Below are 57,671 nucleotides of genomic sequence, written 5' to 3' on the forward strand. Positions count from 1 at the left end.
ACCGCCTAGGTTGCCTCCTCAGTTATTACCGCAACCGTTGTTGCCACCGCCGTTATTACCACCACCATTGTTGCCGCCACCGTTATTGCCGCTGCCGTCACCACCGCCGTTATTGCCGCCACCGCTACCATCACCACCGCCGCCCGTACCGGCATCGGGCGTACTGGCTTCAACATGACTTTTAGAACCGCCACCGCCGCTATGGCAGCCCGCCAGGCTGACGGTCATCACTAACAAAAGGGCTGTACTTGTTTTTAACCACAGTTGAGTGTTCATGATTATTCCCTTGCACCTGCTTAGCCAGAGTTCGAAGGCTCCCTGCTCTAACGTCAGAGATACGTTCATCCGTGGCTTACATCACAACGCCGGACCGGGTATTGAACAACTCACTACTTGGTATTAAGCCCTTATATAAACAGCGCCCACGCGCAGACTAAAAACCATAGAAATCAACACGTTCATCAAAATAGAACACTCCCACTCACTAAAGTGATAACCCCAATTCACTGTAGGAGCGAGCTTGCCTCGCGATCTTTTGATCTTTCAGAAAATCCCAAGCCACATGGTCTACTCCACGACGCTGAATTCAACCCGCGCGGTTTGCCCGCTTTCGTCGAGGACGCTCAGCTCATAGCGCCCTGGCTGTTCAAGGGTGGTGTTGAGGGCTTCTTGATGCCCGCTATCACCCAGCGGGGTGCCATTGAGGAACCACCAGCGCCGACCGTCACCGCCCAGCGCAGTCAGCGTGAGGCGCAATGACGCCTGGCTCGCCGCCGGGCGCCGCAACCGGTCCCCCTCACGCACACCGACAATCGACAACGCTGTCACCGAGTTCAATGCCGGTGGCGGGCATTGCGTCGAGGCGGGCGGCAAGCGCGCTTCACGCCGTTCCACCCGGGGCAGCCACGGCTCCAGCGGCGCAGGCCACAACGCCACGTCACGTTGCTGCGCACCAGGGCACTGCGGGCTAACGCGTTGCCCTTGCCCATCGACCCACAGGGTTTCGCGCAAGCCCACGCCCAACGGCTGATCCGCCGCCAGCAAGGTCGGCGGCGTGGTGTTGTCCAGCGTCCAGGCAAAGCGCTGGCGGCGGCAATTGGGGTCGTTCTTGCTCAACGGCTGGCCCAGCGGCCAGCAAATCGCTGCCACGCCCACGCTGCCCGGCACGGGCTGCACCGGCGCGACAATGCCGCGCTGGCTGTCGCGGTTGCTCAGCACATCGTGCACTTGCAGCATCAGCGGCGCCGCCGAGGCCAGACCAAACTGCCCCGGCACCGGCGTACCGTCCGGGCGACCGATCCACACTCCAATCAAATAGCGCGGCCCCACACCAATGGCCAGCGCATCGCGAAAGCCATAACTGGTGCCGGTCTTCCACGCCAGGCTGGGGCGTTGCACCAACTCGGCGGTCGGGTCACGGTCCGGCCGTGCCTGGCCACTCAAGATGCGTCGGATAATCCATGCCGAACCCGGCGACAGCATGCGCCGCTCGACCAGTTCATCCTGCGGTTGCAGGCGCAGGTTGGCGCTTTTGCCACCCCGCGCCAGCGCGCTGTAACCGCTGACCAAATCTTCCAGACGACTGCCGGCCCCGCCCAGAATCAACGCCAGATTAGGCTCTGCCAGCGCGGGCAAACTCAACGGCACGCCGCCATTGCGCAGGTCGGCCGCAAAACGTTTCGGCCCGTAGGCTTCAAGCAGTTGCACCGCTGGCAAATTAAGCGACAACGCCAACGCCGAACTGGCCGACACCGGCCCGCTAAAGCCCATCGAGAAATTGCCCGGACGGTAATCGCCGTAACGCCGCGGCACGTCTTGCAGCAGCGACTCGGAATGAATCAGCCCGGCATCCATCGCCATGCCGTACAAAAAAGGCTTGAGGGTCGAACCCGGCGAACGCAAGGCGCTGATCATGTCGACATGGCCAAAGCGCCGCGCATCGTTAATGTCCACCGAGCCGAGGTAGGCACGCACGGCCATGGTGTCGGTTTCAACCACCAGAATCGCCGCCGAGGTGTGCTCGGGCAGTCGTGCCCGCCAGCCCAGCAGCAAGTCTTCGAGGCGGCGTTGCAGGTTGGCGTCCAGGGTGGTGCGGATCAGCGGCGGGCTGTGCGGACGATTCAAGCGCCGCGCCAGCAACGGCGCCAGGCTCGGTTCCAGTCGCGGGGCGAGCAACAGCGGCTCCTCCAGCGCTTCATCCACAGCCCCTTGCGGCCAAACTTGATACTCGGCCAGACGCCGCAACACCTTGTCCCGCGCCACTTGCGCCCGCTCGGGATGACGGTCAGGCCGCAGGCGACTCGGCGCTTGCGGCAACACGGCCAGTAGCGCAGCTTCGGAGCGCGTGAGTTGCTGCGGCGACTTGCCCAAATACGCCCAACTGGCCGCCGCCACCCCCTGTAACGTCCCGCCAAAGGGTGCGCGATTGAGGTACAGGTTCAAGATCTCGGCCTTGGACAGGTGCCACTCCAACTGCGCCGTACGCCACAACTGGCGCAACTTGCCGGGCAACGTGCGTTCATGAGGATCGAGCAAACGAGCGACCTGCATCGACAAGGTGCTGCCCCCCGACAGCACTCGCCCGCCACTAAGGTTCTGCCAGGCCGCACGGCCCAAAGCCAGCGGGTTAACCCCCGGATGCTGATAAAACCAGCGGTCTTCGTAGGTCAGCAACGCCTCAAGGTAATACGGCGACACCTCGTCCGTTTGCACGGGGTAACGCCATACGCCATTGGCATCGGCAAAGCGCCACAGCGGCGTGCCGTCCTCGGCCAAGACCACGCGGGCCAAGTCATCCTTGGGCAACGGCAAGGGCCACAACCGGTCGGCCAGCCACAACAATGCGACTGCCAGCAACAGGCCGCAGGTGCTCCACAGCACGATCTTTTTAAGCATTACTCATTACGCAACTTTGCACCTGGTCTGGTTGCCTAAGGGGTATCTCTGGCACAGTGGCCATCTTATTGATCGGGACATCCCCATGCACGTCGAAAGCTTTATTGGAAATCTGGGCCTGTGGTTGGGCACTGTCGTTCGCTGGATCGTCGAAAGCTTGAGCGGCCTGTTCACCATGATCACTCAAGCGGGCAGCAATTTTATCGACGGTATGGCCCGCGCCTTGGGCATGGACACCTCCATCGTCAGCATTGCTGTGCTGGTGCTCGGGCTGCTGTTTTTGTACAACGCCGTGCGCGCCTTTATGCGCGCCTCCATCATCGGCGGCGTGATCTGGCTGCTGCTGGGGCTGTGGGTGTTGAGCTGGATTATTAACTGACGCCGTTCACCCTGTAGGAGCTGCCAAAAGCTGCGATCTTTTAAAAGATCAGAAGATCGCAGCCTTCGGCAGCTCCTACAAAGTGGGTGGGGTTAGCGGGCCTTGATCACCATGTCGCCGGGGGTTTCGCCCACGGCCTGCCAGTTGGGCCGGTACATCGACTCCACTTGCGGCGGCGGTACGCGATAGGTGCCCGGCGTCACGGCACGCGCCAGATACAGCAGGTGCGTCGTGCCATAGCCGTCCAGTTTGACCGCCGCGACGTAACGGTCATCGCGGTATTCCTGATGTTGCACGCTGGCGTATTGCATCGCGTCGCGCCATTGCTTGACCTCGGTGCTGGCATTTTCAAGGCTGGCCGCACTCTGCCCCAGGTTCTGGTTTTCCAGCTCAAGCCCCGCTGGCAGCAAATCGACAACCAACGCATCTGGCACCGCCTGCTTGGCCGTGACCGCCACGTGTACCAACACCAGATCGCCGCTTTTCAGGGCCTTAATATTCAGCGGCTCGCCATTCATGCCCAGGTAATCGCGGCGAATGCTCATGTTCTCGCCACCCGCCGCCGGGGCCTGCTGTGGATAACCCGAAATCGTCAGCTGTTGATACACCGCGTCGCTGCCTTCGTTGCGCAACGTCAGCGGCTGCGCCAGCAATGGACCATCGAGTTTGAGGCCCGATTGCTGGTTATTCAGCTCGCGGGTTTGCTCGCCGCTGGTGAGCTGCGCAGACCACTTGGCTTCTGGCTTACTCAACAGATCACGCCCGGCCAGGAACAGCGAGTTACGCTCCTGGGTCGACAACCAGCGGCTGGCCGCCAACGAATCTGACAACTCAAACAGACGCTGCTCACGCTGGCCGCTCATCAAGTTGTTCTCTTCCAGCAGCGCCACAATCAGCGCCTGATCGCGCAGCGGGCTGCCGTAATCGCCCAGCCATTGATTGTCTTTGCGCTTGGCCGCCAGCCCGGCCAACAACGCCTGATCGGCACGCGGCTGATCGCCCATCTTCTGCAAGGCAATCGACAGTTGCACCAGCGGCAAGCCTGAACGCGCATCGCTGCGGCGCTCAAAGATGCTGCGCAATGCGCCCAGCGGCGCCTGCTGGCTGCGTGCCAGAACCAGCGCCGCATAGGCCTGCACGGCAAAGCGGGTGTGGTCGAGGTTGTCGCTGTAGTCGGCTTCGATCAGGTTGCGCTCCTGCACATAACGCAGCAGCCGCTCGTTGGCTTTTTTCAACGCATCGGCCGGTACGGCGTAGCCCTGATCACGGGCGCGTAGCAGGAAGTCGGTGATGTAAGCGGTCAGCCAATACTCTTCCTGCCCGTCTGCGCCCCACAGGCCAAAGCTGCCGTTGTAGCGTTGCATGCCCAGCAGGCGCTCGATCCCCAGTTCGATTTTGCGGGTGCGCTCGGCGTCTGGTTCACCCTCAAGGCCCAGACGCTTGAGCAACGCGGCGTCAGCGTACAGCGCCGGGTACAAGCCGCTGGTGGTTTGCTCGGAGCAGCCATACGGGTACGCCTTGAGCGCACGAATCTGTTCGCCCAGGTTCAACGGCGGGCGGCTCGACAGGCTCAGCATGGCTTCGCGCCCGGCCGGTTCAAAAGCCAGCAACTCACCTTCTGGCAGGCTCCACGGCTGATCCTTGAGCACCGCGCGGTAATGTTTAAGCAACGCCGGGTACGCCGGGCGCACGCCCAACGTCCATTCGCGGCTGAACGGCGCCAGGGTTTCACCCGGCAGGTCCAGACCACTCACCGTGACCTTGACCACGCCCGTGCCAAAACCGCCCAGCGCCTTGACCGGGATCTGCAACGTACTGCGCTGGCCAGGGCTCAGCGTGACGTTTTGCGTGGCTTCGCCAAGCAGATTGAGTTGGCCGTCAGCGTTGAGGGTGACGGTCAATTTTTGCGGTTTGTCGGTCAGGTTGGACAGGTCCAGCGCCAAGCGGGTCTCGTCACCCCCGGCCAAAAAGCGCGGTGCGGCCAACTCGGCCACCAAGGGTGCAGCGACCACGGTTTTGGCCTGGGCCATGCCGTAGCGATCATCGGTCCAGGCTTGCGCCATCAAGCGCAGTTCGCCGTTGAAGTCCGGGATATTGACGCTGACTTCGCCTTCGCCCTGGGCGTTCAAGGTCACCGGTGCACTTTGTAGCGCAACGATGTTCACGCTGGTGGCCGGGCGTTTACCGCCTTTGGCCAAGGCCGCGTCACCGCCGAATGCGAGGCTGGCCAGACGGCCCTGCCCGGCTTCGATCAATTGCCCGTAAACATCCAGTTGGTCGGCGCCATAGGCCTTGCGCCCAAACAGGCTGGCGTACGGGTCCGGGGTCGGGTAATCGGTAATGTTCAGCACCCCGACGTCCACCGCAGCCAGCAATACATGGGCTTGCGGGGGAATGCTGCCGTCGGCGTTTTTAGCCTGAATCTTTACCGTCAGCGGTTGTTTGGGGCGCATTTTTTCAGGCGCATCGAGGGTCAGCGCCAACTTGCGCTGGGTCCGGTCAAGCGGCAGGTGCAACACGCCCACGGCACGTTTTGGGGTGATATTAGTTTTACGCTCACCGGGGCGGATCACCAGCGCGCTGACATACAAATCGTGGCGCGCCCACGTCGGGTCGAGTTTGATGTCGAAGGTTTTGCCTTCGGCCGGGACTTCGATTTCTTCCCACCACAACGGCCCGTCACTGCCTTCGACCAGCAAATAACCTTTGCCCGCAGCGGGCGGCGTGACCGTGACTTTGGCGGTGTCGCCATCGCTGTACGCCGCCTTGTCCAGCGCCAGCTTGACCTGATCCGGGCGCACGGCGCCGCCTTCGGCGTTGTCCTGGGCACGATACCCGGCCCAGAAGCGCACGCTGCTGACCAACCCGGTTTGCGGGTCTTCGACCTCGACACGGTATGGGCCCCACTCCACCGGGAAGCTGACCTTGGCGGTCTCTCCGGCCTTCACGCTGACCGTTTCTTCGTTGAGGTTCAGAAACTTCTCGTTGTAGTGGTAGCTCCAGCCGTCGCTGTCCGAGTAGTTCCAGTAGTAGTCACGGCGCTCGCGCACCAAGCGGACCTTGAGGTTTTCAGCGGCCAGCTTGTTGCCTTGAGTGTCCGCTACCAACAGCTCGAATTCGGCCGGGCCATCGCCATCGGTTTCAGTCCCGTCAAATAACCCGCGCAGGCCCGGCAAGCGCTCCGCTGGCCAAACCGGCTGCACCAGACGCCGGGTGATCGGGCGACCACCGGACTCTTGCAAGCTGGCTTGCACAATCACCTGCAGCGGCGACTTGGCCTCGCTCCACTGGCTGTCGATGGTGAGGGTTTCTTTGCCATCAGCGTTGAGCACGCTTTCGTCCAACTCCAGGTCCTGGGTCAACTCGGGCTCGGTCACAGAGCCGAATTGATAACCCGGCAATGCGCTGACTGCCTCGCGCAGGGGCCGCACGTACACTTGGCCGCTCAAACGGTTGCCCGCTGCAGGGGCGCCATACAGGTAACGCCCCGTGACCTGAATCTCTGCGTTTTGCTCAGGACGCAGCGGCGTGTCGCTGCCTTTGAGTTCCAGCGCCATGCGTTCCGGCAAGAAGTCTTCGACCGAAAATTCATACAACTGCGGCTTGCCGTCGCCCAGATCGAACACCAATTGCCAGCGCCCGGTCGGCGCCTCGCCTGCCAGTGCCAACGAATACTGATAAAAGCCCGAAGCATCGGGCTCCCAGACGAACTTGCGGCTGACTTGCTCGTCCGGGCGACGTACTTCTACGCTGACCGGCTGCGGCTTGACCGGCTTGCCGTCGCGATCGCGCAGCAAGGCATTGAGCAGCACGGTTTCGCCGGGGCGGTACAGGTCACGCGGGCCAAACACAAAAAATTGCAGCGGGTGCGCCTGAGGGCCAGCGATGTCGAACTCGGCCAAATCCAGCGCCGCTGTGTTCAAGCGCAGCAAACTGGTCTGGTCGCCCTGACGCGCCAGCAGCACTTCGGCCTTGGGCGGCAAGGCCAGTTCGGCGTGGCCTTGTTTATCGGTTTTGCCTTGGGCGAGCATTTTGCCTTTGCCGTCGAGCAACTCCAGATCCACATTGGCCAAGGCACTGCCGCCTTCCAGCGCCTGGGTGAACACATCCAGACGCTTCTGATAACGGTGCACGGAAAGGCCAATGTCACTGAGGGTGAACAAGGTGGCCGGGGTCGAATAGTTGTAGCTGCCGGACGCGGTCATCACCGCCAGGTACACGCCCGGCTGCTGCAACGGTTTGATCCCCGAGGTGGGCAGAATCAAGGTTTCGCGGGTGTTGCGTGCCGGGTTCAGGTCAAAGCGCCCGCCGTAGACCAGATCGGCCATGCTCAACAGGTCTTTGGCTTCATAGCTTTGCAGACTGCTGTTGCGGCCCCATTGGCTGAGAAAGGCAGGCAGGGATTCGGGTTTGACGCGGAAGAACTCAACGTCGACCTTGTCGACATTCAGCGCGATCACCGGCAACCCTTCGGCCAGACGGGTCGGCAGCAAGTTACCGCGGCTGGCAAAGCCGACGGTGGGTTGCAGGTCACGGGTTTCCAGACGGCTGATGTACTCGGCGGCCAGCGTCGCCTCGTTGACGGCGCGCAGGCCAGGGTCGACGGTGAGGATCAATTTGCGCTGCGGCTCAAGATGGCGCAGGTGCACTTCCATCAGGTTATCCGACAGCTCCCAGGCGCCATCGACCTTGCCGGTCTTGGCATCGACCAGGTGCAGTTTTTCAGCGAAGTTTTGCTTGGGGTCCAGCGGCACCGAGAAACTCACCGACAGCGTGCTGGCACCGTCCAGCTGCACTTCAGAGACATCCACCACGTTTAACTCACGCCCGGCAAAGCGCTCGGCCAGCACCTTGGGGTCTTGAACCGGCTTGGCGGCCTGCGTGACGGCGGCAGGTTTTGGCGTCTCGGGCTTGCCGGATGAAGAAGAATCGCAAGCACTGAGCAGCGCCAACGCGCAAGCCAGAAACAGTCCTTTGTTAAGCATGGTGTACTCATTGTCGTGGCAGTGAAGGGGCGACTATATAACAGCGTGGCGCGAACGGCAGACGCGCTGGTCGCAAAAGGCACCGCTCTTGTAGCCGCTGACGAGGCACGAGGCTGCGATGCGGGCCGCAGGACCGCCGTTTGCAGGGTTTACTTCCGCTACAATGCCGGTCCCCAAAGGAGCCTGCATGTCTTTTCTGTTAGCCGACTGGCGCGACCGCCCGACCCATCGCCGGGTGTGGGCGCTGGCTGCGCCGATGATTTTGTCGAATATTTCTGTGCCGCTGGTGGCGCTGGTCGACAGCACTGTAATCGGCCATTTGCCCCACGCGCATCAGTTGGGCGCGGTGGCCGTGGGCGCCAGCCTGTATATCTACCTGGCCTGGATGATGGGCTTTCTGCGCATGGGCACTACGGGCTTTGCCGCACAAGCGGCCGGGCGCGGGGATGGCACCGCGTTGCGGCAAATCCTTGTGCAAGGGTTGCTGCTGGGGCTGGGGCTTTCGCTGTTTCTGGCCGCCATTGCACTCCCGTTCAGCCGCCTGGCGTTGAGCGTGATGCAGCCTTCGCCCGAGCTGCATGACATGACCCTGGCGTTCTTTCACAACCGGCTGTTTGGCCTACCCGCCTCCTTGGCCAGTTATGCGCTGGTGGGCTGGTTTTTGGGGGCACAAAACGCCCGGGCGCCGCTGGCGATTTTGCTCACCACCAACCTGATGAACATCGCTCTCAACCTGTGGTTTGTTCTCGGCCTGGACTGGGGCGTGGTCGGTTCAGCGCGGGCCTCGGTGATTGCCGAATGGAGCGGCGCCCTGCTCGGCCTGTGGCTCACACGCGGCGCACTGCGGGCGTATCCGGGCAAGATGGCCTGGGCCGCGCTGCGGGTCTGGCAAAACTGGAAACCACTGTTAGGGGTTAACCGCGATATTTTTATCCGCAGCTTGCTGCTGCAATCGGTGTTTTTCGCCATCACCGTGCAAGGTGCCCGCTTGGGCGACGCCACCGTGGCGGCCAATGCGCTGCTGCTCAATGGCTTGCTGTTGACGGCTCACGCGCTGGACGGCCTGGCCCATGCGGTCGAAGCCTTGTGCGGGCATGCCATCGGCGCCCGTGATCGCACGGCGTTACGCCGGTCGATGGTGGTTGCCTGTGGTTGGTCGTTACTCGCCAGTGCGCTGTTTGCGCTGCTGTTTTTGCTGGGCGGGCACTGGTTTGTCGAGATGCAAACCGACATTGCCAGCGTGCGTGAAACCGCCTTCCAGTACTTGCCGTACCTGGCCGTTTTGCCATTGATTGCGGTGTGGAGTTATTTGCTGGACGGGCTGTTTATCGGCGCGACCCGCGCGCGCGAAATGCGCAATGCGATGCTGTTGAGCGTGGCCATTGCCTTTCCCGTTGCCTGGGCCTTGCAGGGCGATGGCAACCACGGGCTGTGGATAAGTTTCTTGCTGTTCATGGTGCTGCGCAGCGTGATTTTGGGGCTGTATGCCACGCGAATCCGCTGGTTTACCCCGTGATATCCCTGTAGGAGCGAGCTTGCCTCGCGATCTTTTAAAGGGTCAAAAGATCGCGAGACGAGCTCGCTCCTACGGGTCAGTTGAGTCTTACGAAGACAAGTAAGACGAACGCGTCAGGCCCAGACGCAAAGCGTCGAGGAACTGGGTGCGCTCTTTGACGCTGATCTTGGCGCTGGCCACTTTGTCGCGGTAGTGAGTCATCAACTCCTCGGGCGACAAGTGCACGTAACGCAGCATGTCTTCGATGGTGTCGTGGGTCTCGATACCGGCGTGGTACACGCTGCCATCGGCCTTCTGGTAGATGTTCACCGAGTCGGTGTCACCGAACAGGTTGTGCATGTCACCGAGGATTTCCTGGTAAGCACCCACCAGGAAGATACCCAGCAAGTAGTCTTCGCCTTCGTTAAGCGCGTGAACCGGCAGGCTGGTTTCGATGCTCTGCTCGTCGACGTATTGCTTGATCTTGCCGTCGGAGTCGCAGGTCAGGTCTTGCAGCACCGCGCGGCGCAGCGGTTCTTCGTCCAGGCGATGCAGCGGCAGAATCGGCAGGACCTGGCCAATCGCCCAGGTGTCCGGCAGGCTCTGGAATACCGAGAAGTTGCAGATGTACTTGTCGGCCAGCTTGTCGTTGAGCTCGTCGAGCACTTGGCGGTGCGAACGCTGACGCGCTTTCAACGAGTTGTGCAGGCGACGGCACACAGCAAAGTAGCACTGCTCGGCCAGGGCTTTTTCCGACAGGGTGATTTTGCCGTCCGCGTACTGGGTGGCCACGTCGCTCATGTAGTGCGTGGCGCGCCAGTAGGTTTCGGTGACCATTTCAATGTCGGTCGGGCCCAGCAGGTCCACCAGCCACTGCACGGTCTCGGGCAGGCTTTCTTTGTTTTCGATCTCTGGCACGTCGTCGTTGTGCTTCTCAACGTCGGTCACTTGCACCACCAGCATGGCGTGGTGCGCCGTCAGCGAGCGGCCGCTTTCAGAGAAGATGTGCGGGTGCGGCAGGCCTTGTGCGTCGCAGAACTCTTTGAGCATGCCGACTACAACACCGGCGTAGTCGTCCATGTCGTAGTTGATGGAGCTTGCGTTACGCGAGTGCGTGCCGTCGTAGTCCACGCCCAGACCGCCGCCCACGTCAATGTGGTCAACCGGCAGGCCGAGGTTGCGCAGCTCGCCGTAGTAACGAATCGCTTCTTTAAAGCCGTGCTGGTAGTCGGCCAGGTTGGCGATTTGCGAACCCATGTGGAAGTGCAGCAGGCGAATGCCTTGGTCCAGACCGGCGCTACGGAACCGCTCAACCACCGACAGCAACTGCGCCGCCGACAAGCCGAATTTGGATTTTTCACCGCCGGTGTCAGCCCATTTGCTCGACGCCAGCGACGACAGGCGCACGCGCAAGCCGACTTGTGGCTTGACCTTGAGCGAGGCCGCCTCTTCGATCACCAAGTCCACTTCGGACTCTTTCTCGATCACGATGAACACGTTGTGGCCGAGCTTCTGGCCCATCAAGGCCAGGCGAATGAACTCACGATCCTTGTAACCGTTGCAGACGATGGTGCCGCCTTTCGGGGCCAGCGCCAGCACGGCCAGCAGCTCTGGCTTGGAGCCGGCTTCAAGGCCAATCGAAACGTTTTGGGTGGCGATGATGTTCTCGATCACAGCTTCTTGCTGGTTCACCTTGATCGGGTACAACGCGGTGTACTGGCTCTGGTATTCCAGGCGCTCGATGTTGGCATCAAAAGCACCGGTCAACTGGCGTACACGGTCCTGCAAAATATCTGGAAAACGCACCAGCAATGGCAAGGACAAGCCACTTTGGCGCAGTTCGTCGACTTGCTCGTACAGATCGATGGGCGAGCTGTTCGGGCCGTTCGGACGGACTTCTACGCGACCGGCTTCATTGATCGCGAAATACCCGGCCCCCCAATGGCGAATCCCGTAAACACTGCGGCTGTCCGCAACTGTCCATTGGCTGCCATCGTCTTTGCGTGTGCGTCGTACGGACATCGAAGTCCCCTATATATAAGTCAAGTAGCCAAACCTGTGACCAGGTCGGCGCAGTCTAATGAGTAAAAATGACGATTAGTCTGCTCAGGGTAGACCCTGACAACAGCGCCGAGTTTAGAAACCCGCAATAACAGGCTCTGTGAAAACCATGGCAGCCGCCCTTGCCGAGCCTGATTCAGGCAGCAAGACAACGACGCGGTGGTTTTGACAGAGGCTGCTAGCCGCCGGACTTCTTGGCTTTGAAACCGTGCTTGAGCAGTTCGGCCAGCAACAGCTCAACGTGGTCGCCCTGGATCTCGATGATGCCGTCTTTTAACGCACCGCCTGTGCCACAGCGTTTTTTCAACGTGGTGGCCAGCTCCTTAAGTGCGTCTTCGGCTAACGGTACGCCCGTGATGGTCGTCACCGTCTTGCCGCCGCGGCCTTTGCTTTCGCGGCGCACGCGGGCAATGCCATCACCGGCAGGGATCAGGGTTTGTTTGCAGGTACAGGCGTCTACTGGCTGACGACAGTCTGGACAGTGACGACCTGCGTCGGTGGAAAATACCAGGCCACCTAGGGCGGCGAAGGATGCGGCTTTTTTGGCCACCGGCAATCCTCATATGGAGGACAAAAAATTGGCCGGTGCATGACGCGCTTGCGCCAAGGTGTACCGACCGCGAAGCCCCACTCTGGCAGGGGCAGCGCAACTCAAGGGCAAAAGCACCTGAGCCTGAAAAGGTCGCGCAGTGTAACGACAAAATCGCTGAGGCCCAATAGCCAATTGGCGCAATTTTTAAACAAGTAATGCATAACCCGTAGGAGCTGCCGCAGGTTGCGATCTTTTGATGTTGAGGATCAAAAGATCGCAGCCTGCGGCAGTTCCTACAAAGAAGACGGTTGCGCCAGATAACGCCTTAGCGCATCCAGCGAATCCGGGCAAAAAGGCTGCTGCTTGCTGAGGCGCAAAGCCTCGGCCACAGGCATGAACAGCGCTTGCTGGACTTCTTCGGGCTGCACTTGCAAAGGGCCATCCCAGACCCCGGAAAACACCCCGCACCACAGGTGGTTTTGCGGGGCCTCAAAGTAGAAGCGTTCGTGGGCCGTCAGCTCAATGCCGCTCACGCCCAGTTCTTCGGCCAATTCACGGGCGGCAGATTCTTCGTAAGTCTCGTTCGCGCCGACCATACCGCCCGCCGCCACATCCCAAAACCCCGGATACAGCGCCTTGCTGAGGGTGCGTTGATGCACACACAGCTCGCCGGCCGAATTGAACAACAGGATGAACGTGCCACGCCCAATGAGGTTGCGCTCGCGCAATTCATGCCGGGGCAAAGCGCCCAGCACGCGGTCGTCGCGGTCCACCCAGACCACCTGTTCGACATCAGAGGCCGCACGGTGCGCGGCCTCTAAAGTGGAGATGACCATCCCTTAGCCCTGCGACAGCAATTGACGAAGGTCCATGACCGCCGCGTTCGCCCGCGAGATGTAGTTGGCCATGACCAGCGAGTGGTTAGCCAGAATACCGAAGCCGCTGCCATTGAGAATCATCGGGCTCCAGACCGGCTCTTGAGCGGCCTCCAGCTCACGAATGATCTGGCGCACGCTGACCGTGGCGTTCTTTTTAGCCAGTACATCGGCGAAATCAACTTCGATGGCGCGCAGCAGGTGGGACAAGGCCCAGGCCTGACCACGGGCTTCGTAGAACACGTTGTCGATTTGCAGCCATGGGGTTTCAACGATTTCTTCGTCCACCACAGGCACCTGGCCCGGCAGCAGGCTTTCGGTTTTCAGCGTGGTGTTCAGTTTGACCCGACCAACACTGGCCGACAGGCGCTGCGACAACGAACCCAGACGCGTTCCCACATCACCCAACCAGTTGTTGAGGTTGTCGGCACGGGCATAGAACAAGGCGTTTTTCTGATCCGGGTCAGACAAGCGCGCCTGATAACGGCTCAGGGAGTTGATGCCTTCCTGGTACTCCGACTCACTGGAAGGCAGCATCCAGCTCTTGTTGTCGAAGTTGAAACGAGGCTCGGCCTTGGCCAGATCGGCGTCTTCGGCAGACTGTGATTGCGAACGGGCGAAGTCTTTACGCAGGGCACGGGTCAGGTCACGCACCTGCACCAGCACGCCGTATTCCCAGCTCGGAATGTTGTCCAGCAAGACACCCGGCGGGAAGCGGTCGTTGGACAAGTAGCCGCCTGGCTTATTGAGCAAGGTCCCGGCCACGGTTTTCAGGGTTTCTACGGTGGTGAAGCCCGGAACCATTTTCTGGCCGCTTTTTTCAGCCGCCAGCTGTGCATTTTGCTGCACCGGGAACAGGTCAGGTTCGCGGCTCCAGTACCAGCCGAGGCCCAGACACACCACCACATAAATGCCGACCAGCATGGCAATCGAGCGGCTCAGCAGAATACTTTTGAAATAGCCACGCGGCTTTGCTTGGGTATCCTTGACCGACTCGCGGGCGCTGTCGCCCTCTCGTTTTTTCCAGTCCAGCATGGCTATGTCCTTTCAGATGCTTGATTCAACAGTTCGACCACAACCCTACCTCATCGTGCCTTGTTGCACGATTTTTAATCACGGCTAGGCTAAGTGCCGAAACCGCAAGGCCAGATCGGCCCGGCACTATAAAACATGCGTGCAGCCACGCCTACGCAAGGGCGGCCAATGGCTAATATCGGTGTGGGCGAGTTAATTTCAAGGTAAGACCGGTTCAAGCCAACACTAGGTGCTAGCATAGAGCCATTACTCGACCCCAGCATGCCCCTTACCCAGCAGCCAGGATATGACCGAGCAAGAAGACCTCAGCCACGAACGCCTGAAGCACCACTTCGCCCAGCGCGTTACGCACCAGGCCCGTCAGATTCTTGAAATTTGGCAGCGCATGCAGACTCAGGAATGGTCACCCGCAGGCCTCGCTGAGTTCAGCGAAGCCAACCTGCGCCTGTTGCGCTTTGCCGAGCGCTTCGACCAGCCCGAGCACCGCGAACTGTCACAGGCCACCGACGCGGTGCTGCAACAGGTGGCCGACAATCGCGGCCGACTGAGCAGCCCGCTGATCACCGAACTCAACCGGCTGATGCAACGCTTGTCGCGCACCGGCCTGCGCCACGGCGATCAACTCGGGCACACCGCCCTGCCGCCGCTGCGCAAACCGATCTACATCCTCCTGCAAGACCATGAACGCGCTCAGCGCCTGAGCACGCAACTTGAGTTTTTTGAACTCAGTGCCATGGCCTTTGACAGCCCCGGCGCCTTTCGTCAGGCCATGGTTGAGCGCCACCCGGCAGCCATTGTAATGGAGGTGGATTTCGCGGGCCCCAACCAGGGCCTGGCGCTGGCCGAAGAGGTCCAGGTCGGGCTTGAACAAAAGCTGCCGCTGTTATTTTTCAGCCAGCATGAAACCGACACCCCCACCCGCCTGGCCGCCGTGCGCGCCGGTGGGCAAGCGTTTTTGACCGGCACCCTCGAAGTCTCCAGCCTGATGGAGAAGATCGAGGTGCTGACCTGCGTGGCGCAGTACGAACCGTATAAAGTGCTGATCATCGACGACTCGCGGGCGCAGGCGTTGCACACCGAACGCCTGCTCAACAGCGCCGGGATCATCACCCGCACGCTGACCGAGCCGATTCAAACCATGGCCGAGCTGGCGGACTTTCAGCCCGACCTGATCATCCTCGACATGTACATGCCGACCTGCACCGGCACCGAGCTGGCCAAAGTCATTCGCCACAATGATCGCTACGTCAGCGTGCCGATCATTTACCTGTCGGCCGAAGACGACATGGACAAACAGCTCGATGCGATGAGCGAGGGCGGTGATGATTTTTTGACCAAGCCCATCCAGCCACGCCACCTTATCACCACCGTGCGCAACCGCGCCGCCCGGGCCCGGCATTTAAAAGCGCGCATGGTTCGCGACAGCCTGACCGGCCTGTTTAACCACACGCACATCCTGCAACTGCTCGAAGACTGCACCTTCCGCGCCCGCCGTGAAAATCGCCCCTTGAGCTTTGCGATGCTCGACCTTGACCACTTCAAACGGGTCAACGACTGCTACGGCCACCCCATGGGCGACCGCGTGATCAAGAGCCTCGCGCTGTACCTCAAGCAGCGCCTGCGCAAGACCGACTTTATTGGCCGCTATGGCGGTGAAGAGTTTGCGATTGTCATGCCCGACACCGATCAAGAGTCGGCCTACAACGTGCTCAACCTGATTCGCCAGCGCTTCTGCGAAATCCATTACCCGGCGCAGCCCAACGATCTGTGGTGCTCATTCAGCGCAGGCGTGGTGCAACTGCACGGCGAGTCTGACAGCCTGAAAATGGCGTCACAGGCCGATGAGGCGCTGTACTTCGCAAAGAACAATGGGCGCAATCAGGTGCAACGCTTCACCCGATAAAGGCTAATCGCCACTATTTGTGCCGAGCCAGGCCGGCTCGTCATATCGCTGTAACTTAAATGCAATAACTTCAGCCGCTTCTCACTGCGTAGTAGGCAGAATCTTTTATGCGTCTGAAGCTGCTAACCAACCTCAACACCCTGTTGCTGGTCGCCGTGTGCTTCGCGCTGGGCGCTACTTTATGGTGGTCGCAACAGGCGCTGGAGCGCCCGTACCTGTTGATGGAGCGCTATTTGAGCCTGTCGCAGCATTTTCAAAACCAGGTCGCCCGCAACATCGAAGACTACTTGGCCAGTGGCGATGCGGTGCGTTTGAGCAAAGCCAACAGCGCCCTGGAGACACTCCAAAGTCAGCTTGCCCCGCTGCCACCGGCGCTGGCCGAGACCGTGCGCCCCAGCCTTGAGAACCTGAATAGCTTCAGTAATACCGAGCTGCTGGCAGCGGGCAAACTGGCCGGCGACCCACAAGCCTTGTTGCTGCAAGCCGAGCGCGAACTGGCCGCCAACCTCGAACAACTCAGCCAATACGCCAGCGAAGCCAATACCCCAGAAGCGCCGCACTATTTACCGCCGCTGATGACCGCCGCGCTGCACTTGGCCAAGCTGTCGTTGAACCGCGACAAACTGGTCAGCAGCGGGCGCAGTGAGTTGGCCGGTGATGTAGAACGCGAACTGGCCAGCATCCAGGCCCAGGCGCAGCAAATCGACGCCTTGCCCCTGCTTGGCGTGAGCAGCAAAAGCACTTCGGGCAATGACGATTTCGCCGCAATGATGGGCCTCGAAGCCAACCAGAGCACTCAGACCGAAGATGCCGGGGTCAACCTCAAGCGTGAGCTGAACAACCTCCTGAGCCGCTACCCGGCCGAGCTTAAACGCACCCAGACGCAGATCGAACAACGCACCCAGTTGAGCACCACCACGCACCGCAAACTCGACGCCGTGCAACACGCCATCGCCGAACTGGAGCCGGTGGTCCGCGCCCAGCACGGGCAGATTCAAGACGAAGTGCGGCTCATGCAAGGCCTGATGATTGGCCTGATCCTGCTGATTGCGCTGTTGATCGACACCCTGCAACGCAAGCTGGCACGGGTGCTGACCTATCTGGCGCCAATGCTCTCGACCTGGGCCGAAGGCGACTTCAGCCGCGACATTCAATTGGGCAAAACCAACCGCGAACTGCATGACATCGAGGCTTCACTGAATCGCCTGCGGGCTTATCTGGTGAACCTGGTGGGCACCATCCGCCTGAACGCAGAGCAAGTCGCGGGCAGTAGCCAGACCTTGGCGCAACTGAGCACCGATTTGCACGGCGGTGCCGAGCGTCAGGCCGGTGACACCGCGCAAATTCGCGACGCCCTGGGTGAGCTGGAGGCGACCATTTCCCAAGTGGCCGGCGATGCCAGCCAGGCCGCCGACGCCAGCCGCAGTGCGGGCGCCGCCGTGGCGCAAGGGCAGTTGGTGATCGGACAAAGCCTCACCGGGCTTCATGCGCTGGTGGGCGAAGTGCAAGGCAACGCGCAGACGGTCGAGCGCCTGGCCGAAGAGTCAGCCACCATTGGCGGCGTTCTTACAGTGATTCGCTCCATCGCTGACCAGACCAACCTGCTGGCACTCAACGCCGCCATTGAAGCCGCCCGTGCGGGCGAGATGGGCCGAGGCTTTGCCGTGGTCGCCGAAGAAGTCCGCTCCCTGGCACAACGCACCGCAGGCGCGACCAACGAAATCCAGAACCTGATTGCCGGGCTGCAACTGGCCGCACGCCAATCGGTTGAAGGCATGCGCGCGCAAGTAGAGCATGCCAAAGCCACCGCACAACAGGCCCAGGACGCCGATGGCGCGCTGGATGAAATTGTCGGCGCCATTACCACCATTTCCGACACGGCGGTGCGTATCGCCGACGTCACTGCGCAACAAAGCGGCGCTGTGAGTGAGATCCGCGATCACAGTGAGCGCATTCATTTATTGGGCGACGACAACTTGCAACGCATCGGTATTGCCCGTAATCAAAGCCAGCAACTGTTGCAACTTGGAGGCGAACTTAATACCGCAGTACAAGCCTTTCGGGTATGAATCAGCCCTGAAGACGGTGTACCTGTTACTTCTGACAGTATCTATTGCTGTCAGGAGTGATATTAAATTGATGGTGTATTAGGCAGCGCTTTAACAGGCTATTTCCTGTACGACATCAACAGGTGCGCCATGAGACAAACCATTCTTCTAGTGTTTGCTCTGTATTTGCCGCTCAGTGAAAGCGCAACGCTGCACATTGAAAACCAGTCGCGTTATATAGCCGTCATTATTGACTACCCCGCCGGCTATCCCTGCGCGCCGGACCGCCAGAACGTGCGGCCATGCCTGATTCTGCCGCTTGCGGCCACCTCGTACGAGTTGCCTGAGGCTGAAGCCTTGAGCGCTGTACTGCGCTTTATTTCACTGCCGGCTACTTCTAGCGCGGAATTGGGTGATTTAAAAAAACATGCTTTTAAAAGTACCAGCGACTTTACCTATCAACCGGTGGGGCCGTTGAAATACGAACAAGTGAAATGTGAAATACCGATGGATGAAGGCATCAGCATTACCATCATCCTGGTTGGCGTCATGGATAAAGCCTGTGAAAAAGGCACTGACCGACGTCTTTCATGGGTCTATAAACGCAATGACGTTGACTTGAAATTCATCATCAAAGACCTCCCGGCCAAACCCCACCCCCGCCCCCTGTAGGAGCGAGCTTGCCTCGCGATCTTTTGATCCTGATGATCAAAAAGTCCCCACCTTCACGATTCACCAGCCCACTCCGTTATCATGCCCGCTCGTTTTATCAGCGAGATTCTTATGCGCCGCCTGCTCTTTGTTCTTTGCCTGCTGTTTAGCCTGCCAGTCATGGCCACGGGCCTGCTGGACTCGCGCCCCAGCGCCACCTTGGGGGCGATCAATAACAGTGCCGATTTTTTGCCGGTGCGCGAAGCCTTCAAGCTGAACCTGATCGACAGTAGCCCCGAGACGATCAAACTGCGCTTTGTGCCGATCGAAGGGTATTACCTCTACCGCCATCGCTTTGCCTTCAAGACCGAACCGGCTGACATCGCACTGGGCACACCGCAATTGCCCGCAGGCGAGCAAAAACACGATGAGTACTTTGGCGACGTGGAGGTCTATCACGGCATTCTCGACGTCGATATCCCGCGCCCGCCCAACGATCAACGCCCATTTACCCTGGTGGTCAGCTACCAGGGCTGCGCCGACAAGGGGTTGTGCTACCCGCCTGAAACCGAACGCCTGAACATTGAGGGCACACCGGGGCCAGTGGCGACTGAGAGCACGAATGCGCCCGCAACGTCGTGGAACTGGCGCGATCTGGCGCTGTTTTTCCTCGCCGGGTTGGGCCTGACCTTTACCCCTTGCGTGCTGCCCATGCTGCCGATTTTGTCGGGCGTGGTGTTACGCGGCCAGGTTGGCGGGCTGCGTGGCTTTAGTTTGTCGCTGGCCTACGTGCTGCCGATGGCGGCCTGTTTTGCGCTGTTGGGCGCTTTGATGGGGATGTTCGGCGCACAACTGAATTTGCAGGCCCGCCTGCAATCGGTGTGGGTACTGGTGCCCTTTGCGCTGTTCTTCGGGGTTTTTGCCCTGGCGATGTTTGGGGTGTTCGAACTCAAGTTGCCGCAGGCCCTCAGCAACCGCCTGGACCGCCTCGCCAATCGCACCCAGGGCGGTTCGCTGTGGGCGCTGCGGTGCTGGGCGTGGTCTCCAGCCTGCTGGTGTCGCCGTGCGTTTCGGCCCCGCTGGCCGGGGCCTTGCTGTATATCAGCGCCAGCGGCGATGCGCTGGGCGGCGGCTTGAAGCTGTTCGCCCTCGGCCTGGGCATGGGCGCCCCCCTGTTGTTGGTGGCCACTGGCGGCGCGGCCTGGCTGCCGAAAAGCGGGCCGTGGCTGGTCACAGTGAAAAACGCCATCGGCGTGCTGCTGCTGGGTCTGGCGATCGGCTTGCTTAGCCGGGTACTGCCTGGCCCGCTGACGTTACTGTTGATCGGTGTACTGGCGGCCGGTGTGAGTCTGTTTCTCGGCACCCTCGAGTTCATCTACAAAGCCCCGCGCCAACGTTTGGCGCAACTGCTCGGGCTGTTTCTGCTGGTGTATGCCCTGGCCTGTTGGTTCGGCGCATTAAGCGGTCACAGTGATCCGTTCAACCCTCTGGGCCCTGCAACCGCGAGCCACGCCAGCATCACCGGCGCACCGCAAGCCGCAGGTGACTGGCAAACCATCAGCACCAAAGCCCAGCTCGACAGCGTGCAGGCTGAGGCCAAGGCGGCTGGCCAGCCGCTGTTGCTGGACTGGTATGCCGACTGGTGCATCAGTTGCAAAGTGCTTGAGCATGAAGTGCTGAACAACCCGCGCGTGCTGGACCTGCTCAAGGGTTACCGGCTGGTGCGCTTCGACATGACCGCCAGCAATGCCGAGCAGCGTGCCCTGCTCGATCACTACCAATTGTTCGGCCCTCCGGCGCTGATGTTCTTCGGCAAAAATGGCCAGGAAAAAAGTGACCAACGGGTCATTGGCGAGATCAATGCAGCGGACTTCGCCGAACGTGTCGCGAACGCGAATGACCAGATCTAGAGCCTTGGTCACAAACTTTTCGCGAACATCGGTCATCGTGCTGGCTTTTGTACACAACTGGACACTGATTCAGCTTTTCGGCATAGTCGCCCGGCACTGATCACTGCGCACACATTACAAGGAACAGCAGATGGCGACTTTTCTGGTTCTGCACGGCCCCAACCTGAACCTGCTAGGCACCCGCGAACCGGGCGTTTACGGCGCGACTACCCTGGCGCAAATCAATCAGGATCTGGAGCAGCGGGCCCGCGACGCCGGTCACCATTTGCTCTACCTGCAAAGTAATGCCGAGTATGAATTGATCGACCGTATTCATGCGGCCCGCGATGAAGGGGTGGATTTCATTTTGATCAATCCGGCTGCTTTTACCCACACCAGCGTGGCATTACGTGACGCGCTGCTGGCGGTGAGCATCCCATTCATCGAAGTGCATTTGTCTAACGTGCACAAACGCGAACCTTTCCGCCATCACTCCTACTTCTCCGACGTTGCGGTAGGTGTGATCTGCGGCCTTGGCGCCAGCGGTTATCGACTGGCCTTGGAGGCCGCCCTGGAACAGCTTGAACTACAAGCTAAACGCCCCTGACCCACCCATTGGGAGTTGACGATTCATGGATATCCGTAAAGTCAAGAAACTGATCGAACTGCTGGAAGAGTCCGGCATCGACGAGCTGGAAATTAAAGAAGGCGAAGAGTCGGTACGCATCAGCCGCCACAGCAAGACCCCAGCTCAACAGTTCTACGCACCAGCACCAATGCAACAAGCTCCGGCTGCTGCGCCAGTGGCTGTTGCGCCGGTTGCCACCGTGACTGAAGCACCTGCTGCTCCAAAACTGAACGGTTTTGTGGTCAAGTCGCCAATGGTCGGCACTTTCTACCGCACACCAGCGCCAACGTCGCCAGCCTTCGTAGAAGTGGGCCAGAGCGTTAAAGTTGGCGACACCATTTGCATCGTTGAAGCGATGAAAATGATGAACCACATCACCGCTGAAAAAGCCGGTGTCATTGAATCCATCCTGGTAGAAAACGGTCAGCCGGTTGAGTTCGACCAACCGCTGTTCACCATCGTTTGAACCACGGGGAGCCAACGATGTTGAAGCCTCAGAAGCTGGAAAAAGTCCTGATCGCCAACCGCGGCGAGATCGCCTTGCGCATCCTGCGGGCGTGCAAGGAACTGGGCATCAAGACCGTCGCGGTGTACTCCACTGCCGACAAGGAACTGATGCACCTGGGTCTGGCAGACGAAACCGTCTGCATTGGTCCGGCACCAGCCAACCTGTCTTATCTGCACATCCCGGCGATCATCGCGGCAGCCGAAGTGACGGGCGCCACGGCGATTCACCCGGGCTACGGCTTCTTGGCTGAAAACGCCGATTTCGCCGAACAAGTCGAGAAATCCGGCTTTGCCTTCATCGGCCCGAAAGCTGACACCATTCGCCTGATGGGCGACAAGGTATCGGCCAAGCACGCCATGATCGCGGCGGGCGTACCGACTGTTCCAGGCTCTGACGGCCCGCTGCCGGAAGATCCTGAAACCGCACTGCGCATTGGCCGTGAAGTCGGCTACCCGGTGATCATCAAAGCCGCTGGCGGCGGTGGTGGTCGTGGCATGCGCGTTGTGCACCGTGAAGAAGACCTGATCGAAGCCGCCAAGCAGACCCGCGAAGAAGCCGGCGCCTGGTTCAGCAACCCGATGGTCTACCTGGAAAAATACCTGACCAACCCACGTCACGTGGAAGTCCAGGTTATTTCCGACGGCCAGGGTAACGCGATCCACTTGGGCGACCGCGATTGCTCGCTGCAACGTCGTCACCAGAAGGTTCTGGAAGAAGCGCCAGCACCGGGCATCGACGAGAAGGCTCGCCAGGAAGTGCTGGCACGCTGCGTTCAGGCATGCGTTGACATCAACTACCGTGGTGCGGGTACTTTCGAGTTCCTGTACGAAAATGGTCGCTTCTACTTCATCGAGATGAACACTCGTGTGCAAGTAGAGCACCCGGTGTCCGAAATGGTCACCGGCATCGACATCGTTAAAGAGATGTTGAGCATTGCGGCAGGCAACAAGCTGTCCTTCACCCAGGCTGACGTGAACATTCACGGTCACTCGCTGGAATGCCGGATCAACGCTGAAGACCCGGCAACGTTCATGCCGAGCCCAGGCATGGTCAAGCACTTCCACGCACCGGGCGGCAACGGCGTTCGCGTCGATTCGCACCTGTACAGCGGCTACAAGGTTCCGGCCAACTACGACTCCCTGATCGGCAAGCTGATCACTTGGGGGGCGACGCGTGACGAAGCCATGGCTCGCATGCGTAACGCGCTGGACGAAATCGTGGTCGACGGGATCAAAACCAACATCCCGCTGCACCGCGACCTGGTGAATGACGAAGGCTTCTGCGAAGGCGGCGTCAACATTCACTACCTGGAACACAAACTGGCTAACAAGTAAGTTTGTTTTCTGCTCAACAAAGCCGCTTTCGAGCGGCTTTGTTGTGTCTGGGGTGCCAGTTTTTTGGGTACCCGGCTACAAAATTGATTCAGGCCGGGTAGAAGCGATGGGTGGCGTCATGGCTGTCATGGCTTGCGCCTGGTTTTGCCGGGGTTATCGCCTGTGCAATCAGGGAGGTTGGAGGCGATGATGATCATACCGGCCATCACATAGCCAGAACCCTGGCCCCAACTAAGCCCGCCTCCCGCTGACTCCAGATCATAGATGTCGGTTTCTGAAATCAACTCGCCACTGCGATTATCGAAAAGACGATAAAAACCTGGATAACCCCACCATGGAAACCACTCAGCTGGCTGATCTTCATTGGGGTCTGAGCGCCTATGAAAGGTATCTGGCAGAACCCAATAGGGCTTGAAACTCTGGACTCGATAACAGCCATCGGGGCTGACGCTATCAGTAGCCAGTCGCGTAGCCCATCCTCTTTCCCACCAGTTCGAAGCGCTCCATAACCCGCCCGCAATGGTGATATAGGCTACGAAAAAGGCGATGCGTCGTGAGCTGGACTTCATTATTCGCGCCTCACTTTTCCGGGGATATCGCCTATGCAGTCGGGAAGGTTAAGCTCCATTCTGATCATCCCAATCCACACATTGCCTGACCCATTCCCCCAGTGCAGTTGCCCGCCATCTGACTCCGCATCATAGATTTCAGTTTCTGAGATCAGATCGCCATTTCGATGATCATAAAGACGCAAAAAAGCTGGATTCCCCCACCAAACAAACCATTTTGGCGGCAGGTCCCCGAATGGATGGGGCATGGGATGCAAAAAATCAGGGAGCACCCAATAGGGTTTGAAACTATCAATTCGGTAACAGCCATTAGGGCTGATACTCGACTCACTATCCTTGGTTGCCCATCCTCTTTCCCACCAGTTCGAAGCAGCCCATAACCCGCCCGCAATGGTGATATAGGCTACGAAAAAGGCGATGCGTCGCGAGCTGGACTTCATTGTTCGCGCCTGGTTTTGCCGGGGTTATCGCCTGTGCAATCAGGGAGGTTGGAGGCGATGATGATCAAACCGGCCATCACATAACCAGAACCCTCGCCCCAACTGAGCCCGCCTCCTGCCGACTCCAGATCATAGATGTTGGTTTCTGAAATCAACTCGCCACTGCGATTATCGAAAAGACGATAAAAACCTGGATAACCCCACCATGGAAACCACGCAGGGGAATTAATGCCATTAACGTCAGGCTCACGATGAAAGATATTTGGAAGAACCCAATAGGGCTTGAAACTCTGGACTCGATAACAGCCATCGGGGCTGACGCTATCGGTAGCCAGTCGCGTAGCCCATCCTCTTTCCCACCAGTTCGAAGCGGTCCATAACCCGCCCGCAATGGTGATATAGGCTACGAAAAAGGCGATGCGTCGCGAGCTGGGCTTCATTGTTCGCGCCTCACTTTGCCGGGGATATCACCTATGCAGTCGGGGAGGTTGGGCCCGATACGAATCATGCCGGACCTCACTTGACCTGAACCACCTCCCCAACTCACCTTCTCAACGATCGAATCCCAGTCATGAACCTTGGTTTCTGAGATCAATTCTTCAGTGCGATGATCGTACAGGCGAAAAAAACCTGGATATCCCCACCACGGAAACCACTCTGGTGAGTGGACTTCGTTTGGATCCGGTCGCCTATGAAAAATATTGGGTAGCACCCAAAAAGGTTTGAAACTCTCAACCCGATAACAACCGCCGGGGCTTATTTCAGGATCACCCAAACGCTCCGCCAAGCCTTTCTCCCACCACTGCGAAGCCTCCCATATCACTCCGGCAATACAGAGAAAAACCATGAAAAAGGCTATCCGTCGTGAGGCTGGCTTCACACCCATCCCCCAAGATCAATGACCTGCCCAGATTTTCTCCAGAGTACGTCTGAATAAATTATGAAGTCGCCGCCTTTACCTGTTTTTTCACGATAGTCGCGAAAATCACCATTGGTGACTGCAGCAAAAGGACCTTCCTTTAGACGCAATACAACTTGACCATGAAGGCTCAAGGTAAAAGCAGTCTCTGCCTTGGTCAGCACACGATCTTCGGTCCAAGTACCCAGATATTGCAGACCATTGAAGTCGTAATGGTCACGTATGTAGAAACCAACCTGCTTTATATGAAAAAGATAACGGACTTGTTTGGTAACTGGATTTACCTCAGTAAATGCCTCTCCGACTACTCCGACTTTCAAAACGGCATTACCTAAGGCTCCGTACATGTCGTCGAGCGAATTCCATACGGTTCCAAATTTAACGAAATTAACTTGGGAAAAAGCATCCATTTGCAGGGCTGACATTGACCTCGATCCCAACGCCTGAACACCTTCACCTTCCCAACCAGCGTTCTTTAGCAGAGCTTGGAGTCTTTTAAGTGCATTTGGAGTCGCAAGAATAGACTCTGCCTCGTCAACAGCCTCGCGACAGCGCTCATACCCCATGGCCCACTCCATTTTTACAATGCTCTCATCGCACTGCGCCGGTTTCAGAGTGAGAGGGTCAGGCTGGGTTTTACGCTCTTTCCACGCCTCCGGCATCGCCCACGCAGGGCTGTCAAACCAGCGCTGCATCAAGGCCGCTGCCGTGTGCCAGCCCATCGAGCGCATGGCGCCCGGCAAGCGGCTCAGGGCAAGGCTCTGCACGACCACTTTTTTGGCCGGTGTATCGGTGGGGCTGTAGGTGTGCGAGTTGGCCTGCGGTAGTTGATACAAGGCGTCCGGCCCTGCAGCGTTGGTGCGCTGAAAATCATTCAAGGACATGCTGCTTACTCCATAACCGGTGACGGGGCGTTGATGGCGATACCCAATTGTTCAGGACCATCGCTGGAGCACGAGCAGGTATGGCCTTGCGCATCGAGTGTGCCGTAACCCATACAGTGGTCGTTTTGCAGCACGGCATACCCCAGTTGCCCCAAGGGCAAGCCACGTTGATTGAGCAACTGAAAACGCTCGTCGCACGTTGTGCTGAGGGTGGCGGGCATGGGCTGCGGCGCGGCGAACAAGCCGCCCTTAAATGCCGGGGCTGAATCGCTGACATAAGAATGCACGGTCACAGAGGCAATCAGTTCGGCCTGGCAGGGGCAACCGCTGCGGCTGTCCAGCGTGCCAGCCACCCGCCGGCCATTGCTGATAAAACCATCCACACCGCCACAGATCGGGTAGGCCTTACCGTCCTGCCCGCAGCTGACCAAGTGACCTTCAAGGGCATGCTGAATGCCATTCCACGTAATGCCAGGGTCTGACTCCAGCACCTTGCCACCACAGGTCGTTTTGTCGTCCAGACCAATAAAATAGCCCCGGGCCATAAGCCTCTCCTTTTGCATAGCCCCTAAAAGGAGCACGGCTGAGAACCATGAGGCCCAGTCATAGAATGAATGAACCTCACACACAGTAATCAGGAAGAGAGTGCCCAGATTGGTGCTCACGGTATGTAGGACGCTTCCATAAACGCCATCATCCCAATATCAAATACCTGCGCGAATGACCTTAGGACGCCCCTACAGATGGCCTGCCATAGCAGGGAGGCCTGCGCTCGCGTAAACTGGCGCGTTTCTCGCAGCCCCTCCGGCTGCACATTCCTATTTTTCAAAGGTGCCCGCCATGCCTTGGCTGCAAGTACGCCTCGCCATCAGCCCAGAACAAGCCGAAACCTACGAAGACGCGTTCCTCGAAGTCGGTGCCGTTTCGGTAACGTTTATGGATGCCGAAGATCAGCCGATCTTTGAACCTGAACTCAACACCACGCCGCTGTGGTCGCACACCCATTTGCTGGCCCTGTTCGAAGGCGGTACCGAAGCCGAGCTGGTGCTGTCCCATCTGGAGCTGCTGACCGGCTCGCCATTGCCAGAACACCACGCCGAAGTCATCGAAGACCAGGACTGGGAACGCAGCTGGATGGACAATTTTGAACCCATGCGTTTTGGTCAGCGCCTGTGGATCGTCCCAAGCTGGCACGCTGCCCCTGAGCCTGAGGCCGTGAACTTGCTGCTGGATCCGGGCCTGGCGTTTGGCACCGGCACTCACCCGACCACCGCGCTGTGCCTGGAATGGCTCGACGGCCAGGACCTCAAAGACTGCGACGTGCTGGACTTTGGCTGCGGTTCGGGCATTTTGGCCATCGCTGCACTGTTGCTGGGCGCCAAGCAAGCCGTTGGTACCGACATCGACGTGCAGGCGCTGGAAGCTTCGCGCGACAACGCCGGGCGCAACAACGTGGCGCCAGAGCTGTTCCCGCTGTACCTGCCTGAAGACCTGCCGCAGGTGCAGGCCGATGTGCTGGTCGCCAACATTCTGGCCGGCCCGCTGGTTGCCCTGGCCCCACAACTGTCCAGCCTGGTCAAGCCCGGTGGCCGTCTGGCGCTGTCCGGTATCCTCGCCGAGCAAGGCGAAGACGTCGCCGCTGCCTACGCTCAAGACTTTGATCTGGACCCTATCGCCAACCGCGATGGCTGGGTGCGCATCAGCGGTCGTCGACGCTAGAATACAAGCCTGCTTAACCCGGATGGCCGCATGAGCGATAGCTTCGTTACACAGTGCCCACATTGCCAAACCAGCTTCCGTGTCAGCCATGCTCAATTGAGCATGGCCCGCGGCGTGGTGCGCTGTGGTTCCTGCCTGCAAGTGTTCAATGCCGCACAGCAACTGCTGAATAAAGGCACCGAAACAGAGCAGTTGCCTACAACTGTGGCGCCACTTGTTGCAGAACCTGTGGCCGTTGAGCCGCCCGCTGCGCCCAAGGCCATCAGCCCGGCGCACTGGGAAGTGGCCGAGCTGGACCTTGAGCACCTGGACCTGGACGAAGAGCTGGCCAAGCTTGAAGAACGGGAGATTCAGCCCAGCAAAAGTTTCGGCCAGTCGCAAAAAGCCAAAACCAGTGCACTGAGCGCTCGCCGCGACACCAGCGACGCCGACGAAAGCCAATGGTCTGGCAGCTTGTTCAGTGAATCCGCAGCAGAACGTGCCGAAACCTCAGCACTCGCGGTCAAGGCCGTCGAAGACGACATCGAACCGGCTGAAACCGGGCGCACTGAGCCATCGCTGTCGCTGGACATCGACGAGCCCGACGACACGCCGCCGCTCAGGCTCAGCAAAGATGACGACGATGAGCCCGAGCTGCGCGGCGAGCATTTGTCTGCGGTGGATGATGACGAGGACGATGAGCCTCTGGCCCCTGCCTCGGCGACCAAAGACAAACGCACACGCAGTGAGCCCGGTGTGCGCGAAGACGTGCTGCTGGACCTGGTAGACGACCCGTTGCACCTGGACTGGCAAAAACGCCGCTCGCCGTGGGGCAAGCGCCTGCTCTGGACGCTCTTGGTGTTGCTGGCCGCCGTTGCACTGGCCGGGCAATACATCGCGTATCACTTCGATGAACTGGCTCGTCAGGACCAATACCGGCCGCTCTTCCAGCAGCTGTGCCCGCAAATCGGCTGCAGCGTGCCTTCCAAGGTCGATATAGACCGTATAAAAAGCAGCAATCTGGTGGTGCGCAGCCATCCTGAATTCGCCGGTGCGCTGATGGTAGACGCCATCCTCTACAACCGCGCACCGTTTTCCCAGCCCTACCCGCTGCTGGAGCTGCGTTTTGCCGACCTGAACGGCAAAATGATCGCCAGCCGCCGCTTCAAACCTGGCGAATACCTGAGCGGCGACTTGGCTGGCAAGGCCGAAATGCCGCCGCAAACGCCTATCCACATTGCCCTCGACATCCTGGATCCGGGCCCGAAAGCGGTGAATTACAGCCTGAGTTTTCACTCGCCCGAGTGAGCGCGCTGCGCTTTTAGCGGCAAGCTTCAAGCCGCAAGCTTGAAGCTAAAAGCAGATTTGCCTCTTCTTGCAGCTTGTAGCTCGACGCTTGTAGCGGGTTGAAAGCTGGCTTTCAGCCTCCATTGTTCAAAAATCATCCAATTTCGTCTTTATCCAGTCATCGAGAGCGGGTATCATGCCAACCCTTTTTCGAACTCCCCAGATCCGGCCCCACAACAGGGAAGTCCTATGTCGGCGGTACGCATCGGCCCATACACATTGCAAAACGGTTTGATTCTCGCCCCTATGGCGGGTGTCACCGACCAACCCTTTCGTCAGCTTTGTCGACGAATGGGCGCGGGCCTGGTTGTGTCGGAAATGGTGACCAGTGACATGAGTCTCTGGAACAGTCGTAAATCGCGCCTGCGCATGATTCACGACGGTGATCCCGAGCCCCGCTCGGTGCAGATCGCCGGCGGTGATGCGCAAATGCTGGCAGACGCCGCCAGGGCCAATGTGGAACTGGGCGCACAGATTATTGACATCAACATGGGTTGCCCGGCAAAAAAGGTCTGCAACAAGGCCGCCGGGTCCGCGTTACTGAAAGACGAAGCATTGGTGAACGAGATCCTGCAGGCCGTTGTGGCCGCAGTTGATGTGCCGGTCACCCTGAAAATCCGTACCGGCTGGGACCGCGACAACAAAAACGGCCTCACGGTGGCAAAAATCGCCGAACAGGCCGGGATTCAAGCGCTGGCCGTGCACGGCAGAACCCGTGCAGACCTGTACACCGGCGAGGCCGAGTACGACACCATTGCCGCGATCAAGCAGGCCGTGTCGATACCGGTGTTTGCCAATGGCGACATCGATTCACCCCATAAAGCCCGGCATGTGCTGCACGCCACCGGTGCCGATGGACTGTTAATAGGCAGGGCGGCTCAAGGGCGGCCCTGGATTTTCCGCGAAGTGGACCACTTTCTGCGTACCGGCCAGCTGTTGCCGGCACCGGAAATGGCCGAAGTGGAACGTATTCTGCTAGAGCATCTGGCCGCACTGCACACCTTCTATGGGGAGGTATTGGGGGTACGTATTGCCCGCAAGCATGTCGGTTGGTATCTCGCAACCTTGCCGGGCGCCAAGGAGTTTCGCGCCCACTTCAATCGTTTGGAAGATACGGAAGCACAATGCGCCAACGTTCAGGCGTTTTTCGCCGAACGACATAAGAGCCTGGGGACAGGGGACGAAGGATGGGTGGCCGCATGACGATGATGACCGAGACATTAGTGAGTGGAACAACGCCCGTGAGCGACAACGTCAATTTGAAACAGCACCTCAATACGCCGAGCGAAGAAGGTCAGACCCTTCGCGGGAGTGTCGAAAAGGCGCTGCACAATTATTTCGCCCACCTGGAGGGCGCTGAAGTCACGGACGTGTACAACCTGGTGCTTTCCGAAGTCGAAGCCCCTTTGCTCGAGTGCGTCATGAACTACGTCAAGGGCAACCAGACCAAGGCCTCCGAGATGCTGGGACTCAATCGCGGCACCCTGCGCAAAAAGCTCAAACAGTACGATCTGCTGTAAGCATTCAATCAAACCTGAAAGGCGTCCTGATAAAACAGGCCGCCTTTTTTGCTGACTCCTTTGCTTTTGATGGAAATCGAGATGACCGACCAGACTACCCGCCTGCCGATCCGCCGCGCTCTAATCAGCGTTTCCGATAAAACCGGAATCCTTGATTTCGCCCGTGAACTGGAAGCCCTCGGCGTCGAGATCCTCTCCACCGGTGGTACGTTCAAGCTGCTGCAAGACAACGGTGTTGCCGCTGTTGAAGTGGCGGACTACACAGGTTTTGCGGAAATGATGGACGGTCGGGTGAAGACCCTGCACCCGAAAATCCACGGCGGTATCCTCGGTCGTCGCGGCATTGACGACGACATCATGAACGAGCACGGCATCAAGCCGATCGACCTGGTGGCCGTTAACCTCTACCCGTTCGAAGCCACCATCAACAAGCCAGGCTGCGACCTGCCGACCGCAATCGAAAACATCGATATCGGCGGCCCGACCATGGTTCGCTCCGCCGCCAAAAACCACAAAGACGTGGCCATCGTGGTGAATGCCAGCGACTACGCCAGCGTCCTTGAAAACCTCAAGGCCGGCGGCCTGACCTACGCACAGCGTTTCGACCTGATGCTGAAGGCGTTCGAACACACCGCCGCCTACGACGGCATGATCGCCAACTACATGGGCACCGTGAACCAGGCGGCTGAAACCCTCAGCACCGAAGGCCGCAGCCAGTTCCCGCGCACGTTCAACAGCCAGTTCATCAAGGCGCAAGAAATGCGCTACGGCGAGAACCCGCACCAGAGCGCGGCGTTCTACGTTGAGGCCAAGCCTGCCGAAGTCGGCATCGCCACCGCGACCCAACTGCAAGGTAAAGAGCTGTCGTTCAACAACGTAGCTGACACCGACGCTGCGCTGGAGTGCGTGAAGAGCTTCGTAAAACCGGCTTGCGTGATCGTCAAGCACGCCAACCCGTGTGGCGTGGCGGTCAGCCCGGACAACGAAGGCGGCATCCGTCAGGCCTACGAACTGGCTTACGCGACGGACACCGAGTCGGCGTTCGGCGGCATCATCGCCTTCAACCGTGAGCTGGACGCCGAAACGGCCAAAGCCATTGTTGAGCGCCAATTCGTTGAAGTGATCATCGCCCCGTCGGTGAGCGAAGAAGCCCGCGCCATCGTGGCCGCCAAAGCCAACGTGCGCCTGCTGGCCTGCGGCGAGTGGAGCGCAGAGCGCGCACCGGCCTGGGACTTCAAACGCGTCAACGGCGGCCTGCTGGTGCAAAGCCGTGACATCCAGATGATCGGCAGCGAAGACCTCAAAGTGGTGACCAAGCGCGCACCGACCGAGCAAGAGATCAACGACCTGATCTTCGCCTGGAAAGTGGCCAAGTACGTTAAATCCAACGCCATCGTTTACGCCAAAGGCCGTCAGACCATCGGTGTAGGCGCAGGCCAGATGAGCCGCGTAAACTCGGCCCGCATTGCCGCCATCAAGGCTGAGCACGCAGGCTTGCAGGTACAAGGTGCGGTGATGGCATCGGACGCATTCTTCCCGTTCCGTGACGGCATCGACAATGCTGCCAAAGCCGGTATCACTGCAGTGATCCAGCCAGGTGGCTCGATGCGCGACAACGAAGTAATCGCCGCCGCTGACGAAGCGGGCATTGCCATGGTGTTCACCGGCATGCGCCATTTCCGTCACTGATACACCGCTCCCCCTGTAGGAGCTGCCGCAGGCTGCGATCTTTTGATTCTGTTTTGAAAAGATCGCAGCCTCGTTGCACTCGTCAGCTCCTACAGAGGTTTGCAGCGCCTCCCACAGATTTTTGAGGTTTTTGAAATGAATGTTTTGATCATTGGCAGCGGTGGCCGTGAACACGCACTGGCCTGGAAAGTAGCGCAGGACCCGCGTGTCGCTAAAGTATTCGTTGCCCCCGGCAACGCTGGCACCGCCATTGAAGCCAAGTGCGAAAACGTTGCTATCGACGTGCTGGCCCTTGAGCAACTGGCTGATTTTGCCGAGAAGAACGTTGCCCTGACCATCGTTGGTCCAGAGGTCCCGTTGGTAGCCGGTGTGGTTGATCTGTTCCGCTCCCGTGGCCTGGATTGCTTTGGCCCGACCGCTGGCGCCGCTCAGCTGGAAGGCTCGAAAGCGTTCACCAAGGACTTCCTGGCTCGCCACAAGATCCCGACCGCCGATTACCAGAACTTCACCGAGATCGAGCCAGCGCTGGCTTACCTGCAAAAGGTTGGCGCGCCGATCGTGATCAAGGCTGACGGCCTGGCTGCGGGCAAAGGCGTGATCGTCGCCATGACCTTGGCTGAAGCCGAAGACGCCGTGCGCGACATGCTCGCTGGCAACGCTTTCGGCGAAGCCGGTTCGCGTGTGGTGATCGAAGAGTTCCTCGACGGCGAAGAAGCCAGCTTCATCGTGATGGTCGACGGCAAGAACGTCTTGCCTATGGCCACCAGCCAGGACCACAAACGCGTCGGCGACGGCGACACCGGCCCGAACACCGGCGGCATGGGCGCTTACTCGCCTGCTCCAGTGGTCACCGCTGAAGTTCACCAGCGCGTGATGGACCAGGTGATCTGGCCGACCGTGCGCGGCATGGCTGAAGAAGGCAACGTCTACACCGGCTTCCTGTATGCCGGTCTGATGATCGACAAAGCCGGCAACCCGAAAGTCATCGAGTTCAACTGCCGCTTCGGCGACCCGGAGACTCAACCGGTGATGCTGCGTCTGCAATCGAGCCTGGTGCTGCTGATTGAAGCCGCATTGGCCCAAGCGCTGGATAAAGTTGAAGCACAATGGGATCCACGTCCAAGTTTGGGCATTGTGCTGGCGGCAGGTGGTTATCCGGCAGACTACACTAAAGGCGCTGTAATCCACGGACTGGACGCTGCAGCGAAACTGGAAGGCAAAGTATTCCACGCGGGCACCGCGCTGAATGCAGCAGGCGAAGTGGTCACCTCAGGTGGTCGCGTGCTGTGTGCAACGGCAATGGGCGACACGGTTGAGGCGGCGCAAAAGCAAGCCTACGCCCTGGCCAAAGCCATCGAGTGGGACGGCTGTTTCTACCGTCATGACATTGGCTACCGAGCCATTGCACGCGAACGCGGTGAATCCCAGTAACAAGTCTATCCATATGGATAGACGGGGATGGATCAGCCTTGCCTAACTCTTCCAGCGCCGCGCATAGTGACCGACTTGCAACAATCGACGAAGGGATTTCACCGTGCGCTGGCTTAGGATCGCCATAGGAATAACTGTCAGCCTGCTGACAACCCTGCTCTGCCTGATGCCGGCTCATGCCGCATCAGGTGGCAGCTGGTCCATGCTGTCCGACCCGCAAGGCGACCTGCAACTGAGCGATGTGCGCTCAGCACGATTGAACAGCCAGTTCACCTCCATCGAACTTGAAAACATGGTGGCTGCCGAACCCGGCGAAGCCCTGTGGCTGAAGTTCCGCTTACAGCCCGACCAGCATGAGCAGATCCTGCGGGTGTTCGCCCCCGACCTCTCACGCCTTGATTTGTATGTCCTCGATGATCACAAACTGATTACCGAAGTGACCACCGGCAACACCCTTCCACAAAGCGAAAAACCACTGTCCAGCAGCGACTACCTGTTACCGCTGCCCCAGAGCGATCAGCCTCTGGATGTTTACCTGCGCATGGAGTCTGAACACCAACTGCGCCCGCACATTACCCTCAGTACCGCCGTTGTCCTCGCAGCAGACCAAGGCACCACCCTGCTGTACGGACTACTGCTGGGCGGCATCGCCATGCTGGTGTTGCACAACCTGATCCGCTTTGCCTTCACACGCACCATCAGTTGCCTGTGGCTGGCACTGTGCGAGACCTTGCTGCTGGCCAGTTCGGCGCTCTTTTTAAACCTGCTCAGCCCGTGGTTCCCGCAATGGCACAGCTGGCAAACCCCTGGCGCCTATCTGGCACTGATACTCACCGCGCCGTGCGGGTTGATGTTCACCTACAGCTTCTTCTCCAGCCGTGGGTCGCACCCGCTGCATAAACTGCTGCTGATCGACATCCTGATCGTAGGCCTGTGCGGTTTGTTGCTGCTGTTCTTCAACAGCCTGCCGCTGAACCTGACCACCTACATGCTGGTCGCCCTGACCAGCCTGAGCATTCTGCTGGTGGCCAGTTACCACTTGCAGCAGGGCTACCGCCCGGCGCGTTTGTTTGTCGTGGCGATGATCATTTTCAACATTGGCACCCTGCTGATCCTGCCCGCCCTGCTGGGGCTGACCCTGATCGCCCCGCAAGAGCTGGTACTGGCCCTGATGGCGGTGGTGTGTCTCAGCGGCCTGCTGATGGGTATCGCGTTGAGTGAACGAACGCGGAGCATCACCGAAGACCAGCTCAACCTGAGTTGCGACCTCGCCGCCAGCAACGCCGAGATCAATGCCAAGGCCGAGTTCCTGTCCAAGATCAGCCATGAGATCCGTACGCCAATGAACGGCGTGCTGGGCATGACAGAGCTGCTGCTCGGCACGCCGTTGTCCGTCAAACAACGTGACTACGTACAAACTATCCACAGCGCCGGGAACGAACTGCTCACGCTGATCAACGAAATCCTCGACATCTCCAAGCTGGAGTCCGGGCAGATCGAACTGGACGACGTGCAGTTCGACCTGAATGCATTGATCGATGACTGCCTGAGTATTTTCCGCACCAAGGCCGAGCAGCAAAACGTCGAGCTCATCAGCTTTATCCAGCCGCAAGTACCTCGGGTGATCAATGGCGATCCTACGCGTTTGCGTCAAACCCTGCTGAGCCTGCTGGAAAGCGCCCTGAAAAAAACCGACGAAGGCGAGATCCTCATCGTGGTTGCGCTAGAGGAACGCAGTGATGCCCCACGCTTGCGCATCGCCGTTCAAGACTCGGGCCAGCCGATGGATGAGCAAGAGCGCGAGGCACTGCTGCACGCCGAACTGCACAGCAAAAACTTCCTCGCCGCCACCCGCCTGGGCGGCCATTTGGGGCTGGTCATTGCCCGTCAGTTGATCACCCTCATGGGCGGCGAGTTCGGTATCAAAACCGGGCAAACCAAGGGCACCAATTTCTGGCTCACCCTGCCGCTGGACCCACAGTTGCTTGAGCACCCCACCTCGGACCTGGACAGCCCGCTCAAAGGCGCCCGCGTGCTGGTGGTGGATGACAACGACACCTGCCGCAAAGTACTGGTGCAGCAATGTTCGGCGTGGGGCTTGAATGTCAGCGCCGCCGCCTCGGGCAAAGAGGCACTGGCCTTGCTGCGCACCAAGGCGCACTTGCGCGACTACTTCGATATTGTCTTGCTGGACCAGAACATGCCGGGCATGACCGGCATGCAACTAGCCGCCAAGATCAAAGAAGACCCGAGCCTGAACCACGATATCTTGCTGGTGATGCTCACGGGCATCAGCAATGCGCCGAGCAAGATCATTGCGCGCAACTGCGGCATCAAGCGCATCCTGGCCAAACCGGTGGCGGGCTATACCCTGAAAACCACCTTGGCCGACGAGTTGACCCAACGCAACAATGGCCTTGGCGTCACACCGCCATTGGGCAGCGGGCCATCAGCGCCCCTTAGCGTGCCCAGTAACTTCCGCATTCTGGTGGCCGAAGACAACAACATTTCGACCAAGGTGATTCGTGGCATGTTGAGCAAACTCAACTTGCACCCGGACACCGCCTCCAACGGCGAAGAAGCGCTGCAGGCCATGAAAGCGCAGCGTTACGACCTGGTGCTCATGGATTGCGAAATGCCGGTACTGGACGGCTTCTCAGCCACCGAGCAATTACGCGCCTGGGAAGTCAGCCACCAGCGCGTCCGCACCCCGGTCGTTGCCTTGACCGCGCATATTCTGACTGAGCACAAAGAGCGCGCACGCCAGGCCGGCATGGACGGCCACATGGCCAAGCCTGTCGAACTGTCGCAACTGCGCGAACTGGTTGAGTATTGGGTGGTGCAGCGCGAGCTGCGACAGTCTCAGGCGCAGCCGTCGTAGGGCAGTTGTAGTCGCTGCCGAGGCACGAAGGCTGCGATCTTTTAAAGTCAAAAGATCGCGAGGCAAGCTCGCTCCTACAGAGTGTGTCGTTGTAGCTGCAGGGTGTTTCTAACACCGCCCGACAGACCGTCAAACCCCTGATAGACTTTCGACGACTTCCTGCGATGTGAGCTCAGACCATGCTGCATGTTTTGTTCAGTGTGTACTTGAAGATGCTGGTGCTCTACAGCCCGTTCTTCGTACTGTCGTGTTTTATCAGCCTGACACGCGGTTACTCGAACAAGGAGCGTGGCCGCCTGGCATGGAAAGTAGCGCTGGCAACCGTGATTTCCAGCGTGTTGCTCTACCTGTTCGGACGCATGATTTTTAGTGTCTTTGGCATCACTGTCGATGCCTTCCGCATTGGCGCCGGCAGTGTGTTGTTCATCTCGGCGCTGGGCATGGCCCAAGGCAAGTCTGCCGTGCAAAGCGACAATGTTCAGCAAGACGTCACCATTGTGCCGCTGACCATTCCGATCACCGTTGGCCCCGGTACCATTGGTGCGTTGCTGGTGATGGGCGTCAGCCAGCCTCACTGGGATGACAAGCTGATGGCGATCACCAGTATTGTCATGGCCAGCCTCACCGTCGGGTTGGTGCTGTATTTGTCCAACAGGATCGAACGCATTGTCGGCGAGCAGGGCTTGCAGATTATCAGCCGTTTGATGGGGCTATTCGTGTGTGCGCTGGCGGCGCAAATTATCTTTACCGGGATAAAAGGCTACTTGGTGCCCTAAGTAAATTGGCACTGCCCATGCTTGACAGCCATGGGCAGTGTTTTTACAGCTCCACGTTTTGGATCATCGTACTCGTAAAACCACGAATAACATCCTGAACTTCATTTTTCATTGCTGCATACACAGCCGCATCAAATTGAAAACTGCCACCCTTTGAATTCAGACGTACAAAGGTCAGTGCCGGGTTCTTACCATGAGGCGTACAACTGAGTTGCAGAGCACATACAAAAACCACTAACTCACCCTGCTGAGTCCTCTCACACGGCGCACACTGATAGTGGGTGGCATGTGACGTAACGGGCGGCTCACTTAAATAACTTAAGGCATCACGTTCCAAGTGAAGAGTGTCAAATAGCACACCCAGCAGATTGGCCAGGCGCTCAGAGCTACCCACACCTGCCACCTGCACTTTGTAATCGCGAACTTGGTGAGCATCCGAAATCAATAATGGCTGCTCAATAATGTAGGCCTTAAGCGAAAAACCAAGGCTAAGCAGAGCATATTGATAGTTTGACGGCCACGCCCAAGTCCCTGCCCCCCCTCTCCTGTCGGCATACAATTGCGCATAGAGCAAACAGTCTTGAATATCCTGCTTGCTGGCTTCGGACACTTCCCCGACAAAAGACGTGAGCGTGCTGCCAATCATTTTCGCGTTCATAGCACTATCAAAGACCTTGTTGAGTGATGACAGGAGGGCAATGGCCATCAGCAGAGCAAGCCCAAGGCAGTACATACTTATTTTTTTTGCTCTTCAGTTTTTCAGCGACCGACTCACGCAAACGAGAGAAGCACTGTGCATTTAGCTCATAGGTGTAGGCTTGGACGTGCAGCCCTGCACTTTCTTCGATCGCGATCGTCTGAGAAAGGTAATTATTTAATAATTTTGTGCGTGTGGTAAACGCCAACATCAAGGTATGAAGAACACCCTTTGCATCTAAAATAGCGAACTTCACGCACACATTAAACACATCAGGTACTGGGCAATCAGTGCTGGCCGAATGCTCAGAATGAACGGGTGAAACCGTTTTTTCATACCAAACATCCAACGCCTTTTGAGACGGCAAAAACTTGAGTTTTTTCAACAACTCAATAAAACCTGAACTGACTCGAGAGGGAAACATGCTCAGGCTTTTAGCCGTTACAACATCAACCACCGTCAAGGTCCGTGAAGCTTTCGATACAACACCAGGTTGGTTTAAACGAATCCAGCACAAGTTATCCAGCATCCGTTGAACAGCCTGCTCACGTTCCGTATTGTGCTGTGCTTGCGGGTGCTTTACACGGGCACTCAACTCCGCAAATAACAACGAGTTCATGACGTCTTCTTGCTGCTGCGCTGTGAGCACGGTACCGGGCAGGCACATCGTGAGTATGCCGGCATTGACATAGACTTTATTAGACTCTTCCATCGTCACAAACTCCTTGCTGCGCCTGAGTCAAATATCAATATCAATATTTTCGATAAAGTTTTTTCCCGAAGTGCCGAGCTTATCCATAATGGTATTTCGAACGGCTCCATACTGGCGCCGATTAAGCGTTGTGTTACTGGCGGCAGTGTACAAGCTCACATCGTTGCTACTCCATTCCCAAAAAAGAACTTTCGTCACGCGTTTTGACGAACTGAACTGCATACAGGTTTTTATCATAATCACTTCACCATCACTCGTTGCGATACATGGCAGGATCTGAAAGTTACCCGCATCAACACCCTTTGCCTGATTTTCAAACAGACTAAGCGCCTTGGGGCTTTTGGCCAGAGCACCAAACACCATGGCCACAATCTCCAGCACCGCTTTATTTGGACCCACGACACTTGCAATTATTTCCAGCGCAACTTGGTCCATTGTAAATTTCTGCTTCAGACCGGTCACTTTATGCATGGACTCGTTGGTCGTTGTCCAACCGCAATACGATAGAATCTGGTTGTACAGGTTGTATCGCTCAACACGATGCGTGTCTTTATTGGGGAATTTTTTATCTGCTGCCAACTGTGCAAACAACACGCTATCCATTACGTCCTGTTTTAGCTGTGGCTCCAAACCTCCAACAAACGAGACGACGCTGTTACCTGCTACAAAAGCACTGTCCTCGTTACTATCAATATTCTTAGCAGAACCATCAATATCCATACCGGAGCGAGCCATCAGCCGTAGAGAGCGAGTAAACATCGCTGGCTCAACTACCGGAATCTCCAAGCTTTTAATAAAATCAACACAGGCCTCATCACTAAAATCTTTAATATCCATATCATTTATCCTTGCAGCCATCATGGCCGTTAAATTTATTGTCTTGCGGATGCAGACAATTGAAACCTTAGACACACCGGCCTCAAGCGTCCACTGCCTATCTGATCAACGAAAGACGAAAATCCAGGAAATAATTTAACTTAAATAATTCCTTTTTTTCAGTAATATACCGCCCACACCTCTTGAATACTCACTCCTGCAAAGCGCGCCATTCATTTCAAAGTATATACCTAGCATTTATTGACAATATCCAAGGTCAACATAAGAGTTATCAACAATCATCTGCGACTTAACCAACAAACACTGAGGAATATTCAGACACTCTCATACCTTTAAAAAAACAGCATGAGCACCTGACAAAGCATGGCCTCGCGATCTTTTAAACAACCACCAAAAAGTCACGAGGCCAAAGAAGGTCGAACGGCTGCCAAGGCACAGGCAGGTCCCCCTTTAATTAATTCACATGATCAAGGCTTGTCGCCGTACCAACGCGGTGTATATACCCACTCGCGGCCATCGGCTCGCGCAAAGGTACACGTGGTAGACGACCCGACAATGACCATGGTGCGCATATCGACCTGTTCCGGGGTCAATTCCCCCAGGGTGGTGACGCGTAACGTCTGGCCGGGGCGACCGATGTCACGACCCAGTACCACCGGCGTTTGCGGCGTACGATGCCGCGCGACGATTTCCAGCGCCACGCCCAATTGCCAGGGCCGGGAACGGGAGATCGGGTTGTAGAACGCCAGAGCCAGGTCCGCCTGGGAGGCCAGGTCGAGGCGTTTTTCGATGATGCTCCAGGGCTTGAGGTTGTCCGACAGCGACATCACGCAAAAGTCATGGCCCAAAGGCGCGCCCGCCTGAGCCGCTGTGGCCAGCGACGCCGAGACGCCTGGCAAGATCTCCAGATCCACGTTGTGCCATTGCGGGTCAGTAGACTCATGCAGGGCCTCAAGCACAGCAGCCGCCATGGCAAACACGCCTGGGTCCCCCGAAGACACGACCACCACTGAGCGACCTTGCGCCGCCAACTCAAAGGCGTGACGCGCACGCTGCATTTCTTCACGGTTGTCGGTGCAGTGCAGCACTTGGTCGGCCCGGAACGGCCCGGCCATGCGCACGTAGGTCTCATACCCCAGCACGTCATTGGCCCGCACCAGCTCAGCTTTCACGGCGGGCACCATCAACTCGGCGGCACCGGGGCCCAGGCCGATCACGGCCAAACGCCCGCGTGCACGCCCGATGTGCTGCGGGTCCAAAGGCGTATCCGCCACACCCACGCTTACGCCATTGGCGAGTTCACGCCAGGCGGCTGCAACAACGGGCTCATCCGCGCTGACAAAACGCAGTGGCACCGCCAGTTCGCTGGCCGCCTCACGCAGCCCGGCACTGGCCATAAGGCTGTCATCGGCCACCACACAGGCCAGCGATTGCCAGGCCAGTTGCGCCTCATGCAACGCGTCGCGCAGAACCTGCGCCGACACTTCCTGGGTGACTTTAAGCAGGACGCTGCGCGGGTAGATCAGCAGTTCGTTGGCCGACGGCTCGCGCTCGGCATGGCCCACGTGAATCGCCAGACGCGCTTGCTGGTCTTCGGGCAATTGCGCCTGCGCCAGCCAAGGCGCCTCGCCTTCAATGCGCACCGGCTCACCAGCCAGCAAATCCGAAACAAAGCGCTTGCCCAATTCCAGATCGCCCAAGGCATAGCCACTGGGCGGGTTCAGCAAGCAGGTGCCAAACCGCAGCTCACCGCTGGTGGTGATGGCAGGCGCCACCCCCAAACCCGCCGCAAGAGTACGCGCCAGATCATTCACGCCTCCCAGCCCGCCCAGCAGCGGCACCACCGCGCTGGCGTCTTCGGCAACCGCCAGCACCGGCGGCTCGGCACCTTTTTCCAGCAACAAGGGCGCGAGGGTGCGGATCACGATGCCTGCCGCGCAGAGCGCAATAATCGGCGTGTCCTGCTGATATAACTGACGCAGATTGGCACCAAAATCGCTGTAAGTACGATCCGCACCGTCAACGCGATCCAACAAGCCATGAATCACGGCCTGTGGATAAAGCTGCTGGATGCGTCGCGCTGTGGCCAGGCTGCCATTGCCCAAAATCACAATGGCCGGGGCTGGGCGACTCATCCTTGCCACCGTTCACCGGGCACGATGATCAGTGAGAAGTACGGCGAAGACATCGGGTCTACGTCATTGAGCGGGACGATTTTCTGATTGCTCATGGTCGCGCGCTCGACGTACAGCGCGCGGTCAGCCAGGCCCAGTTCGGCCAGCACTTCGCGCACTTTATGAAAGTTGCGACCCAACTTCATGATCACTGCGGCATCGGCATCGGCCAGGCGACGCTTGAGATCATCGTGGGGCAGCACGCCCGACAACACCGACAAACTCTGGTTGCGGTACACCAATGGCACGCCCAGCACCGACGCGCCACCGAGCATCGAGCACACGCCCGGCACTACCTGGGCTTCAAAACGCTCAGCCAGACGATCATGCAGGTACATGTAAGAGCCGTAGAAAAACGGATCGCCTTCGCAGATCACCGCCACGTCACGGCCAGCCTGCAGGTGCTCGGCCACCTCTTCAGCGGCCTGGTCATAGAAGTCGCTAATGATCTGCTCATATGACAGCGGCTCGGGCAGCACTTCGGTGGTCACCGGGTACACCAGCGGCATTTGCGTTTGTGCCGCTTGCAGGTGGGCTTCAATGATGCCGAACGCGTTGCCTTTTTTGCCTTTGGCCACAAAGTACGCCACCACCGGCGACTCGCGCAGCAGGCGCAAGGCTTTCACCGTAATCAACTCGGGATCGCCCGGGCCCACGCCCAAACCGATCAAACGTCCTGGTTGCGCCATTATTCGATCTCCGTTGCCAAGGCGTTAACGGCAGCAGCGGCCATCGCGCTACCGCCACGACGGCCCTGCATCACCACGAACGGTATGCCACGGCTGTCGGCGGCGAGCATGGCCTTGGATTCGGCGGCACCGACAAAGCCCACCGGAAAACCAAGGATCAGTGCAGGTTTCGGCGCCCCGGCATCGATCATTTCCAGCAGGTAAAACAGCGCGGTCGGCGCATTGCCAATCACCACCACACTGCCTTCCAGGTACGGGCGCCACAGTTCCAGAGCGACAGCAGAACGGGTGTTGCCCGCCTCGCGGGCCATCTCGGCAACGCCGTCTTCTTTGAGGGTGCAAATCACTGCGTTATTGGCCGGCAAACGCGTGCGCGTCACCCCCTCCAGCACCATGCGCGCATCACACAGAATCGGCGCGCCAGCGGCCAGCGCATCGCGCCCGGCTTTACCGGCGCCCGGCGAGAAGCACAGGTCTTCGACGGCATCGACCATCCCGCATGCATGAATCACCCGAACGGCCAGTTTTTCAAGGTCCGCCGGGATGTGCGCAAGGTTGGCCTCGGCGCGAATAATGGCGAACGAATTGCGATAGATCTCTTGACCGTCGCGGATGTAATCAATCATCGGTGTTGCTCCGTTGGCGGGCTTCAAGCCAAGCACCCGCCGCTTCAATAGTAAGATTGCGTTCGCGCAGAACACCGAAACCGGCGTGCTCTGGTGCGCGTAAATAAAGGTCGTAATGACCGGGCGCCACGGCCAGCAAGGTGACCGGCGCCACATGGGCCGCCGCACAGGCGCGCTGGCAGCCCGTCAGGTGAATCGTCTGCGGCTGTGACAACAGCATCGCGAGGTGCCGTGCATCCGCTTTGGTGTCCGCCAGCCCCTTGGCACAGGCACTGGAGCCGGTACAGGCAATCAGGTGCGCCAGCGGGGCTTGCGCTTCGCAGAGCAGGCCCAATGCGTGCAAGTCCTGCGTGAGTAACGGCGCATCCTCGGCCCGCACATCCGGCAGCAACACGCTTTGCCAAGGGGTAAAGTGCAAAGTGCCATTGCCATACTCGCTGGCCAGTTGCGCGAGACCGTTGAGCATCGCGGCATCCAGTCGCCCCAGCACCAGCGCGGCGCCTACATGGACACGCCCGCGCTCACGCTGTGGATAAGTGCCGATCGGGCTTTGCAGCACCGGCCGGTCACGCCGCCAGTGGGTTAGCGGGGCAATGGGTACCGGCATGCGCAACGCGAGTTGCTCAACAAAATCAGCCGCCGAGAGGTCTTTAAGCAGATGACGCATGCGTGTCTGCTCAGCGCGCGCCACGTCCAGAAACAGCGTGAGCACGGCCATCACCAGCTCATGCCCGTACGCCAGCGGCACCGCCCCAAGCGGCGCATCGTGCGCCGGGCAGCCCGCCAGGCCAAACCCCAGCAACGTTTGGCCGTTGCACACGAACGCCGACAGCCACAGATCATGGTGATGCTCCAGCATCGCCAAGGCTTCTGCGCCATCCAGTTGCACGGCAAATTTGGCCGACAACTCGGCAAAACGCGGGGTGCTCTCAAGGCTGGCCAGAATCTGTCGCGCCAAAGGCCAGGTGTCGATGGTTTGATACGGGTCGATCCCGGCCGTCGGGCTGAGCATCAGGTTGCGCACATCGTCACTGGCCGCATTGGCAGGCCCAAGCCCCGCCGCCAACAATGGCTCAACCAGTGCGGCATGCTCAGTGCCAACCCCGCGAATTTGCAGGTTGCTGCGATTGGTGGCTTCAATCACGCCACTGGCATAGCGCTGCGCCACGTCGGCCACGGCGCGCGCCTGTTGCGCAGTGATCACGCCGCCCGCCAGTTTGACCCGGCAGATACCGCCGTCCATCGCCTGGACGATGCGCAACAACCCCGGGCACCCGGTCGGGCGTACAGGAGACGTCGCTGAGAGTTCAGATGGCAGGGGCACGTGTCGGTCCAGAGCAGGCAATGCGCTATTGCAGGTCGCGCATTATGCCTGCTTTGGGCAACCGCATGAAAAGCTTGCCGGACGGAATGCCTAGACCGACTTGCTCTCCTCAGCCACAACCGGCTGCACACGCCCCAATCGAGTGATCAACAGCACCACCGTGTCAGCATTGGCCAGCATCAACTCGACCCGCTTGACCGGGTCGTCGGTAAAGATCGACCGGGCTTCAGCCAAGGTCTGTACCCCGGTAACCGCCTTGACTTTGGCCTTGCCCGGATTGCTCGGAATATCCGCCCAGGTGTGCCTCTCGACATCAAATTGCTTAAACAGATACTCAGGCTGTAAGTGGGGTGAGTGGCACTCCTGAATAATTTGGTTAAACGCTTTGAGCTGATTGCCAAACTCGCTGGTGTCATCCAACAGATCGTCGTAAGGAAAACCGGGGTTCAGGTAGTTGATATCTTCGGTGTTTAGCACCCCATGGCTGACTTCGTGCAGCAGAAAAGACGCGCGGTAATGCGCATTGACGGCAAACGGCGGGTCGGTGGGTTTGAGGTACGGATGGCTTAAGGCTTGAGGCGTGTCGAACAGCGTGGTGAAAAAACGCTCACTCAGGAACACGCGTTTGTCGGTGTCCCAGCGATGAGTCCAGGCCACCGCCTTGTCGTTGAAACGCGAACGGCATACCACATAGTGGCGGGAGGTCAGTGGCGACAAGTCAGGGTGCAGAAACCGCGTCAACATCGGTTCTATGGTGTGATTCAGCCGATCCAGCAGGTGCGGTTCAAGGCTGGGCACATCAAAAAAATCCTTGATCAGCTCGCGATGCGCAGCATTGTCGGCACCAGGTTCGTTCAGTGTGTGCAGGGCATTCTGGCAGCGCTCCAGATAAGTGACGGCTTGGGCGTGGGCGTCGCGAATTGCAAGGGCTTTATCCGGGAACTGACGCTGGATGCTACCCATGCCCGTCGCCTGGATCTCATGGGTGATGCGGTCAGCCAACGCCGCCGTGGTCGACATGACCGGCCCGCCACCCAGCAGCGGCTCATTGGGATCCAGCTCCCAGAGCTTGCGCGCATTGAGTTTAATCAGCGGTCCATCACCCCCCTCGCCAATATCAATGCGCCAGCGATCACGCCAGGCCTGTACCCGGAACAGACAGCCATCCAGATGCACATAGTGCAACTTCGTCTGCGGGTGACTGAACAACTGCGTCTGCGGCTCTGTGCGCAAATCCAGCAGCGTCACATCATGCACCTGAAAGGGTTCCAGCCCGGCGCGTTGCTGTGCTGTCAGGCGAACCGGTTCGATTATTGGTTCAACTGGCGCATGGCTGGCCGATGACGGGCGTGACACGCCATAACCACTGGCACACAGCAAGAGCATGGTTGCGAACTCGGCCACGGATTCTCCCCAATCGCCTTTTTTTGCGGCTTCGACCCCTTGCGACAACCAGCCCAGTGACTGCCAGACCACTAACGGAATATTGAGCCTGGCGGGCAGGAACATCAGTGCACTGGTGATAACAAGCGACATCAAATACTTGAACGCCTCCCAATCGGCCTGCGCCGTGGTTTCAGTTTGCGCCGCAGCCATTTTTAGCAACGCTTCGTAGTTGTCCTTGTACATCACCCTGAAGAGATTGCCGGCAATCGGGGTTCTGGCCAGAGTCGGCGGTAAGGCCTTAAGCAACAGCCAGTTCAGCGAGGAGTCCCCATAGCGCGCCAGATGCGGCTCGACAAAGCCGCCATGGTCATAAACTCTGCGGGTATAGGGCGCGATGCGTTGCAGTATGTCGGCCTGAAGCTCTGTATTGACGCCCAAATCAGCAAGCAAGGCCGCGTCATCAGCGTAGGCCTTGAAGGTGAAGCGCTCGCTGTAAGTGATCCAGAGAACTTGTGGACCTGACTTTGGCTCCACCGGGCCAATGATATAAACGCCCCTGACTGGATCCGGGTCGGCGCCGGGCTCTTCGATCAATTCAAAGGGCCGCACAGTGATGTACACCCGGTCCAGAGACTCGCGCGCCGCGCCGTCAGGCATGCTGACGACATGGCAAATATAGCGGTAGGCGGTTTCAAACTCCGGGTCCTGCAGTTTTTGCCGCATGGCCTGCTCCAGCATCTGCACGGCCAGTTGCTCGGCAAACTGCTGCTGACGCAGGGCAACACCCTCCCGGCCAGGTGCCAGCATGGTTTTTATAAGGTCCTGATAATGTGTGCCAAGGTCCAGTTCCCGCACCAATCGGCGCACATAGAGCGCATTGAAAGTAATGGGTAGCGCGCCACCCTCTCGCAACCGCACAAACATCACGCCCTCGCTAATAAGATGCAGGCCGCTCAAGGCGAACCGAGTGAGGGACTGCACACTGTGTGTGGTCGCAGCAGGCAGAAATGACGGCGTGCTGCCGACCGGTACAGGGGCCGCAAGGTAAGTATCGATGACGACCTCAATGTCTTCGGGATTGAGGTTGACTCCCGGAAAATCCAGATTCAGACGTGCCGTCAGCACCGCATTTGAATACACCGACAATAGCGGGATGTTGTGCAGATAACTTTGAACGGCCTCTGTGCTGCGCTGATACCGTTGCAAGACATCGGCATAAGCCTTCTGATCGGCGGCGCTGGCAGACTTCAACCACTCAGGCAGCGAAGCCTTGAACAGTTGCAGACGTGCCATTTCGCTGACACGCGCCACTTGCACGCCCGCCCTGCCGGCCAGCAGCAGGCTCTTGAAACTGTTTTCAAAGCCCTGCGCCGAAAGGGGCGTCTTCACGGCAAGGCTGCACACATGGCGGGTATCGGCCAGCAACTGGTTGATAACGGTATTCTGGCTCTGGCGAGTGAAGTCCTCCTCAAAGCGCTCGAAGTAAAACCAATCGTTTTGCCCGGCCGGGTGCCACAGTGATGTGCCCTCCAGATAACTGACAACCCGCGCCTGCTCTGAGGCATTCACATGGGCCAGTAGCCCCCAACGCAAGCCCTTATCCATCAGGCGGGCTTCGAGCATGGCCTTGCACGCGTCCACCGATTCAAAACTTTCAAAGCCCCAGACCGGGCTCCAGAACACGGCACGCCCTGCATTGTCTGATTCCAGGCCGCCACGCTGGGTAAACAGTAAGCAATTGGTGATGTCCAGCAGGCTTGCGGAACCATTAAAAGACACGCTTGGCGCAAACACATCCGGCACAAATTGATCCAGCGCCGGGCGCTGATCACTGATCGGATTGCCCAACACCACGCCAACCACAGCCCGATCAGTGGCTTGAAGATGGTTTTCCAGGCCAAGCAGACGCAACTCTGCCCGCAACATGACCATTCTCAAAGTGCTAAGCCTGTCTACCAGCGCATCAGGACCCTGCGCTGTATACGGGGCGTGAAAAAAAGCCCATTGGCGCTGCACCATGAGTTGCACAAATGACGGCGACGCTTGTTCCAGCAGCGTCAGCAGCTTGGTTGCGGCCAATAGCCGGGTCGGTTTGAGCTCTCCGTTAGCTAACGGCTGTATGAAGACTTGAATCAGATCCGGGTTCTGCGGCAACGGCTGATAACCTGTCACCCGCTCCAACAGCGCCTCGACCAGCGACAGTGAGCGAACGGGTACAACGCCCGGCTGCGGCGCTTGATCAAATACTTGAACCACAAGACGGTGAACATCCGAGGGAGCATGCCCGTGGGAAACCAGCAGCGTTTGCAGGCGAGCCGTTGCAATCATTTTCGCGGTAGGCCAATCGCGTAACAGCTCATCCACTTGGGCTTCGATTCGGGGCAGCTTCACACTCAACAGATCGGCCTGGCCACCCTGGCTGCGCGGGGTAAGGGTCAATTCATGTGCGTGAGGCATGAATCGGCTGCTCCAGCGCTCCGGGGGGCTCAGCGCCAAGAGCCCCTGATCAATCAGCTCGCGGACATCCAGCGCATGATCGACCCCCGCCAGGGCAATACGCCTGGCCCTGAACTCTTTGAGTAGAAATACGACGTCACTGGCCTGTTTTTTGTGAATGGCTTGCACACAATTGCTGAACACATCCGTATCAATGTTCTCGACACTCAGGCGCAGCTCTCGCATGTCTGCGAGCAACGCTTGCTGGTCCAGCGCGGCATAACGGGCAATGGAGTCGTACAAGGAGGGGGCTCTCAAGGGCGACAATATCGCCTCTTTAAGCCGGGCGCGTGTTTCAAACCGCTGGAGACCTTCAGCCCCGCCAAATAAAAAAACCGGCGAATCCTGCCCCGGAAAAAAGATGCAGAACACACCGGACAAGCGCACCTCGCCCCTGTCCGGGTCAAACACGGCCAACCGCGCCACCCGTGCCTGCACGTCCTTATAGGTGCCTGAAAGCACGTGCTGCAACTGAGCAAATTGCGCAGACGTCATGTGCTGTTCGTGCAGTGCTTGCACTGTCTGGTGATAAAACATATCGCCCTGGCGGGCAACACAGTAGTCATGCAGCGCAAGCTGGGGCCGTGACGCTGGCCACCAGGCGTTACGTAACACCCCTTGCATGTTGCCTTCCAAGCCCTCGCTGGCGTGCCTGAGCACTCGCTCGAAGCGCCGCTCGATATCGCTGAGACTGAGTGAAGCCAAAGCCTCAGGCAGGCCCAGGTATTCACGACGGTGCTGCGCCGCAAAGCCACCTTGCAGGTAGTAATCCAGCGCTGTCGCGCTCAGGCTCGCGGTAATCACATCGCCCTCACGCAATGAGTTGCCTCCCAACCGAGTGCTACGCACTTGAACTCCCAATGCATCCGTAAACGTGCCCGTAAACTCATTCATCACCGCGTAAGACACGCTGCGATCAAGCACCGAGCGAAGTGTCGGCAGCTCGACAAGCGCTTGCAGCGTTTGCGTCTGGCAATTGCGCAACAAGTTCTCTATGGCCAGGCTCATACCGGCCATGGCAGATCCCGACACTTGCCGGGTGACCAGCGACAGATAGCCTGTTTGGGTTAAAAAAAATCGTACATCAACGGGACAAAATCGCAGCAGTTCGTTGTTTTCTTGAGTGCTGTCCAACTGCAGCTGCAATGCCGTGCGCAACGCGCTTTTGGTGGCGAAGCGCTCAAACCTGCCGAGCGCGGTGAATAAAAACACGGCCGAAGCCGGCGCCAGGTCCAGCCTGAGGATCAGCCCGGCAACCCAGTGCACCGGGCGGTAATGATCGCGGGACACAATCGGGTAAAAGGCATAAACCGCTCTGGCGCCAGTTTCGTCTTGAAGCAGCGAGCCCAACCGCTCTTTTTCGTCGGCATTGATGATGTCTTTGGTCTGGGCGAGGTCGAGGCTTTTGAGGTACGTGTCGTGCAGCGCTTGCGGGGCATAAAAAGGCAAAGAAGGGGTGCTCATGGTTCAGCTCGCAATAGGGATAGGCATATCCCTGAACGCTACGCCGCACACAGCGTTGCAAGGCACTACTTAGTTAGGGGGCCAAGGCGCGCTATCATGCGGCCTGTATCCGCAGGCCTTTTGCCCTGATCCTGGATGAACGAACCGGTGTTTGAAATGAGGATTGGCATGTCGCCCTGGCTAACAGTTGTGGGAATCGGTGAAGACGGCTTCAGCGGTCTGGGCAAAAATGCGCGCCGGGCCTTGCTAAATGCTGCTCAAGTGTTTGGTGGCCAGCGCCAGCTCGACCTGCTGCCCGCGTGCATCCGCGCCGAGCGCCTGATGTGGCCGAGCCCGTTTTCGCTGGCGCCGGTGCTGGCATTGCGCGGCCAGCCAGTGTGCGTGCTGGCCAGTGGTGACCCGATGCTGTTCGGCGTAGGCGCCAGCCTGGCACGCGTGGTTGAAAACGCCGAGATGCACGTGCTGCCCTCGCCCTCCTCTTTCTCGTTGGCGGCTGCACGTTTGGGCTGGGCCTTGCAAGACGTGACCACGCTGTCAGTGGTTGCCCGTCCGGTGGCTGCGCTCAATGCTCACTTGCACAGCGGCGCACGCCTGCTGGTGCTGAGCAATGACGGCAGCAGCCCGGCCACCGTTGCGGCGCTATTGCGCGAACGCGGTTTTGGCCCAAGCCGCTTAAGTGTCCTGGAGCACCTGGGCGGCCCGGCCGAACGGCGCGTTGAAGCCAGCGCTGACGAATGGAATGACCCGCCCGTCGCGGCCCTGAACCTGATTGCCATTGAATGCATCGCCTCGGCCAACGCGCAGCCGTTGTCCCGCGTGGGCGGCTTGCCGGACAGCGCCTTCCAGCACGACGGCCAACTGACCAAGCGCGATGTACGCGCCATCACCCTCGCCCGCCTCGCGCCCTTGCCGGGGCAACTGTTGTGGGACGTGGGCGCAGGCAGCGGCTCGATTGGTATTGAATGGATGCGCACCTACCCGAGCTGCCGGGCCCTGGCCATCGAGGCAGACAGCGGCCGTCAGCAACTGATCGAACACAACCGTGACGCGCTGGGCGTGCCGGGCCTGCAGCTCATTCGAGGCAAGGCTCCGCAAGCACTGGAAGGCCTGGAGCGTCCGGACGCGATTTTTATCGGCGGCGGCGTCACCCGCGCGGGTGTGCTCGACACCTGCTGGCAACAGCTCAAGCCCGGCGGGCGACTGGTGGCCAATGCCGTCACCCTGCAAAGCGAAACATTGCTGATGAGCTGGCGCGAACGCCATGGCGGCGAGCTGACGCGGGTTCACGTCGCCCAGGCCCAACCGCTGGGCGACTTCGACACATGGCGCCAAGCGCTGCCCATTACCTTGTTAGAGATGACCAAACCCTTTGATGCGTGACGAAACCGCCGAACAACCCGCGCCCTTGCGCAGCGGCCTGACCACCGGCAGTTGCGCCACGGCCACCAGCCTGGCCGCCGCCCGGCTTTTGCTCAGCGGCGTCAGCCATGACGCCGTGGAAATCACCTTGCCCAAAGGCAAAGTGGTGACCATGCGTCTGGAGTTCTGCCGCATGCAGGCCGATGGCGCCGAAGCCGGGACCCTCAAGGACGCAGGCGACGACCCGGACGTGACCCACGGCGCGCTGCTGTACTCGCGCGTTCGCCTGCTGCCCGACGCTGGCATCGTGTTCGTCGCAGGCCAGGGCGTTGGCACGGTCACCCGCCCAGGCCTGGTGTTGCCCGTGGGCGAACCGGCGATCAACCCGGTGCCGCGCAAAATGATCACCGATCACCTGCAGCAACTGGCCGCCGAACACCACTATCACGGTGGCTTTGAAGTGACCGTCAACGTCCAGGACGGCGAATCGCTAGCCCTCAAGACCATGAACCCACGCTTGGGGATTCTCGGCGGCCTGTCGATTCTGGGCACCAGCGGCATCGTCCGGCCGTTTTCCTGTGCCGCGTACATCGCCTCGATCCATCAGGGCATCGACGTCGCCAAGACCAACGGCTACCTGCACATCGCCGCCTGCACCGGCAATGCCAGCGAAGACACCATGCGCCGCGTGTATAACCTGCCGGAGATTGCGCTGATCGAAATGGGCGATTTCGTAGGCGCGGTCCTCAAGCACCTGCGCAAAGTCCCTGTGGATAAGTTGAGCCTGTGCGGCGGTTTCGGAAAAATCAGCAAACTGGCCGCAGGCCATATGGATTTGCACAGCCGTCACTCCAGCATCGACTTGCCGCAACTGGCCGATTGGGCGGCTGCCGTTGGCGCTGCCCCCACGCTGCAAGAGGCCATCCGCCAGGCCAACACCAGTCAGCAAGCCCTGGCGATGTGCAGCGCGCAAGGCATCGCCCTGGGTGATGCGGTGTGCCAGCACGCCCTGGACTTCGCCCGTAGCGTTGTGCCGGCGTCGGTGCAGGTAGAAGTGTTTGCCATTGATCGCCAAGGCGCCGTTGTCGGCCATGCCGGAGGGTTTGCATGAAACGTATTTTATTGCTCGGCGGCGTGACCGAAGCACTGGCCATTGCCCGCACCCTGGGCCCGCAACACGTCTACAGCCTGGCCGGTGTCGGCCGCGTGCCCACCGATTTGCGCTGCGAAGTGCGGGTGGGCGGCTACGGCGGCGCGCAGGGTTTGGCCCACTACATGGGCGAACAGGGCATCGATCTGCTGCTGGACGCCACCCACCCCTACGCCGCGCAAATCAGCCAAAACGCTGCCCGCGCTGCCGCCATCAGCGGCATCCCGTGCTGGGCGCTGCGTCGCCCGGCGTGGGCGCCTCAAGCAGGCGATGACTGGCGTGAAGTGGCCGACTGGGCCGAATTGGTTCAGGCCCTCAAACCCTTCCAGCGCCCGCTATTCACACTGGGCCGCGAGCCGCTGGAACATCTGGACGAAATCCCCGAGCATCAGTTCTGGACCTTACGCGCCCTCGACGAATACCCCGGCAATGAGCGCTGTGACGTCATCGGCGCCCGCGGCCCCTTCCGGATCGAAGAAGAGCACACACTGTTTGAGCAACGCCGCATCGACGTCCTGATCAGCAAAAACAGCGGCAGCAGCGCCACCGAACCCAAGCTCGAAGTCGCCCGCGAACGCGGGGTGCCGGTGTTGATTCTCAAGCGGCCGGTGCTGCCTGAAGTTGATCGAGCTTTTTGGGCAGCTAATGAGGCTTTGGAGGCCCTAAAGAGAGAAAGATATTTGTGAATGTGTAATCGCTGGCAGTAATGTATCCTTCGAGATACGTTTCACAGCATGATTACTTTCGAAAAAACACATGAGTTCGCTCAGTGGTTAAGCTCACTGAAAGACAAAATTGGCCAAGCGCGCATCCTTGCACGTCTCAGGGCTGCCGAATTGGGGCACTTTTCAGACTGTGAACCCGTGGGTGATCGCATTTACGAAATGCGCATACATTGCGGGCCCGGCTATCGGGTCTACTACACTCGCAAAGGTAAAGTGATCTATCTGTTACTCATTGGTGGCGATAAAACGACACAAGCGCGAGACATTAAGCGCGCAAAACAAATAGTGCATACATTGGGTAGTGAGGACTAAACCATGACCGAACAACATACCCGCTTTGATACTGCTGACTACCTTAAAACCCCTGAAGAGATGGCAGCCTATCTGGATGCTTGTTTTGAAGAAGATCCCGGTGACGGTAGCTTGATACGCGCAGCGCTCAACGATATTGCCCGCGCCCAAGGCATGAGCCAGATTGCCCGCGACTCAGGGCTTGGACGAGAGAGCTTGTACAAAGCACTGGGCAGCACAGGTAACCCCGAGTTCACAACTATCATCAAAGTCATGAAAGCATTGGGGCTAAAACTCCACGCCACTGCTGCGTAATGCCAACACTGCTGATTAACGCGACATTTCGCCACACACACGGCCTTTTTACTTACGCAGGCCATTCAGGCTAAATAGCCGCCTTGATCGCTTCACTCATGGAATGTGTCATGTCCCGACAACGGTTTGCATTTGCCTGGATCGCCTGCTTCGCAGTGCTGTTCAACATGCTCGCCATGTCGATGGGCGGGGCCATGGCATCCACTGGCAGCGAGCCGGCCGAGCAGGTGATGTGGAGCAGTTTCTGCACCTCCACGGGCACCAAGATGGTGGCCGTGTCGCTGGGCAAGTTCGACACCGCCGACAGCCACAAAGACGATCACTCAAACATGCAGCACTGCTGGTGCTGCTCAGGCTCGGCACCGCTGGTGGCGCTGCCCGCGCATATCCCCACGCTGTATTTCGCCGCGATTGAACGTGGCCACAGCCAGGTTCCCGATCACCTCAAACGGCCTACCCCGCGCCAGCAATGGCCGAGTCTTAACCCCCGCGCCTCCCCTCTGGTCTGATTCGTCCTCGCAACCTTTTTGCGCCTGAATCATTTCGGAGAATGACCATGTTGAACCTGCCCCTGTTCAAGCACGCCGTTATTGCGGCGGCTTTGTTGTTGCCTGCCTGTTTTGCCAACGCCCACGAATACAAAAGCGGTGATCTGCAAATCACTCACCCGTGGTCGCAAGAGCTGCCACCCAACGCGCCCACCGTGGCTGCGTATTTTGTGATCCATAACACCGGCAGCACCGCCGACCGCCTGCTCAGCGCCGACACCCCGATTGCCGGGGGCGCCGAGCTGCACCAGCACGTGATGCAGAGCGACATGATGCGCATGCAACCGGTGACCGACGTCGTCGTTGCCCCCGGTGGCACGGTGACCTTCGGGCCGATGGCGTACCACGTGATGCTGGTCGACATTAAAGATCGCAGCCTGCTGCAAGACGGCAAACGCTTCCCGCTGACCCTGCACTTCGAGAAAGCCGGTGACATACCGGTTGAAGTCTCGGTGCAAAAACAGCCCCCTGAAGACAGCATGGAACACATGCACGCTCACTAACGCCCCCGGTTTTTGAGCCCCATGCGCGCCCCTCGCGCCAGGCACTCCATGTCGCAGATTCGCGGCAGTTGGCTGAGCCTGTTTGCCATGCTGATGATTTTTATCGGCCCGCTGATTTCCCAAGCGGTGCCGATGAATCATCACGGCTCCATGTCGATGCCAATGTCCATGGAGATGGGCATGGACATGTCGGCGCACGGCGAACACGCCGGGCATCATGCGCCGTCTGCCGAGCACCATGCACTGTGGGAAAAATGCGGTTACTGCACGCTGTTGTTCAGTTGCCCGGCCCTGCCGCACACCGCTGACATCACCCTGTTCGACTCGCTGCGCCCCAAAAGTTATCTGGCACAGCCCACACGGCTTGGGCATGCGCAACAACCGATCTTCCCCGGCGCCCGCGCGCGGGCGCCGCCGGCATTCGTTTAAGCACGTTCACAACATCCTCTACTTGGCCGACCTGCAGGCGCTGCTTTAGACAGCCGCAGGGCGTCGGCCGTGTTGTTTTCGCTTGAATACTGGAATGCCTATGTCCCGCTTTACTGCTGCCTCCCGTTTGCCTCACGCCCACACGGTGTTGCCCTTTGCCCTGAGCACACTGTGCTGCGCGTTGCTGGCACCCGCCGCCCTGGCCGCCGAGACACTTGACGAGCACGCCGCACACGCCAATGAGATCAGCCCGCTGGTGATTACCGCCATCGCCCCCAGCTCGCCGCTGACCATCGTCACCAACCCCAAAGACCCGCGCCAGCCAGTGCCTGCCAGCGATGGCGGGGATTATTTGAAGACCATCCCGGGCTTTGCCCTGATCCGTAATGGCGGCACCAACGGCGAGCCGATCTTGCGCGGCATGTTCGGTTCGCGACTCAACATCCTCACCAACGGCGGCCAGATGATCGGCGCCTGCCCCGGACGCATGGACACGCCAACCTCGTATATCGCCCCCGAAACCTACGACAAACTGACCGTCATCAAAGGCCCGCAAAGCGTGCAGTGGGGGCCGGGTTCGTCAGCAGGCACGGTGCTGTTTGAACGTGAACCCGAGCATTTCGGTGAGCTGGGTTCGCGCATCAACGCCAGCGTGCTGGCAGGCTCCAACGGCCGTTTCGACAAGACCCTCGATGCTGCCGTCGGGGGCACGCAGGGCTACCTGCGGGTCGTCGGCAACACCGCCCACTCCGACGACTACAAAGACGGTGACGGCCACACCGTGCCGTCGCGCTACGACAAGTGGAACGGCGACGTCGCCCTCGGCTGGACCCCGGACGCCGACACCCTGCTCGAACTCACCGCAGGCAAGGGCGATGGCGAAGCCCGCTCGGCCGGACGTGGCATGGACGGCAGCCAGTACAAGCGTGAAAGCCTCGGTCTGCGCTTTGAAAAGTCCAACATCGGCGACGTGCTCGACAAGCTCGAAGCACAGGTCTACTACAACTACGCCGACCACGTGATGGACAACTACACCCTGCGCACCCCGTCCGGCACCGGCATGATGGCCGGGCCCATGGGCGTTAACGTTGACCGGCGCACCCTCGGCGCACGCATCAAGGCCACCTGGCGCTGGGCCGATGTGCAATTGATCAGCGGCATCGACGCGCAAACCAACGAACACCGCACCCGCTCCGGCATGGGCATCGACACTTACAAAGAGCAGAACTGGACCAAGGACGCCGATTTCCACAACTACGGCGCCTTTGCCGAGTTGACCTGGTACGCCGCCGAGCGCGATCGCGTGATCACCGGCGCCCGTCTGGACCGCGCCTCGGCCAAGGATTTCCGGGCCCGGCTGGGCTCGGGGATGATGAGCAAGCCCAACCCGACCCAGGACAACACCCGCGCCGACACGCTGCCCAGCGGCTTCGTGCGTTATGAACATGACATGGCCAACAGCCCGACCACGGTGTATGCAGGTCTGGGCCATGTGCAGCGCTTCCCGGATTACTGGGAACTGTTTTCGCCCAACTCCGGCCCGGCCGGTTCGGTGAACGCCTTCGACGCCATCAAGCCTGAGAAAACCACCCAGCTCGACGTCGGCCTGCAATACAAAACCCAGGACCTCGAAGCCTGGGTGTCGGCCTATGCCGGGGTGATTCACGACTACATCCTGTTCGACTACACGCAAACCAGCTCCCAGGCGCAGAACATCAACGCCCGCATCATGGGCGGCGAATTGGGCGCCGCGTACCAACTGACCGAACACTGGAAAGCCGACGCGACCCTGGCCTACGCCTGGGGCAAAAACACCACGGACGGAAAAGCCCTGCCGCAAATGCCGCCGCTGGACACCCGCCTCGGCCTGACCTACAGCGAAGACGACTGGAGCGCTGGCGCCCTGTGGCGTGTGGTTGCACGCCAGGATCGCATCGACCGCAACGCGGGCAACGTGGTCGGCAAGGACTACGGCAAGAGCGCCGGCTTTGGCGTGTTCTCGTTGAACGGCGCGTACCGCATCAACAAAAACCTCAAGGTCAGCGCCGGGGTCGACAACCTGCTGGATAAAACCTACAGCGAGCACTTGAACATGGCGGGCAACGCCGGGTTTGGCTACCCGTCAAACGACCCGACCGCGATCAACGAACCAGGCCGCACGCTCTGGACCAAGGTTGATGTGAGCTTCTAAACCCGACACCACCTGTAGGAGCGAGCTCGTCTCGCGATCTTTTAAAGATCAAAAGATCGCGAGGCAAGCTCGCTCCTACACCTGATGAATTCTTTGCGGAGCCGCTCCTGATGAGCCAACCCACACCATCGTTTTACAATCTGGCCTGGCGCTGGCATTTCTATGCTGGGCTGTTTGTCGCGCCGTTCATGATTCTGCTGGCCCTGACCGGGATTATTTATCTGTTCAAACCCCAGCTCGACCCTTTGCTCTACGACCACCTGATCAACGTCAGCCCCGGCCATCACCGCCTCAGTGCCGACGACCAGCTCCAGCGCGTGCAGGCCACTTATCCACAGGGCCATATCAGCCAGTACCTGCCGCCGATCAACCCTGAGCGCAGC

At 59.1% G+C, this 57,671-nt stretch carries 47 protein-coding genes and 1 pseudogene (1 of these 48 running past the window's edge); 27 read left to right on the top strand and 21 right to left on the bottom strand.

The annotated features are described in order from the left end of the window. Positions 1-18: 18 nt before the first annotated feature. Positions 19-276, bottom strand: coding sequence for a hypothetical protein (locus tag QMX84_RS08735; protein WP_282363609.1), 258 nt, complete (start codon positions 274-276; stop codon positions 19-21). Between the two features lie 291 nt (positions 277-567). Next, positions 568-2,895: a peptidoglycan glycosyltransferase PbpC gene (gene pbpC, locus QMX84_RS08740; protein WP_282363610.1), complete on the bottom strand. Its 2,328-nt coding sequence runs from the start codon at positions 2,893-2,895 to the stop codon at positions 568-570. An 85-nt stretch (positions 2,896-2,980) separates the two neighbouring features. On the opposite strand from pbpC, the gene QMX84_RS08745 reads away from it, so the two are divergent. Continuing rightward, positions 2,981-3,274 carry a hypothetical protein gene (locus tag QMX84_RS08745; RefSeq protein ID WP_048366495.1) on the top strand — a complete coding sequence of 98 codons (294 nt, stop codon included), beginning with the start codon at positions 2,981-2,983 and terminating at the stop codon, positions 3,272-3,274. Between the two features lie 92 nt (positions 3,275-3,366). Here QMX84_RS08745 and QMX84_RS08750 read toward each other — a convergent pair whose 3' ends face one another. Next, positions 3,367-8,259, bottom strand: a complete 4,893-nt coding sequence (locus tag QMX84_RS08750; RefSeq protein WP_282363611.1) for an alpha-2-macroglobulin — start codon at positions 8,257-8,259, stop codon at positions 3,367-3,369. Between the two features lie 187 nt (positions 8,260-8,446). Between QMX84_RS08750 and QMX84_RS08755 the strand changes: the two genes are divergently transcribed. Beyond that, entirely contained in the window at positions 8,447-9,775 is a 1,329-nt protein-coding gene (locus QMX84_RS08755) for an MATE family efflux transporter (RefSeq protein ID WP_262126320.1), read from the top strand. An 87-nt stretch (positions 9,776-9,862) separates the two neighbouring features. Here QMX84_RS08755 and speA read toward each other — a convergent pair whose 3' ends face one another. From speA to QMX84_RS08775, 4 genes are all read right to left on the bottom strand, one after another. Then, the gene (gene speA / locus QMX84_RS08760; protein ID WP_262126321.1) at positions 9,863-11,776 is read right to left on the bottom strand and encodes an arginine decarboxylase; all 1,914 of its coding nucleotides are present in this window, start codon (positions 11,774-11,776) and stop codon (positions 9,863-9,865) included. A gap of 217 nt (positions 11,777-11,993) precedes the next feature. Further along, positions 11,994-12,365: a translation initiation factor Sui1 gene (locus QMX84_RS08765; RefSeq protein ID WP_178110145.1), complete on the bottom strand. Its 372-nt coding sequence runs from the start codon at positions 12,363-12,365 to the stop codon at positions 11,994-11,996. 275 nt (positions 12,366-12,640) lie between these two features. Next, positions 12,641-13,183, bottom strand: a complete 543-nt coding sequence (locus tag QMX84_RS08770) for an NUDIX hydrolase (protein ID WP_262126323.1) — start codon at positions 13,181-13,183, stop codon at positions 12,641-12,643. A 3-nt stretch (positions 13,184-13,186) separates the two neighbouring features. Further along, positions 13,187-14,257 carry a DUF2333 family protein gene (locus tag QMX84_RS08775; protein ID WP_048390898.1) on the bottom strand — a complete coding sequence of 357 codons (1,071 nt, stop codon included), beginning with the start codon at positions 14,255-14,257 and terminating at the stop codon, positions 13,187-13,189. 286 nt (positions 14,258-14,543) lie between these two features. On the opposite strand from QMX84_RS08775, the gene QMX84_RS08780 reads away from it, so the two are divergent. The 7 genes and pseudogenes from QMX84_RS08780 (at position 14,544) to accC (ending at position 23,218) form a co-directional block, all read left to right on the top strand. Beyond that, on the top strand, positions 14,544-16,160 hold the full coding sequence (locus tag QMX84_RS08780; protein WP_262126324.1) for a PleD family two-component system response regulator: 1,617 nt from the start codon (positions 14,544-14,546) through the stop codon (positions 16,158-16,160). A gap of 107 nt (positions 16,161-16,267) precedes the next feature. Further along, the gene (locus tag QMX84_RS08785; protein ID WP_282363612.1) at positions 16,268-18,229 is read left to right on the top strand and encodes a methyl-accepting chemotaxis protein; all 1,962 of its coding nucleotides are present in this window, start codon (positions 16,268-16,270) and stop codon (positions 18,227-18,229) included. A gap of 129 nt (positions 18,230-18,358) precedes the next feature. After that, the gene (locus QMX84_RS08790) at positions 18,359-18,880 is read left to right on the top strand and encodes a hypothetical protein (RefSeq protein ID WP_282363613.1); all 522 of its coding nucleotides are present in this window, start codon (positions 18,359-18,361) and stop codon (positions 18,878-18,880) included. Positions 18,881-18,991: 111 nt separating this feature from the next. Further along, positions 18,992-20,769: pseudogene (locus QMX84_RS08795) on the top strand (protein-disulfide reductase DsbD). A 130-nt stretch (positions 20,770-20,899) separates the two neighbouring features. Further along, positions 20,900-21,355 (top strand): type II 3-dehydroquinate dehydratase, encoded by a 456-nt coding sequence (aroQ, locus tag QMX84_RS08800; RefSeq protein WP_003439222.1) that lies wholly within the window; start codon positions 20,900-20,902, stop codon positions 21,353-21,355. Between the two features lie 25 nt (positions 21,356-21,380). Further along, positions 21,381-21,842: an acetyl-CoA carboxylase biotin carboxyl carrier protein gene (gene accB / locus QMX84_RS08805; protein WP_048366506.1), complete on the top strand. Its 462-nt coding sequence runs from the start codon at positions 21,381-21,383 to the stop codon at positions 21,840-21,842. A 17-nt stretch (positions 21,843-21,859) separates the two neighbouring features. Next, positions 21,860-23,218 (top strand): acetyl-CoA carboxylase biotin carboxylase subunit, encoded by a 1,359-nt coding sequence (gene accC, locus QMX84_RS08810; protein ID WP_048390888.1) that lies wholly within the window; start codon positions 21,860-21,862, stop codon positions 23,216-23,218. Positions 23,219-23,343: 125 nt separating this feature from the next. On the opposite strand, the gene QMX84_RS08815 is transcribed toward accC, so the two are convergent. Genes QMX84_RS08815 through QMX84_RS08840 form a run of 6 tightly spaced genes read right to left on the bottom strand, consistent with a single transcriptional unit; the run spans position 23,344 to position 26,575 of the window. After that, complete coding sequence (locus tag QMX84_RS08815; protein ID WP_282363614.1) at positions 23,344-23,787, bottom strand: hypothetical protein; 444 nt, start codon at positions 23,785-23,787, stop codon at positions 23,344-23,346. Further along, positions 23,787-24,227: a hypothetical protein gene (locus tag QMX84_RS08820; protein ID WP_282363615.1), complete on the bottom strand. Its 441-nt coding sequence runs from the start codon at positions 24,225-24,227 to the stop codon at positions 23,787-23,789. Before QMX84_RS08820 ends, QMX84_RS08815 begins: the two co-directional genes overlap by 1 nt. Then, positions 24,224-24,667 (bottom strand): hypothetical protein, encoded by a 444-nt coding sequence (locus tag QMX84_RS08825; RefSeq protein ID WP_282363616.1) that lies wholly within the window; start codon positions 24,665-24,667, stop codon positions 24,224-24,226. The genes QMX84_RS08820 and QMX84_RS08825 overlap by 4 nt, the downstream gene beginning before the upstream one ends. Next, positions 24,664-25,107 carry a hypothetical protein gene (locus QMX84_RS08830; protein WP_273224181.1) on the bottom strand — a complete coding sequence of 148 codons (444 nt, stop codon included), beginning with the start codon at positions 25,105-25,107 and terminating at the stop codon, positions 24,664-24,666. Before QMX84_RS08830 ends, QMX84_RS08825 begins: the two co-directional genes overlap by 4 nt. After that, positions 25,104-26,030 carry a DUF6402 family protein gene (locus tag QMX84_RS08835; protein WP_282363617.1) on the bottom strand — a complete coding sequence of 309 codons (927 nt, stop codon included), beginning with the start codon at positions 26,028-26,030 and terminating at the stop codon, positions 25,104-25,106. The genes QMX84_RS08830 and QMX84_RS08835 overlap by 4 nt, the downstream gene beginning before the upstream one ends. A 5-nt stretch (positions 26,031-26,035) precedes the next feature. Beyond that, a complete protein-coding gene (locus tag QMX84_RS08840) occupies positions 26,036-26,575 on the bottom strand; it encodes a PAAR domain-containing protein (RefSeq protein WP_282363618.1) in 540 nt (179 codons plus the stop codon). Positions 26,576-26,870: 295 nt separating this feature from the next. Here QMX84_RS08840 and prmA point away from each other — a divergent pair, with 295 nt between their 5' ends. The 8 genes from prmA (at position 26,871) to QMX84_RS08880 (ending at position 37,372) form a co-directional block, all read left to right on the top strand. Continuing rightward, positions 26,871-27,749, top strand: coding sequence for a 50S ribosomal protein L11 methyltransferase (prmA, locus tag QMX84_RS08845; protein ID WP_153336535.1), 879 nt, complete (start codon positions 26,871-26,873; stop codon positions 27,747-27,749). A gap of 30 nt (positions 27,750-27,779) precedes the next feature. Continuing rightward, on the top strand, positions 27,780-29,036 hold the full coding sequence (locus QMX84_RS08850; RefSeq protein WP_282363620.1) for a DUF3426 domain-containing protein: 1,257 nt from the start codon (positions 27,780-27,782) through the stop codon (positions 29,034-29,036). A 228-nt stretch (positions 29,037-29,264) separates the two neighbouring features. Next, the gene (gene dusB, locus QMX84_RS08855) at positions 29,265-30,278 is read left to right on the top strand and encodes a tRNA dihydrouridine synthase DusB (protein ID WP_048366512.1); all 1,014 of its coding nucleotides are present in this window, start codon (positions 29,265-29,267) and stop codon (positions 30,276-30,278) included. Then, positions 30,275-30,595 (top strand): DNA-binding transcriptional regulator Fis, encoded by a 321-nt coding sequence (fis, locus tag QMX84_RS08860; RefSeq protein ID WP_019408796.1) that lies wholly within the window; start codon positions 30,275-30,277, stop codon positions 30,593-30,595. The genes dusB and fis overlap by 4 nt, the downstream gene beginning before the upstream one ends. Positions 30,596-30,676: 81 nt before the next feature. Beyond that, positions 30,677-32,284, top strand: coding sequence for a bifunctional phosphoribosylaminoimidazolecarboxamide formyltransferase/IMP cyclohydrolase (purH, locus tag QMX84_RS08865; RefSeq protein WP_262126337.1), 1,608 nt, complete (start codon positions 30,677-30,679; stop codon positions 32,282-32,284). Positions 32,285-32,419: 135 nt separating this feature from the next. Further along, entirely contained in the window at positions 32,420-33,715 is a 1,296-nt protein-coding gene (gene purD / locus QMX84_RS08870; protein WP_153336538.1) for a phosphoribosylamine--glycine ligase, read from the top strand. A gap of 103 nt (positions 33,716-33,818) precedes the next feature. Further along, complete coding sequence (locus tag QMX84_RS08875; RefSeq protein ID WP_282363621.1) at positions 33,819-36,596, top strand: hybrid sensor histidine kinase/response regulator; 2,778 nt, start codon at positions 33,819-33,821, stop codon at positions 36,594-36,596. A 179-nt stretch (positions 36,597-36,775) separates the two neighbouring features. After that, a complete protein-coding gene (locus tag QMX84_RS08880; protein ID WP_048366516.1) occupies positions 36,776-37,372 on the top strand; it encodes a MarC family protein in 597 nt (198 codons plus the stop codon). A 43-nt stretch (positions 37,373-37,415) separates the two neighbouring features. Here QMX84_RS08880 and QMX84_RS08885 read toward each other — a convergent pair whose 3' ends face one another. The 8 genes from QMX84_RS08885 to QMX84_RS08920 form a co-directional block, all read right to left on the bottom strand. After that, positions 37,416-38,078: a hypothetical protein gene (locus tag QMX84_RS08885; protein ID WP_262126340.1), complete on the bottom strand. Its 663-nt coding sequence runs from the start codon at positions 38,076-38,078 to the stop codon at positions 37,416-37,418. Continuing rightward, positions 38,038-38,781, bottom strand: a complete 744-nt coding sequence (locus QMX84_RS08890) for a hypothetical protein (protein ID WP_262126342.1) — start codon at positions 38,779-38,781, stop codon at positions 38,038-38,040. Before QMX84_RS08890 ends, QMX84_RS08885 begins: the two co-directional genes overlap by 41 nt. A gap of 27 nt (positions 38,782-38,808) precedes the next feature. Beyond that, complete coding sequence (locus tag QMX84_RS08895; protein ID WP_282363622.1) at positions 38,809-39,618, bottom strand: hypothetical protein; 810 nt, start codon at positions 39,616-39,618, stop codon at positions 38,809-38,811. A gap of 467 nt (positions 39,619-40,085) precedes the next feature. Beyond that, positions 40,086-41,753 carry a precorrin-3B C(17)-methyltransferase gene (gene cobJ / locus QMX84_RS08900; protein ID WP_282363623.1) on the bottom strand — a complete coding sequence of 556 codons (1,668 nt, stop codon included), beginning with the start codon at positions 41,751-41,753 and terminating at the stop codon, positions 40,086-40,088. Next, a complete protein-coding gene (locus QMX84_RS08905) occupies positions 41,750-42,481 on the bottom strand; it encodes a precorrin-2 C(20)-methyltransferase (RefSeq protein ID WP_048366521.1) in 732 nt (243 codons plus the stop codon). Before QMX84_RS08905 ends, cobJ begins: the two co-directional genes overlap by 4 nt. After that, entirely contained in the window at positions 42,481-43,107 is a 627-nt protein-coding gene (locus QMX84_RS08910) for a precorrin-8X methylmutase (RefSeq protein ID WP_123751209.1), read from the bottom strand. Before QMX84_RS08910 ends, QMX84_RS08905 begins: the two co-directional genes overlap by 1 nt. Then, on the bottom strand, positions 43,100-44,425 hold the full coding sequence (gene cobG / locus QMX84_RS08915; RefSeq protein WP_282363632.1) for a precorrin-3B synthase: 1,326 nt from the start codon (positions 44,423-44,425) through the stop codon (positions 43,100-43,102). Before cobG ends, QMX84_RS08910 begins: the two co-directional genes overlap by 8 nt. Before the next feature lie 96 nt (positions 44,426-44,521). Further along, entirely contained in the window at positions 44,522-49,777 is a 5,256-nt protein-coding gene (locus QMX84_RS08920; protein ID WP_282363624.1) for a DUF6543 domain-containing protein, read from the bottom strand. 168 nt (positions 49,778-49,945) lie between these two features. On the opposite strand from QMX84_RS08920, the gene cbiE reads away from it, so the two are divergent. From cbiE to QMX84_RS08970, 10 genes are all read left to right on the top strand, one after another. Further along, positions 49,946-51,157, top strand: coding sequence for a precorrin-6y C5,15-methyltransferase (decarboxylating) subunit CbiE (gene cbiE / locus QMX84_RS08925; protein ID WP_262126347.1), 1,212 nt, complete (start codon positions 49,946-49,948; stop codon positions 51,155-51,157). Beyond that, the gene (locus QMX84_RS08930) at positions 51,150-52,247 is read left to right on the top strand and encodes a cobalt-precorrin-5B (C(1))-methyltransferase (protein WP_282363625.1); all 1,098 of its coding nucleotides are present in this window, start codon (positions 51,150-51,152) and stop codon (positions 52,245-52,247) included. The genes cbiE and QMX84_RS08930 overlap by 8 nt, the downstream gene beginning before the upstream one ends. Beyond that, positions 52,244-52,972, top strand: coding sequence for a cobalt-precorrin-6A reductase (locus QMX84_RS08935; protein WP_282363626.1), 729 nt, complete (start codon positions 52,244-52,246; stop codon positions 52,970-52,972). Before QMX84_RS08930 ends, QMX84_RS08935 begins: the two co-directional genes overlap by 4 nt. A gap of 48 nt (positions 52,973-53,020) precedes the next feature. Continuing rightward, the gene (locus tag QMX84_RS08940) at positions 53,021-53,323 is read left to right on the top strand and encodes a type II toxin-antitoxin system RelE/ParE family toxin (protein ID WP_262126350.1); all 303 of its coding nucleotides are present in this window, start codon (positions 53,021-53,023) and stop codon (positions 53,321-53,323) included. 3 nt (positions 53,324-53,326) lie between these two features. Continuing rightward, positions 53,327-53,617: an addiction module antidote protein gene (locus QMX84_RS08945; protein ID WP_123751203.1), complete on the top strand. Its 291-nt coding sequence runs from the start codon at positions 53,327-53,329 to the stop codon at positions 53,615-53,617. Between the two features lie 110 nt (positions 53,618-53,727). Then, positions 53,728-54,126 carry a DUF2946 domain-containing protein gene (locus tag QMX84_RS08950; protein ID WP_048366527.1) on the top strand — a complete coding sequence of 133 codons (399 nt, stop codon included), beginning with the start codon at positions 53,728-53,730 and terminating at the stop codon, positions 54,124-54,126. A 47-nt stretch (positions 54,127-54,173) separates the two neighbouring features. After that, on the top strand, positions 54,174-54,668 hold the full coding sequence (locus tag QMX84_RS08955) for a copper chaperone PCu(A)C (RefSeq protein WP_282363628.1): 495 nt from the start codon (positions 54,174-54,176) through the stop codon (positions 54,666-54,668). A gap of 48 nt (positions 54,669-54,716) precedes the next feature. After that, a complete protein-coding gene (locus tag QMX84_RS08960; protein ID WP_048366529.1) occupies positions 54,717-55,097 on the top strand; it encodes a DUF2946 domain-containing protein in 381 nt (126 codons plus the stop codon). A 100-nt stretch (positions 55,098-55,197) separates the two neighbouring features. After that, positions 55,198-57,288, top strand: coding sequence for a TonB-dependent copper receptor (locus QMX84_RS08965; protein ID WP_282363629.1), 2,091 nt, complete (start codon positions 55,198-55,200; stop codon positions 57,286-57,288). Positions 57,289-57,398: 110 nt separating this feature from the next. After that, positions 57,399-57,671: the 5' portion of a PepSY domain-containing protein gene (locus QMX84_RS08970; RefSeq protein ID WP_282363630.1), read on the top strand. The gene runs 1,104 nt beyond the window's last position; the window shows 273 of its 1,377 coding nt (coding positions 1-273); its start codon is at positions 57,399-57,401; its stop codon lies off the right edge, out of view.

The sequence above is a fragment of the Pseudomonas sp. PS01297 genome (assembly GCF_029959305.1).
Taxonomy (GTDB): Bacteria; Pseudomonadota; Gammaproteobacteria; order Pseudomonadales; family Pseudomonadaceae; genus Aquipseudomonas; species Aquipseudomonas helleri.

Coding starts and splice junctions, on each gene's coding strand:
- QMX84_RS08735 (WP_282363609.1), bottom strand. CDS start 276: ATGAACACTCAACTGTGGTTAAAAACAAGTACAGCCCTTTTGTTAGTG.
- pbpC (WP_282363610.1), bottom strand. CDS start 2,895: ATGCTTAAAAAGATCGTGCTGTGGAGCACCTGCGGCCTGTTGCTGGCA.
- QMX84_RS08745 (WP_048366495.1), top strand. CDS start 2,981: ATGCACGTCGAAAGCTTTATTGGAAATCTGGGCCTGTGGTTGGGCACT.
- QMX84_RS08750 (WP_282363611.1), bottom strand. CDS start 8,259: ATGCTTAACAAAGGACTGTTTCTGGCTTGCGCGTTGGCGCTGCTCAGT.
- QMX84_RS08755 (WP_262126320.1), top strand. CDS start 8,447: ATGTCTTTTCTGTTAGCCGACTGGCGCGACCGCCCGACCCATCGCCGG.
- speA (WP_262126321.1), bottom strand. CDS start 11,776: ATGTCCGTACGACGCACACGCAAAGACGATGGCAGCCAATGGACAGTT.
- QMX84_RS08770 (WP_262126323.1), bottom strand. CDS start 13,183: ATGGTCATCTCCACTTTAGAGGCCGCGCACCGTGCGGCCTCTGATGTC.
- QMX84_RS08775 (WP_048390898.1), bottom strand. CDS start 14,257: ATGCTGGACTGGAAAAAACGAGAGGGCGACAGCGCCCGCGAGTCGGTC.
- QMX84_RS08780 (WP_262126324.1), top strand. CDS start 14,544: ATGACCGAGCAAGAAGACCTCAGCCACGAACGCCTGAAGCACCACTTC.
- QMX84_RS08785 (WP_282363612.1), top strand. CDS start 16,268: ATGCGTCTGAAGCTGCTAACCAACCTCAACACCCTGTTGCTGGTCGCC.
- QMX84_RS08790 (WP_282363613.1), top strand. CDS start 18,359: ATGAGACAAACCATTCTTCTAGTGTTTGCTCTGTATTTGCCGCTCAGT.
- aroQ (WP_003439222.1), top strand. CDS start 20,900: ATGGCGACTTTTCTGGTTCTGCACGGCCCCAACCTGAACCTGCTAGGC.
- accB (WP_048366506.1), top strand. CDS start 21,381: ATGGATATCCGTAAAGTCAAGAAACTGATCGAACTGCTGGAAGAGTCC.
- accC (WP_048390888.1), top strand. CDS start 21,860: ATGTTGAAGCCTCAGAAGCTGGAAAAAGTCCTGATCGCCAACCGCGGC.
- QMX84_RS08815 (WP_282363614.1), bottom strand. CDS start 23,787: ATGAAGTCCAGCTCACGACGCATCGCCTTTTTCGTAGCCTATATCACC.
- QMX84_RS08820 (WP_282363615.1), bottom strand. CDS start 24,227: ATGAAGTCCAGCTCGCGACGCATCGCCTTTTTCGTAGCCTATATCACC.
- QMX84_RS08825 (WP_282363616.1), bottom strand. CDS start 24,667: ATGAAGCCCAGCTCGCGACGCATCGCCTTTTTCGTAGCCTATATCACC.
- QMX84_RS08835 (WP_282363617.1), bottom strand. CDS start 26,030: ATGTCCTTGAATGATTTTCAGCGCACCAACGCTGCAGGGCCGGACGCC.
- QMX84_RS08840 (WP_282363618.1), bottom strand. CDS start 26,575: ATGGCCCGGGGCTATTTTATTGGTCTGGACGACAAAACGACCTGTGGT.
- prmA (WP_153336535.1), top strand. CDS start 26,871: ATGCCTTGGCTGCAAGTACGCCTCGCCATCAGCCCAGAACAAGCCGAA.
- QMX84_RS08850 (WP_282363620.1), top strand. CDS start 27,780: ATGAGCGATAGCTTCGTTACACAGTGCCCACATTGCCAAACCAGCTTC.
- dusB (WP_048366512.1), top strand. CDS start 29,265: ATGTCGGCGGTACGCATCGGCCCATACACATTGCAAAACGGTTTGATT.
- fis (WP_019408796.1), top strand. CDS start 30,275: ATGACGATGATGACCGAGACATTAGTGAGTGGAACAACGCCCGTGAGC.
- purH (WP_262126337.1), top strand. CDS start 30,677: ATGACCGACCAGACTACCCGCCTGCCGATCCGCCGCGCTCTAATCAGC.
- purD (WP_153336538.1), top strand. CDS start 32,420: ATGAATGTTTTGATCATTGGCAGCGGTGGCCGTGAACACGCACTGGCC.
- QMX84_RS08880 (WP_048366516.1), top strand. CDS start 36,776: ATGCTGCATGTTTTGTTCAGTGTGTACTTGAAGATGCTGGTGCTCTAC.
- QMX84_RS08885 (WP_262126340.1), bottom strand. CDS start 38,078: ATGGCCATTGCCCTCCTGTCATCACTCAACAAGGTCTTTGATAGTGCT.
- QMX84_RS08890 (WP_262126342.1), bottom strand. CDS start 38,781: ATGGAAGAGTCTAATAAAGTCTATGTCAATGCCGGCATACTCACGATG.
- QMX84_RS08895 (WP_282363622.1), bottom strand. CDS start 39,618: ATGGATATTAAAGATTTTAGTGATGAGGCCTGTGTTGATTTTATTAAA.
- cobJ (WP_282363623.1), bottom strand. CDS start 41,753: ATGAGTCGCCCAGCCCCGGCCATTGTGATTTTGGGCAATGGCAGCCTG.
- QMX84_RS08905 (WP_048366521.1), bottom strand. CDS start 42,481: ATGGCGCAACCAGGACGTTTGATCGGTTTGGGCGTGGGCCCGGGCGAT.
- QMX84_RS08910 (WP_123751209.1), bottom strand. CDS start 43,107: ATGATTGATTACATCCGCGACGGTCAAGAGATCTATCGCAATTCGTTC.
- QMX84_RS08920 (WP_282363624.1), bottom strand. CDS start 49,777: ATGAGCACCCCTTCTTTGCCTTTTTATGCCCCGCAAGCGCTGCACGAC.
- cbiE (WP_262126347.1), top strand. CDS start 49,946: ATGTCGCCCTGGCTAACAGTTGTGGGAATCGGTGAAGACGGCTTCAGC.
- QMX84_RS08930 (WP_282363625.1), top strand. CDS start 51,150: ATGCGTGACGAAACCGCCGAACAACCCGCGCCCTTGCGCAGCGGCCTG.
- QMX84_RS08935 (WP_282363626.1), top strand. CDS start 52,244: ATGAAACGTATTTTATTGCTCGGCGGCGTGACCGAAGCACTGGCCATT.
- QMX84_RS08940 (WP_262126350.1), top strand. CDS start 53,021: ATGATTACTTTCGAAAAAACACATGAGTTCGCTCAGTGGTTAAGCTCA.
- QMX84_RS08945 (WP_123751203.1), top strand. CDS start 53,327: ATGACCGAACAACATACCCGCTTTGATACTGCTGACTACCTTAAAACC.
- QMX84_RS08950 (WP_048366527.1), top strand. CDS start 53,728: ATGTCCCGACAACGGTTTGCATTTGCCTGGATCGCCTGCTTCGCAGTG.
- QMX84_RS08955 (WP_282363628.1), top strand. CDS start 54,174: ATGTTGAACCTGCCCCTGTTCAAGCACGCCGTTATTGCGGCGGCTTTG.
- QMX84_RS08960 (WP_048366529.1), top strand. CDS start 54,717: ATGTCGCAGATTCGCGGCAGTTGGCTGAGCCTGTTTGCCATGCTGATG.
- QMX84_RS08965 (WP_282363629.1), top strand. CDS start 55,198: ATGTCCCGCTTTACTGCTGCCTCCCGTTTGCCTCACGCCCACACGGTG.